This is a genomic window from Acinetobacter sp. S-1 (assembly GCF_059579785.1).
In genome coordinates this window covers 1,670,793-1,728,463 of sequence record NZ_CM184207.1, presented here as the reverse complement: position 1 = coordinate 1,728,463, position 57,671 = coordinate 1,670,793, and the positions used below count along the sequence as shown (strand labels likewise).

General features: G+C 38.5%; 54 protein-coding genes (2 of these 54 cut by a window edge). 17 read left to right on the top strand and 37 right to left on the bottom strand.

Annotation, left to right across the window (positions count from 1 at the left end; all coding sequences use genetic code 11):
• Nucleotides 1-910 carry the 3' portion of a LysR family transcriptional regulator gene (locus tag AC52J8_RS08230; protein WP_086399401.1) on the top strand. It extends 11 nt beyond the left edge of the window, so 910 of the gene's 921 nt are visible here — the last part of the coding sequence; the start codon falls outside the window, past its left edge; its stop codon occupies nucleotides 908-910.
• Between the two features lie 42 nt (nucleotides 911-952).
• On the top strand, nucleotides 953-1,765 hold the full coding sequence (pcaU, locus tag AC52J8_RS08225; protein WP_086265678.1) for an IclR family transcriptional regulator PcaU: 813 nt from the start codon (nucleotides 953-955) through the stop codon (nucleotides 1,763-1,765).
• A gap of 93 nt (nucleotides 1,766-1,858) precedes the next feature.
• Here the strand turns inward: pcaU and AC52J8_RS08220 are convergent, their stop codons facing one another.
• The 20 genes from AC52J8_RS08220 to AC52J8_RS08125 form a co-directional block, all read right to left on the bottom strand.
• Nucleotides 1,859-2,725, bottom strand: a complete 867-nt coding sequence (locus tag AC52J8_RS08220; RefSeq protein ID WP_086611541.1) for an MBL fold metallo-hydrolase — start codon at nucleotides 2,723-2,725, stop codon at nucleotides 1,859-1,861.
• 4 nt (nucleotides 2,726-2,729) lie between these two features.
• Entirely contained in the window at nucleotides 2,730-3,143 is a 414-nt protein-coding gene (locus AC52J8_RS08215) for a DUF6691 family protein (protein WP_060466636.1), read from the bottom strand.
• Nucleotides 3,144-3,147: 4 nt separating this feature from the next.
• A complete protein-coding gene (locus AC52J8_RS08210) occupies nucleotides 3,148-3,561 on the bottom strand; it encodes a YeeE/YedE family protein (protein ID WP_005069081.1) in 414 nt (137 codons plus the stop codon).
• 135 nt (nucleotides 3,562-3,696) lie between these two features.
• Nucleotides 3,697-4,155: a DUF6438 domain-containing protein gene (locus AC52J8_RS08205; protein ID WP_014206923.1), complete on the bottom strand. Its 459-nt coding sequence runs from the start codon at nucleotides 4,153-4,155 to the stop codon at nucleotides 3,697-3,699.
• Nucleotides 4,156-4,801: 646 nt separating this feature from the next.
• Complete coding sequence (locus tag AC52J8_RS08200) at nucleotides 4,802-7,231, bottom strand: glucose/quinate/shikimate family membrane-bound PQQ-dependent dehydrogenase (protein WP_086399448.1); 2,430 nt, start codon at nucleotides 7,229-7,231, stop codon at nucleotides 4,802-4,804.
• Between the two features lie 82 nt (nucleotides 7,232-7,313).
• Complete coding sequence (locus tag AC52J8_RS08195) at nucleotides 7,314-8,633, bottom strand: carbohydrate porin (protein ID WP_086399449.1); 1,320 nt, start codon at nucleotides 8,631-8,633, stop codon at nucleotides 7,314-7,316.
• 69 nt (nucleotides 8,634-8,702) lie between these two features.
• Nucleotides 8,703-10,157 (bottom strand): right-handed parallel beta-helix repeat-containing protein, encoded by a 1,455-nt coding sequence (locus AC52J8_RS08190; protein ID WP_086399450.1) that lies wholly within the window; start codon nucleotides 10,155-10,157, stop codon nucleotides 8,703-8,705.
• 19 nt (nucleotides 10,158-10,176) lie between these two features.
• On the bottom strand, nucleotides 10,177-11,004 hold the full coding sequence (gene aroD, locus AC52J8_RS08185; protein ID WP_086399558.1) for a type I 3-dehydroquinate dehydratase: 828 nt from the start codon (nucleotides 11,002-11,004) through the stop codon (nucleotides 10,177-10,179).
• A gap of 69 nt (nucleotides 11,005-11,073) precedes the next feature.
• The gene (gene pcaG, locus AC52J8_RS08180; protein ID WP_002121089.1) at nucleotides 11,074-11,703 is read right to left on the bottom strand and encodes a protocatechuate 3,4-dioxygenase subunit alpha; all 630 of its coding nucleotides are present in this window, start codon (nucleotides 11,701-11,703) and stop codon (nucleotides 11,074-11,076) included.
• 14 nt (nucleotides 11,704-11,717) lie between these two features.
• On the bottom strand, nucleotides 11,718-12,443 hold the full coding sequence (pcaH, locus tag AC52J8_RS08175) for a protocatechuate 3,4-dioxygenase subunit beta (protein ID WP_000077913.1): 726 nt from the start codon (nucleotides 12,441-12,443) through the stop codon (nucleotides 11,718-11,720).
• Between the two features lie 10 nt (nucleotides 12,444-12,453).
• Entirely contained in the window at nucleotides 12,454-12,867 is a 414-nt protein-coding gene (gene pcaC / locus AC52J8_RS08170) for a 4-carboxymuconolactone decarboxylase (protein WP_000997505.1), read from the bottom strand.
• Nucleotides 12,868-12,882: 15 nt separating this feature from the next.
• Nucleotides 12,883-14,238: a 4-hydroxybenzoate transporter PcaK gene (gene pcaK / locus AC52J8_RS08165; protein WP_032006318.1), complete on the bottom strand. Its 1,356-nt coding sequence runs from the start codon at nucleotides 14,236-14,238 to the stop codon at nucleotides 12,883-12,885.
• A gap of 42 nt (nucleotides 14,239-14,280) precedes the next feature.
• The gene (gene pcaD, locus AC52J8_RS08160) at nucleotides 14,281-15,066 is read right to left on the bottom strand and encodes a 3-oxoadipate enol-lactonase (RefSeq protein ID WP_086399451.1); all 786 of its coding nucleotides are present in this window, start codon (nucleotides 15,064-15,066) and stop codon (nucleotides 14,281-14,283) included.
• A complete protein-coding gene (gene pcaB, locus AC52J8_RS08155; RefSeq protein ID WP_086399452.1) occupies nucleotides 15,063-16,418 on the bottom strand; it encodes a 3-carboxy-cis,cis-muconate cycloisomerase in 1,356 nt (451 codons plus the stop codon). The genes pcaD and pcaB overlap by 4 nt, the downstream gene beginning before the upstream one ends.
• 2 nt (nucleotides 16,419-16,420) lie before the next feature.
• Nucleotides 16,421-17,632 carry a 3-oxoadipyl-CoA thiolase gene (gene pcaF / locus AC52J8_RS08150; RefSeq protein ID WP_086399453.1) on the bottom strand — a complete coding sequence of 404 codons (1,212 nt, stop codon included), beginning with the start codon at nucleotides 17,630-17,632 and terminating at the stop codon, nucleotides 16,421-16,423.
• 12 nt (nucleotides 17,633-17,644) lie between these two features.
• The gene (locus tag AC52J8_RS08145; protein ID WP_086399454.1) at nucleotides 17,645-18,298 is read right to left on the bottom strand and encodes a 3-oxoacid CoA-transferase subunit B; all 654 of its coding nucleotides are present in this window, start codon (nucleotides 18,296-18,298) and stop codon (nucleotides 17,645-17,647) included.
• 18 nt (nucleotides 18,299-18,316) lie between these two features.
• On the bottom strand, nucleotides 18,317-18,988 hold the full coding sequence (locus AC52J8_RS08140) for a 3-oxoacid CoA-transferase subunit A (RefSeq protein ID WP_017386040.1): 672 nt from the start codon (nucleotides 18,986-18,988) through the stop codon (nucleotides 18,317-18,319).
• Between the two features lie 348 nt (nucleotides 18,989-19,336).
• Nucleotides 19,337-20,053: a 2-C-methyl-D-erythritol 4-phosphate cytidylyltransferase gene (gene ispD, locus AC52J8_RS08135; RefSeq protein ID WP_086399455.1), complete on the bottom strand. Its 717-nt coding sequence runs from the start codon at nucleotides 20,051-20,053 to the stop codon at nucleotides 19,337-19,339.
• Nucleotides 20,019-20,408, bottom strand: a complete 390-nt coding sequence (ftsB, locus tag AC52J8_RS08130; protein WP_005069056.1) for a cell division protein FtsB — start codon at nucleotides 20,406-20,408, stop codon at nucleotides 20,019-20,021. The genes ispD and ftsB overlap by 35 nt, the downstream gene beginning before the upstream one ends.
• A gap of 275 nt (nucleotides 20,409-20,683) precedes the next feature.
• Nucleotides 20,684-22,876 (bottom strand): TonB-dependent siderophore receptor, encoded by a 2,193-nt coding sequence (locus AC52J8_RS08125; protein WP_343286801.1) that lies wholly within the window; start codon nucleotides 22,874-22,876, stop codon nucleotides 20,684-20,686.
• Between the two features lie 374 nt (nucleotides 22,877-23,250).
• Between AC52J8_RS08125 and AC52J8_RS08120 the strand changes: the two genes are divergently transcribed.
• Both AC52J8_RS08120 and AC52J8_RS08115 read left to right on the top strand, forming a co-directional pair.
• Nucleotides 23,251-23,931 carry a hypothetical protein gene (locus AC52J8_RS08120; RefSeq protein ID WP_057085052.1) on the top strand — a complete coding sequence of 227 codons (681 nt, stop codon included), beginning with the start codon at nucleotides 23,251-23,253 and terminating at the stop codon, nucleotides 23,929-23,931.
• Nucleotides 23,932-24,302: 371 nt separating this feature from the next.
• Nucleotides 24,303-24,980, top strand: coding sequence for a DUF421 domain-containing protein (locus tag AC52J8_RS08115; RefSeq protein ID WP_002121037.1), 678 nt, complete (start codon nucleotides 24,303-24,305; stop codon nucleotides 24,978-24,980).
• An 83-nt stretch (nucleotides 24,981-25,063) separates the two neighbouring features.
• Here the strand turns inward: AC52J8_RS08115 and eno are convergent, their stop codons facing one another.
• From eno to pyrG, 3 genes are all read right to left on the bottom strand, one after another.
• A complete protein-coding gene (gene eno / locus AC52J8_RS08110) occupies nucleotides 25,064-26,353 on the bottom strand; it encodes a phosphopyruvate hydratase (protein WP_002121066.1) in 1,290 nt (429 codons plus the stop codon).
• A 63-nt stretch (nucleotides 26,354-26,416) separates the two neighbouring features.
• Entirely contained in the window at nucleotides 26,417-27,274 is an 858-nt protein-coding gene (gene kdsA / locus AC52J8_RS08105; protein ID WP_002121042.1) for a 3-deoxy-8-phosphooctulonate synthase, read from the bottom strand.
• Between the two features lie 30 nt (nucleotides 27,275-27,304).
• Nucleotides 27,305-28,942, bottom strand: coding sequence for a CTP synthase (gene pyrG / locus AC52J8_RS08100; protein WP_017480995.1), 1,638 nt, complete (start codon nucleotides 28,940-28,942; stop codon nucleotides 27,305-27,307).
• Between the two features lie 223 nt (nucleotides 28,943-29,165).
• Here pyrG and AC52J8_RS08095 point away from each other — a divergent pair, with 223 nt between their 5' ends.
• Both AC52J8_RS08095 and AC52J8_RS08090 read left to right on the top strand, forming a co-directional pair.
• Complete coding sequence (locus AC52J8_RS08095) at nucleotides 29,166-29,609, top strand: hypothetical protein (RefSeq protein WP_057085293.1); 444 nt, start codon at nucleotides 29,166-29,168, stop codon at nucleotides 29,607-29,609.
• A 241-nt stretch (nucleotides 29,610-29,850) separates the two neighbouring features.
• Nucleotides 29,851-30,696, top strand: coding sequence for a metal-dependent hydrolase (locus AC52J8_RS08090; RefSeq protein ID WP_057085295.1), 846 nt, complete (start codon nucleotides 29,851-29,853; stop codon nucleotides 30,694-30,696).
• Nucleotides 30,697-30,759: 63 nt separating this feature from the next.
• Here the strand turns inward: AC52J8_RS08090 and AC52J8_RS08085 are convergent, their stop codons facing one another.
• From AC52J8_RS08085 to AC52J8_RS08070, 4 genes are all read right to left on the bottom strand, one after another.
• Nucleotides 30,760-31,854 (bottom strand): YheT family hydrolase, encoded by a 1,095-nt coding sequence (locus AC52J8_RS08085; RefSeq protein WP_086611537.1) that lies wholly within the window; start codon nucleotides 31,852-31,854, stop codon nucleotides 30,760-30,762.
• A 19-nt stretch (nucleotides 31,855-31,873) separates the two neighbouring features.
• A complete protein-coding gene (locus AC52J8_RS08080; protein ID WP_086355298.1) occupies nucleotides 31,874-32,590 on the bottom strand; it encodes an SGNH/GDSL hydrolase family protein in 717 nt (238 codons plus the stop codon).
• A gap of 38 nt (nucleotides 32,591-32,628) precedes the next feature.
• On the bottom strand, nucleotides 32,629-33,036 hold the full coding sequence (locus AC52J8_RS08075; RefSeq protein ID WP_005069036.1) for a nuclear transport factor 2 family protein: 408 nt from the start codon (nucleotides 33,034-33,036) through the stop codon (nucleotides 32,629-32,631).
• Nucleotides 33,037-33,105: 69 nt separating this feature from the next.
• Nucleotides 33,106-35,130: an NADPH-dependent 2,4-dienoyl-CoA reductase gene (locus AC52J8_RS08070; RefSeq protein WP_197738993.1), complete on the bottom strand. Its 2,025-nt coding sequence runs from the start codon at nucleotides 35,128-35,130 to the stop codon at nucleotides 33,106-33,108.
• 135 nt (nucleotides 35,131-35,265) lie between these two features.
• Between AC52J8_RS08070 and AC52J8_RS08065 the strand changes: the two genes are divergently transcribed.
• Nucleotides 35,266-35,826 carry a PadR family transcriptional regulator gene (locus tag AC52J8_RS08065; RefSeq protein ID WP_005069032.1) on the top strand — a complete coding sequence of 187 codons (561 nt, stop codon included), beginning with the start codon at nucleotides 35,266-35,268 and terminating at the stop codon, nucleotides 35,824-35,826.
• 2 nt (nucleotides 35,827-35,828) lie between these two features.
• Nucleotides 35,829-36,746 carry an alpha/beta fold hydrolase gene (locus tag AC52J8_RS08060; protein ID WP_086399459.1) on the top strand — a complete coding sequence of 306 codons (918 nt, stop codon included), beginning with the start codon at nucleotides 35,829-35,831 and terminating at the stop codon, nucleotides 36,744-36,746.
• 48 nt (nucleotides 36,747-36,794) lie between these two features.
• Here AC52J8_RS08060 and AC52J8_RS08055 read toward each other — a convergent pair whose 3' ends face one another.
• From AC52J8_RS08055 to argC, 6 genes are all read right to left on the bottom strand, one after another.
• Nucleotides 36,795-37,850: a 3-deoxy-7-phosphoheptulonate synthase gene (locus AC52J8_RS08055; protein WP_086355301.1), complete on the bottom strand. Its 1,056-nt coding sequence runs from the start codon at nucleotides 37,848-37,850 to the stop codon at nucleotides 36,795-36,797.
• 425 nt (nucleotides 37,851-38,275) lie between these two features.
• Entirely contained in the window at nucleotides 38,276-38,638 is a 363-nt protein-coding gene (locus tag AC52J8_RS08050; protein ID WP_086355302.1) for a YnfA family protein, read from the bottom strand.
• A 3-nt stretch (nucleotides 38,639-38,641) separates the two neighbouring features.
• Nucleotides 38,642-40,918, bottom strand: coding sequence for an ATP-dependent Clp protease ATP-binding subunit ClpA (gene clpA / locus AC52J8_RS08045; protein ID WP_005073979.1), 2,277 nt, complete (start codon nucleotides 40,916-40,918; stop codon nucleotides 38,642-38,644).
• A gap of 9 nt (nucleotides 40,919-40,927) precedes the next feature.
• Nucleotides 40,928-41,341: an ATP-dependent Clp protease adapter ClpS gene (clpS, locus tag AC52J8_RS08040; protein WP_002121129.1), complete on the bottom strand. Its 414-nt coding sequence runs from the start codon at nucleotides 41,339-41,341 to the stop codon at nucleotides 40,928-40,930.
• Nucleotides 41,342-41,350: 9 nt separating this feature from the next.
• The gene (locus AC52J8_RS08035; RefSeq protein ID WP_014206946.1) at nucleotides 41,351-42,109 is read right to left on the bottom strand and encodes a DUF6776 family protein; all 759 of its coding nucleotides are present in this window, start codon (nucleotides 42,107-42,109) and stop codon (nucleotides 41,351-41,353) included.
• Between the two features lie 75 nt (nucleotides 42,110-42,184).
• The gene (argC, locus tag AC52J8_RS08030; RefSeq protein WP_086399460.1) at nucleotides 42,185-43,240 is read right to left on the bottom strand and encodes an N-acetyl-gamma-glutamyl-phosphate reductase; all 1,056 of its coding nucleotides are present in this window, start codon (nucleotides 43,238-43,240) and stop codon (nucleotides 42,185-42,187) included.
• Between the two features lie 184 nt (nucleotides 43,241-43,424).
• Between argC and AC52J8_RS08025 the strand changes: the two genes are divergently transcribed.
• Nucleotides 43,425-44,945 (top strand): hypothetical protein, encoded by a 1,521-nt coding sequence (locus AC52J8_RS08025; RefSeq protein ID WP_032003781.1) that lies wholly within the window; start codon nucleotides 43,425-43,427, stop codon nucleotides 44,943-44,945.
• Here AC52J8_RS08025 and AC52J8_RS08020 read toward each other — a convergent pair.
• On the bottom strand, nucleotides 44,942-45,622 hold the full coding sequence (locus tag AC52J8_RS08020; protein ID WP_086399461.1) for a YgjP family zinc-dependent metalloprotease: 681 nt from the start codon (nucleotides 45,620-45,622) through the stop codon (nucleotides 44,942-44,944). The genes AC52J8_RS08025 and AC52J8_RS08020 overlap by 4 nt on opposite strands.
• Nucleotides 45,622-46,293, bottom strand: a complete 672-nt coding sequence (rpiA, locus tag AC52J8_RS08015) for a ribose-5-phosphate isomerase RpiA (protein ID WP_000061060.1) — start codon at nucleotides 46,291-46,293, stop codon at nucleotides 45,622-45,624. The genes AC52J8_RS08020 and rpiA overlap by 1 nt, the downstream gene beginning before the upstream one ends.
• 101 nt (nucleotides 46,294-46,394) lie before the next feature.
• On the opposite strand from rpiA, the gene ilvA reads away from it, so the two are divergent.
• The 3 genes from ilvA (at nucleotide 46,395) to AC52J8_RS08000 (ending at nucleotide 50,101) form a co-directional block, all read left to right on the top strand.
• Nucleotides 46,395-47,942 carry a threonine ammonia-lyase, biosynthetic gene (gene ilvA / locus AC52J8_RS08010; RefSeq protein ID WP_014206951.1) on the top strand — a complete coding sequence of 516 codons (1,548 nt, stop codon included), beginning with the start codon at nucleotides 46,395-46,397 and terminating at the stop codon, nucleotides 47,940-47,942.
• Nucleotides 47,943-48,094: 152 nt separating this feature from the next.
• Nucleotides 48,095-48,745, top strand: coding sequence for a potassium channel family protein (locus AC52J8_RS08005; RefSeq protein WP_086399462.1), 651 nt, complete (start codon nucleotides 48,095-48,097; stop codon nucleotides 48,743-48,745).
• Between the two features lie 18 nt (nucleotides 48,746-48,763).
• Entirely contained in the window at nucleotides 48,764-50,101 is a 1,338-nt protein-coding gene (locus AC52J8_RS08000) for a TrkH family potassium uptake protein (RefSeq protein WP_069140599.1), read from the top strand.
• A gap of 37 nt (nucleotides 50,102-50,138) precedes the next feature.
• Here the strand turns inward: AC52J8_RS08000 and AC52J8_RS07995 are convergent, their stop codons facing one another.
• Nucleotides 50,139-51,290 carry a phospholipase A gene (locus AC52J8_RS07995; protein WP_002120916.1) on the bottom strand — a complete coding sequence of 384 codons (1,152 nt, stop codon included), beginning with the start codon at nucleotides 51,288-51,290 and terminating at the stop codon, nucleotides 50,139-50,141.
• A 21-nt stretch (nucleotides 51,291-51,311) separates the two neighbouring features.
• Complete coding sequence (locus tag AC52J8_RS07990; RefSeq protein ID WP_057062684.1) at nucleotides 51,312-54,251, bottom strand: insulinase family protein; 2,940 nt, start codon at nucleotides 54,249-54,251, stop codon at nucleotides 51,312-51,314.
• 380 nt (nucleotides 54,252-54,631) lie between these two features.
• On the opposite strand from AC52J8_RS07990, the gene AC52J8_RS07985 reads away from it, so the two are divergent.
• From AC52J8_RS07985 to AC52J8_RS07965, 5 genes are all read left to right on the top strand, one after another.
• Nucleotides 54,632-55,636, top strand: coding sequence for an adenosine kinase (locus AC52J8_RS07985; protein WP_086399464.1), 1,005 nt, complete (start codon nucleotides 54,632-54,634; stop codon nucleotides 55,634-55,636).
• Nucleotides 55,637-55,652: 16 nt separating this feature from the next.
• On the top strand, nucleotides 55,653-55,961 hold the full coding sequence (locus AC52J8_RS07980; protein WP_002121079.1) for a Rieske (2Fe-2S) protein: 309 nt from the start codon (nucleotides 55,653-55,655) through the stop codon (nucleotides 55,959-55,961).
• 25 nt (nucleotides 55,962-55,986) lie between these two features.
• Nucleotides 55,987-56,595 carry an OB-fold-containig protein gene (locus tag AC52J8_RS07975; RefSeq protein WP_031948524.1) on the top strand — a complete coding sequence of 203 codons (609 nt, stop codon included), beginning with the start codon at nucleotides 55,987-55,989 and terminating at the stop codon, nucleotides 56,593-56,595.
• Nucleotides 56,596-56,973: 378 nt separating this feature from the next.
• Nucleotides 56,974-57,168: a cytochrome oxidase putative small subunit CydP gene (cydP, locus tag AC52J8_RS07970; protein WP_005073962.1), complete on the top strand. Its 195-nt coding sequence runs from the start codon at nucleotides 56,974-56,976 to the stop codon at nucleotides 57,166-57,168.
• Nucleotides 57,168-57,671: the 5' portion of a cytochrome ubiquinol oxidase subunit I gene (locus AC52J8_RS07965; RefSeq protein ID WP_086399465.1), read on the top strand. 1,083 nt of this gene lie beyond the right edge of the window; 504 of the gene's 1,587 nt are visible here — the first part of the coding sequence; it begins with the start codon at nucleotides 57,168-57,170; its stop codon lies beyond the right edge, outside the window. Before cydP ends, AC52J8_RS07965 begins: the two co-directional genes overlap by 1 nt.

The following is a 57,671-nucleotide window of genomic DNA, read 5'->3' as shown; positions in this document are numbered from 1 at the left end:
TCATAACCTACATGGTTTAGACCTAAGTTTTTTTCACCGAATCGATATCAATTTATATCCGCTATTTATTGCGATTTATGAGCAAAAAAGTATTTCGAATGCTGCAAGTAGTCTCAATATTACGCAGTCAGCAGCAAGTCATGCTTTGCAGCGTTTACGCCAGCAACTTGAAGATGATGTATTTATACGAGTAGGCAATAAAATGTCTGCCACTCCTTTTGCCGAGCAGATTTACCCAACGGTGAAACAAGCACTTTTAACCATTCAAAATATTAGCCAGCAGAAACATGTGTTCGATCCAACAAGCTTAAAAAACTTAAAAATCGCCGTGCATGATGAAATTGAGCCGATTATTCTTCCAAGACTGGCTCAACATTTTCAAAATCTTAATTTAGATTTGCAGTTTGTAAGTATGAAGCTAGATCGAAAACATATTATGGCGGACTTGGCGACACAACAGCTCGATTTCGTGATTGACCTAGAACAATACTTATCTCCAAAAATTACCTTTGATCATTTGGTAACAGATGAGTTTGTCATTTGCAGCCAACTTAAAGAAGTCGATTTATCTCGTTATATTAATGGTCGGCACATTGGTGTTTCGTCACGCCGTACGGGTGCTTTACTTGAAGATATTTATTTAAACCAACATCAAAAAATTTCAAGAAATGTCTTTATGCGCTGTCAAAACTATTCAACAGCATTACAAGTTTTGGGAGCTCAAGCCGACGCAATACTCACTATGCCCCGAATGATTTTGCAGCATTTGTCTTATAGTGCTGCAATTCGCTTACATTCTCTGCCTTTTGAGATAACCAATATTAAAATGGGTATGTTTTGGCACGAAGATTTAAGGGATAATTTAAGACATCAATTTCTGCGACATGAAATTATTAAACTTTTTCAGTAAAGCAAATTGATCTACTAAGCTTCTATCGTACAAGGACCAGTAATGAGTAAAGATGAACGGATAATCCAGAATCAGGACAACAAAAAAACGATTCGTCATGAAGATTACATTGCTGGCATTGGCAAAGGCATGGCGATTTTAGATAGCTTTAGTAGTAATCAACATCGTTTAAACATTTCTATGGCGGCCGAAAAAACCGGACTCACCCGAGCGGCAGCAAGACGTCATTTATTAACTTTAGAATATTTAGGTTATCTTGAGTCAGATGGCCACTATTATTATTTAACTCCGAAAGTTCTTAAATTTTCAGGAGCTTATTTAGGTGCAGCTCAACTTCCAAAAGTGTCTCAGCCTTTATTAAATCTGTTAACTAACCAAACCTCTCTCATTTATTCGGTGATGGTACTTGATGGTTATGAAGCCATTACCATTGCCCGTAGTGCTGCCCACCAACAAACTGACCGCGTAAATCCATATGGTTTGCATTTGGGTAACCGTTTACCTGCTCATGCAACCTCGGCGGGTAAAATTTTACTGGCACATTTAAGCCAAGAAGAACAATTGGACTGGCTTCAAAAATATCCTCTTCAGCGTCTAACCAAATATACACATGTCGAAAATGATAAATTTTTAGAGTTATTAAAAGAAATCCGAGAACAAGATTGGTGTTATTCGCGTGAAGAACACGAATTAGGCGTTCATGCGCTCGCCGTACCAATTTATGGGCAAGACTTTAAAGTGGTTGCAGCTCTTAATATTGTTTCTCCGACCATGAAAACAACTGAAGAATATTTAGTTCAACACATTCTGCCGCTATTGCAAGAAACCGCGCGCGATTTAAGACAAGTTCTTTAAATCTTGCTTAGGCTATTTTATAGGGTTAATTTTATTGTTTGCTTAGGCTATTTGGATAGAATGAATGATCCCCAATAAATGCTTAGGCTATTTCTAGAAGTAGTTGAAAGGAATTTTCAAATAACGAATGCCGTTTGATTCTGGTTCCGGAAAGTTTCCACCGTTCATATTAATTTGAATTGAAGGCAGAATTAATTTTGGCATTGCCAAAGTAGCATCTCTTTCTTGACGCATTTTGATGAATGATTCTTTAGAAACTTGTCGATTTAAATGAATATTGCTTTGCTTTTGAGTTTTTATATCTGTTTGACAGATATATTCATCACGGCCTTCGGGCTTATAGTCATGGCATAAGAACATACGCATGTCGTCGGGAAGTGTATAAAGTTTTTGTACCGAATCATAAAGCTCAGCAGCACTTCCTTTAGGGAAGTCGCATCTCGCTGAGCCATAATCAGGCATAAATAAAGTATCACCTACAAAAACAGCATCGGCAATCACATAGCTTAAGCAAGCTGGCGTATGCCCTGATGTAGGAATGTTATAGGCTTCTATCTCCCCTATTTTAAAATATTCATAATCTTCAAACAAATAATCAAAGGGCTGATTTTCATTAAATTTCTTAAAATCAAAATTATAGATAGCCGAAAATGTTTCTTGTACTATCGAGATTTTTTGACTAATCGCAATTGTACCGCCCAATTTAGATTTTAAATATTGAGCCGCAGTCATATGGTCGGCATGTACATGGGTTTCTAAAATCCATTGTACTTTAAAGTTTTGCGCGAAGACATAATCGACGATCAGATCAGCATTGGTTGTTTTTGTAGTGGCCGATGCGGCATCGTAATCAAGCACGCTATCAATAATAGCGCATTGAAGAGTCGCTAAATCTGCAACAACATAGCTAAAAGTATTGGTGTTTTCATCAAAAAAATCTTTTACTAGAGGTTGTTGCATAGGTTTAATTTCCTTTATTTAAAATTCGGTAAATAAACATTCCTAATAACATTGCGACAATAAAATAAAGCGCTTCAAAATGTCTTAATCCAATCAAAGTTAAAGCGGGCGCTGGACATATACCTGCTATTCCCCAGCCTATACCGAAAATAAAAGCACCCACAATTAACCTTTGGTCAATCTGTGTATTCGTTGGTAATTGAATTTTCTCATTAAAAAGCGTTTTAGGAGTTTTTATAGCCTTTTGAAATGGAATAAATGCCACAGCAATAGCACCTAACATTACAAACATTAAGCTAATATCCCACTGCCCAAAAATATCTAAAAAACCTAATACCTTTTCTGGATTAGACATGCCAGAGATCATTAAACCTAATGAAAATAAGCTACCAAATAAAAAAGCAAAAATGTTTTTCATAGGATTACCCCATCACATGACGAATGATATAAACCGTTAACATGCCAGCAAACATAAAAACTGCTGTCGCTATCATCGAGCGTTTTGATAACCTGCTCATACCACAAATACCATGACCGCTTGTACAACCCGACCCTAACCGTGTTCCAAAGCCTACAAGTACACCTGCTAGAATAAGTGCAAATGTATTAGCTTTAATTTCAATTTCAGGCTGATAAAAATAACCATATATGAAAGGTGTAATCACGAGTCCCGCAATAAACCAGAATGCCGAACTCTTAAAGGTGTCTTTAGTAGGATTGATGACTTGAGCAAGCAAACCACTGATTCCGGCTATACGGCCATTTATATATAAATACCCAACTGTTGCGATGCCTAGTAATAAACCACCAAAAAAGGCATAGACAATATTTGACATATAACCACTCTTAACAATATATGTTTTTATAATCTGTATTATACGCTGATTCTTTTAGAAATACTTAATATAAAACTTTTGAGTTTATAATTCTTCTTAACAAGAAAAAGCCCCAAGATTTTGGGGCTTTTATCATTAAATTAGATCTTTAATGCCTAATTGTTCAGGTAACTTTTCCATAACCTTATTCAATCTATTATTTGCTGGAGAGATACAACCTGTGTAATGGCTTAATTTAGTTTCTGTGCCATTAGGTTGAATCCAAGTAATGTAATAGCTAGACATGTCGGTCGCTGTTTGCTGGCAACCCGCAGTTTTTGATTGTGTACCTGTTTCAGGGCGATAAGTTTTTAGATCATCTGCAAGTTTTTTATAATCTTTAACGCTACCTTGAATTTCTTTAACACCTATAGCTTTAGTGTATTGTTTACCTTCAAAGCGAATTAAACCTGTAGGTGTTACTTCTACAGAATAAATCGGACATGCGCCAAAACATGGGCTAGAAGCATAGCGGATTGTCTCTTGTGTATTCGGTGCTTGCTGAACAGAAGCACAACCCATCAAAGCTAAACCAGATAAAGTTGCAAGAACCAAAAATCTCATTACATCACCTATTATTATCAAGTGGCTTTAATTTATCAAATCATACACTTCTTGTCATTAAAGACTATTTTTTGTGATTTTATTCATTATTTAACTTTTAATTTTGCTTAGGCTATTGAGCAAGATAAAAACATTTTCTTTCACCCATAAAAAAAGGCCCATCTTTCGATGAGCCTTAAGCCATAAAAGCTTAAATTCCTGAAATACAAATTATTACTGGATAGTAATAATCTGCGTCGACCATTCTAGCGCAACCCAATAAATTATATAAATATAATATAAGTATATATTTAAGCTCGTTTTTCCAACAAAAAACACCTTATTTTTAAGGTTTAAAACTTAATAATGTTTATTTTTAATTAAAATTCACAATGTTAAGTTAAACAAAACTTAATAAAAGTTAAGGTTTTATTTATAGGTAAAACATCCTAAGGAACTGGTCAATAGTTAAGCTATATCTAGCGTTCAGGCTGAATTGACCATAAGACTATTTCAAGTTTAGCAACAACATCAAGCACTTTTTTACTATTTGGTAAAGCTATCTAGTTAAAAATATAGAATTTACTTTTACTCTTTTATATAAAAAATATATTAAAGGATAAGGCAAAAGAAAAATACTCTCTTTTGCCTTTCTTAATTATTGTTCTAAGCTATAAGCAATCACATAATCACCATGATCAGGTGATTGACGTGCTCCACCTGCGGTAACAACCACATACTGTTTACCTGTTTTAGGTGAAACATAGCTTATTGGTGTTCCTTGGCTACCTACTGGCATGCGTGATTTCCATAGTTCCTTACCTGTAGATGAATCAAATGCACGTAAGTAGTAATCTTGTGTTGCAGCAAAGAAAACCAAGCCACCTTGAGTTGCCATCGGCCCGCCAATTGTTGGCATACCAATCGGTGCCTTTAAGCCCATCTTAATACCCATCGGCCCAGTATCTTCCACTGTACCTAATGGTACTTGCCATGCAACTTGACGAGTTTTCATGTCAATTGCAGTCATGGTGCCAAATGGTGGTTTTTGACAAGGAATACTTAGAGCCGACATAAAGCGGTTTTTATTCACTTTATATGGTGTACCTTTCATTGGTACAGCTCCCATACCTGTGTTTACTTTCTCTCCACCATTCGCCTGAATCTTAATATCTTCAGGAGTTTGCTCCATCAATTGAATCCATAAGCCAAGGCGCATATCGTTCACGAACATATAACGATGAGTCGGGTCAAAAGCGATGCTACCCCAGTTCATACCACCCAACGAACCTGGAAAGCTTAATGAAACATCAGTACCTGGTGCAGTAAATAGGCCTTCGTAACGCATTGACTTGAAGTTAATACGACACATCAATTGATCGAACGGCGTTGCACCCCACATATCTGACTCAGTTAAAGTCTGATTACCAATTTGAGGCATTTCAACTGAACGAGGTTGAGTTAAGCTGTATTGTTCACCCGGAATATTGGCAGGTTTAACTGGTTGTTCAATCACTTTAGTCAGTGGTTTACCCGTTACTCGGTCAAGAACAAAGAATTGGCCTGATTTGGTTCCAATGACAACAGCTGGTTTAGTCGTACCATCTTTTAATGGGAAGTCGACTAGACTCGGTTGCATTGGTAAGTCAAAGTCCCATAAATCGTTATGAACAGTTTGATATACCCACTTCTCTTTACCTGTTGTCGCATCAAGTGCTAACACAGAAGTATTGTATTTGTGATCTAATGAATTACGGTTACCACCCCAAATGTCGACAGATGAACTGCCCATAGGTAAGAACACCGTATTCATTTGTGGATCATATGACATTGCAGCCCATGAGTTTGCCGAACTACGTTTATAGGTTTCACCCGGTTTAAGAACATAGTTAGGATTTGGATTGCGCGGGTCAAATGCCCAGCGAAGTTTACCCGTAATCACGTCATAACCACGAATAACACCACCTGGCATATCTGCAGCCACGTTGTCGGCAATACGGCTACCCACCACAAGGGTTGTACCCGCAATAGTCGGTGCAGAAGTCACTTCAAAACGTGGCGCTTTTGTTCCAGCTCCAAGACCTTCTAGCAAATCAACCGTTCCATTTACACCAAAATCAGCACAGCGCTGACCGTTATCTGCATTCACTGCAATTAAACGACCATCAGGTGTATTGGTATATACACGGCGTGGACATGCCGTATTGGTTGCAACCGCAGTTACTGCATTTGCACCAGCTAAAGTTGGTTGTACAAGCGGTTTTGTTGAATCAAAGTATGCAACACCGCGGCAACGTTCCCAAGCATCGGCTGTAGAGTTCACCTCAGCTTTCCAGAGTTGTTTGCCCGAGTCGGCATCTATCGCAAAAATGTTGTTATGTGGTGTACATAAAAACACTTTATTTCCAACTTGTAGCGGAGTCATTTGGTCTTCGGCACCATTACCGCTACCCGTTGTAAAGTCGCCCGTTCTAAAGCGCCAAGCTTCTTTTAATTTATGAACGTTATCTCGGTTAATTTGATCGAGAGCAACAAAGCGGCTACCACCTGCATCATTACCATAATTTTCCCAATTTACCTGTTTTTTTGCAGGATCAACTGGTACTAGAGGTAGTTTTTCACCTGAACTTGCTACTGTTGGATGTGGTTGGAACATTTGATAGAGCGCAATCAACATTCCCACAACAACTAATCCACCTACCGCATAGGATGAAGATGCCAAACTCGTTTGAAATTGGTAACGTCGGATTGAAGGCAAAGTAAATAGCAAGGCAGCAAAAAGACCAGCAGGAAACATTAAGCGCGAAAATAACGGCCAAAATTCCCATCCAGCATCAACAAATGACCAAATTACGGTACCAACAAAAACAGCCGCAAAAATCCAGACACCCAGCGCTTTTTTTCGGAAAATACTAATTGCAGAAATGGTAATAAATAATCCTGCTATAAGGAAATACCAAGAACCACCAAGAGATACTAGCTTTCCACCACCTACGATGTAAAAAACACCAGTAGCCAATAAAACTAGACCTAATATAAAACACCATATTTTGAATAAGATATGAAACTTAGAATCTGACTCAGACATAGATCCTACTCCACATATACTGAACCCGAATAGTTCAAGCATTTGGGCCAGTTAAACTATGTCTAACCAGCCATCAATATTGTTAAAAATTGACTTTCACACTAAGACCAGCCACCCAAGCATCATCAACTTCTTTTACACCAGCAGGTTGATGAATATATTGAATGTTTGGACGTAACATGACGGCCGGAGACCATTGATAGGTATAGTTCAACTCGACATTTAACTCGTCGTCTTGAATTGGAATATAGTCAGATGCAATCGGATCATAGCTGTAATATCCACGACTTTCATTTGTTGCGATCTGTTTATCTTTAGCACGGTCATTAACTACATAATTAGCTATACCAAAACCAATCGAATCATTTGGACGGCTATCAAATGGTCCCTTATACCAAAGAGCAAGCTGTTGCGTACTTTGAACAAAAGTTGTTGCCTTATCATTTACAACGCCATTAAAACTTACATATAAACCGCGTTTCGGATCTTGGCCGTTATTCGTCAGTTGTTGTTGTGCATTAATCCAGAAACTTTGTTTTCCGTCATGAACTTTACCCGCGGTTTTAATATCATTCGCTTCTGCGGTTGAATACAGCGCACCTACTTTATATTCACCCGGTAAACCATTAAAAGCAGCAAGTTTTGGTTTCCATGCGAGCTCAACTGGTATGGTTGCACCCTTCACGTTGTTCATATCCAGATTAAAACCATCACTATTTGATTCGGTTTTAATGTTGTCTGGATTTACTTCATAAACACCGACACCCAAAGTCCACTCAGGCGCAAATTGATATTTAACGTTTGCAGCCCAAACACCAACTGGTGAGTTGTACCAAATTGAACCAATTGATTTTCCTAGCTGCCCACCGCAAAGCAATAAGTTCTGAAACTCACATTGAGAACTATTGAAGTCTTCTGACATTCCCATACGGCCAAATTTGACCTGTACAGTATTATCGATAAAGCCCTTCTTCACCCATGCTTGAGATAAACGCCAGATTTTACCGCGACCATAAATCTCTTGAGCATTACCCAATTGGCTAGAACGTGGATCTTTAATACGCTCCAAAGTAAGCGCATTTCCATCACGTTTGGTCACGACTAGGCTCGCTGTTGTATCTTTCCATCCAGCAATTTTTTCTAAATCTAGGTTTGCACCTAAAGAAAGTTGTGCAGCATTTTCAAAAGTATTGCTGTCGTTGTAACCACCATCTAAATTTGTAGCACTTTGGCTCATAATAGAAGCTGTAAATTTATAGCCCTGCTGCTCTAATTGCTGGCGTTTTCCATTCCAGTCACCTAGCAACCATTGACGGTCTTGTGACCAAGGCTCATTCGCGAGCGCAAATTGGCTACCTAATACAGCGAGCGTTAAAACACTCAATTTCATTAAATTTGGCATTTCAAGTCCCTTTTATCATTTCTATATTTCTATGCTGCGCCTCAGTTTGAGGCGCTTTCCTTATTGTTATTATTTAGTTTGCAAGGCCGAACTCAGTTCAGACGTCGCTCCAAAGCGATCAGTTACATTCGCTGTAATTGAGGCAACTTTTACAGACAGCTTCCAATTCGCTTTTGCTTTACCTTGTGCATCTGTAGCAACAGTTATTGCTCCTAAATATTGCTCAGCTTCTTTTGATGCTGCATTTTGGTTGCCAAAAAACTCAACTTGATAGCGTTGATTTGGTAAACCATTGACTTCTACCGCAACTAAACCTTTATTTGCAGTTAATTTAGGAGCTTTAATACCCTGATTAGGTTGAGCATTACAGCCTTGTTCATTTGGCTGAGTACATGTTTTTTGTTGTTTAGATGGGTCAACAACCACACCACCACCACGAGAACCTACAAATCCGGCATGTTCAAGTGCAGGCACAGCAAATACAATTGCACCCAAACGCTGATCTGGTACACATGAACCACCCGCTTCACAGCGTTTAATATCTTTACCATTGTCCCAAATCAGGTTTTTAGTCAATGTAATTTTTGCATTTGCATCTTTTTCAGAGCGGATGGCTACACCAATACGGTTACCGTGTACTTTATTGCTATCAAGAATGTTGCCATCACCCGTCATATTGAAACCAATCGAGTTATTGGTCATTTCGTTATAGGCGATATAGTTACGCTTACCCCAGTTAATCTGTAAGCCATCCGAGTAGTTTTCGAATTTATTACCAACTACCGCATTATCATTACCCCACAAAATTTCAATACCTTGTGATGGTTCTGGGTTTGCTTTGGTTGAAACAAAATGGTTATTCGCAATTAAGTTAAACGCAGCACCACGTGTCAGCTCTAGACCATCACCATTGTCTTGGAAAATATTGTCTAAAACTTTGTTGTTATTGGTGGTGGTTGCGGTTGGGTTACCTTGACCATCATCACCAGTGAGCATGACACCAGCACCGCCGTAGTTATTACTAATACGGTTGTGTTGGATGAGGTTATTGCTTGAACGGTTAATCAATACCCCAATACAGAAGCGATGGATGTCTAAACCTTTTAAAGTGACATTGTTGACGTCACGCAATACCAATCCCGGTAAAGTCATCGTACGTACATTAGTGCCGTACTGCTCAGGGTTTGCCCCAGGACAAGCTTTTGCACCTTCGCCTTTAATATAATTTGAACCATCAATTGCGATGTATTCGCCAGTTTTATCCCACTGTGTACCAATGATTTTGACAGGTGCTTTAATTTCAGGAAGTGCACTATTTAATTTAATCGCATAAGGTGCTTTGCCTACTGCTTGAATCAAAATGTCGCTAGCTTCGCTTGGGTTTGCATTGGCTTGTTCAATGGCCCAGCGTAAAGAGCCTTTATTGCTATCGTCTTGATAACGGTCAACCACATAAGTTTGTGCCGCAGTTATTCCTGAAACCATCAAACCTAATGCAAGAGTAGTTAAACGTAATGTAGTCATTTCATCATATCCTTATGATTTATGGGTTTGTCGGTTGAACGGTTTGTAAAATCTGTTTGAGCTTAGTCACATCAATTTGACCCGGTGCAGAAGCCTGACCAATCATGCCAAAGCTATAACTTCCGCCCATGTTGGCAGTCGCAACACGAGAAATCGTACCTAATTGCCCCATTGACATCGTCAATAAAGGTTTAGTGGTTTGCTGACTTACTTTTAAAGTTGCGTTCATTAAAGTGAAAACATCTTGTTTAGATTTTGGCATTACGGCAATTTTGAGAATATCTGCCCCCATTTGATCTTGTTTTAACAAGCGTTTTTCAATTTCATCTTGGCTTGGTGTTTTTTGGAAGTCATGATTAGACATAACAATCAGCACTTTCTTTTGATGTGCTTTTTGAACAATTTCTGAAACTACTTTTTGATCACGGAACATTTCAACATCTAACCAGTCCATGAACGGATTCTTTAAGTAAGCCTGATAAGTCTTACCATAATCCACATCACTAATTTCAAGCTGGCCACCTTCGTTTTTGGTACGAATTGTGGCGATCATTGGCTTATTGCCTAAAATCTTTTTTAACTCATGCCCCAAAGCAATCACTTGTTTTGTATCACTCGCAAAACTGAGTAAATCGATACGAAACTCTGCCAAATCAGCATCTGCTGTATTTGCAATGACTTGAGCTTGTGCCAATGCTTGTTCTTTAGTTTTTGCGGTAATCGGAACAATCGTTTTAACGGCTGTAGCAGCGGGTTGTGTTTGAGCGGCTAAAATAACAGGTTCAGCATTCACCTGTGCAGTAAAAAATGGGAGTGCAAGCAAACTGAGGCTTAATAATGTTTTCATGTTCATATCGTTCATCCTTAAAAAGGCTACACGCATCCTTGAATAATCAGGTGTAGCCTTAGGTGTTTCTTAAATATCAAAAAATACGGTTTCGTCATCGCCTTGAATGCGAATATCAAAGCGGTAAACAACTTCACCATTTTCTTCAAAACGTTTCGCAATAAGTGTTTGGCGACGTGGTGCCCATTCAATACTATTTAGAATCGGGTCGTTGGCATTTGCCTCTGCTTCATCGTCAAAATAAACTCGTGTATGAAGACCCAAGTTAATACCGCGAGCGAAAATGACTAATGCAATATGAGGTGCTTGAGTTGAACCTTTACGGCCTGCTGTCGCGCCCGGTTTAATCGTATTGAAACTCCAAACACCCGTTTCAAAGTCAGCACCTGTACGGCCCCAACCTTGAAATGCTGGGTCAGCTTTTTGCTCACGCGTATCTGCCTGACTTGGATAAATACCGTTCGCATCAGCTTGCCAAATCTCAATCAGCACATCGCGTAGCGGTAAACCCAACCCGTCAAACACTTGGCCTTCAAGACGAATACGCTCACCTTTGGTCTGATCTTGTACTAGCTGGTTATTAAAGTTGTTTTCAAACACTTCAATATTTGCTTGTTGTGGCAATAGCCCAATGTGAACGTAAGGACCACCTGTTTGAGATGGAGTTTCTTTTAGTTCCTGAAAATTCCAGTTATTCATGCTAGTGCTCCCGATTAAGTCAATTCGTTTTCGAAGTAAGTCGCTCGACGTCCACGTAAAGTGATGTCAAAACGGTAACAACGGCTATCTGCTTCGATAAAGTTGTTTTTATCTTCTAGTGCAATCAAGGCACGACGTTGATCTTCAGAAGGAATCGTTTTTAAGATCGGGCAAGTGTCAATGAGCGTATCGCCTTCAAAATAAAACTGCGAAATCAGACGCTGAGCCCAACCATCAGCAATTAAAGAGAAATGAATATGTGCAGGACGCCATTCATTAATACGGTTACGCCATGGGTACGGACCCGGTTTAATGGTACGGAAAATATAAAAACCGTTTTCATCAGTTAAGGTACGACCACAACCACCAAAGTTAGGATCCATTGCACCAATAAACTTGTCGTTTGGATGACGGTAACGGCCAGAAGCATTGGCTTGCCATACTTCTAGAAGTGCATTTTTCACAGGACGACCAAATTGGTCACGAACATAGCCATGGACAATGACACGCTCACCAATTGGTAAACCATCTTTGGCATAGTTCAAAATCAAATCGTTATCTTTTGGGCCAAACAAATTTGAAGAAAAATGCGGTGCAGTAACTTCAGTTAAAGTCTCATTAATTGAGATCAATGCATTTTTTGGCGAACGTAATACACTTGTTTTATAACCTGGCGTATACGCTGGTGGATGGTCATCTGTATTACGTTGGGCGTAAGCACCCCAGCTATGTTGTGACATCTTTATCTCCTTAATCCTGTTCTTTCGCTGCAATTGGGTTTACCTCTATCCCCAACTCTTTAAAGACTTCTTCAGCCATATGCATTGCAGCATTTGCAGCAGGTAAACCTGCATAGAGTGAACTATGTAAGATCAGCTCTTTTAAATCTTCTTTAGTTACGCCATTGTTAAAGCAAGCACGTAAATGCATGCGTAGTTCATCTTCACGTCCAAGCGCCAATAAAATTGCGATAGTGACTAAACTACGTGTATGACGTGGAAGGCCTGGACGAGACCACACCTCACCCCATGCGTAACGGCTAATAAAATTTTGAAAATCTTGGTTAAAGTCATTTAAGTTCTGCAAAGACCGACCAACATGCTTTTCGCCCAAAACTTCAGTCCGCACCTCAATGCCTTGTTTATAGCGTTGTTCATCATTCATTGTGATAGACCTCTATTAAGTTGCATCGGTATGCGCAACAATTGATTTAACAAATACAGCAACAGCGGCAGCAGTCGCTGGAATTAGTAATAAACTAAGAATGGCGGTAAACGACCAATCATTGCCGAGTAACACAGCCCCAATCCAAGCACCAAATACCGCACCGAAACGTCCAATCCCCGTCATCCAAGACACGCCAGTTGCACGGCACTGCGTTGGATAGAAACGAGCGCTTAACGCAGGCATTGAAGATTGCGCACCGTTAATTGCGATACCCGCACAAAGCACCAATACTGCAAGTAATGTTGAGTTTCCTAAGCTTTGACCAACAGCAATCGCAAATAGACCTGCAGCAAAGTAGAAAATAGCAATCACTCGGTTAGGGTTGAATTTGTCCATCGCCCAACCAATAAATAAGGCACTTACCACACCACCAAACTGGAACAATCCACCGATAAATGCAGCACGCTCCATTGAGGCACCTGTTTCACGCATAAGCGTTGGTAACCAGCTTGTAAGCAAGTAAACAACCACGAGCCCCATGAAATAGGTCAACCAAAGCAAAAGTGTTCCTTTTGCATATGGTTTAGAAAACATAATTCCAAAGACATTTTTCTTTTGAGCTGTCTCGGTTTTCTCTTCAGGTACGTGAAATGCAGTCGCATTTTGGATCTGAGCTGGTGCAATATGATTTAAGATTTTGCGTACTTTTTCAGGATTCTTACCTTTCACAATTAAAAAGCGGTAAGACTCAGGTAAAACTAAAATCACTAAAATCATTAAGATCAAAGGTGACCAGCCGCCAAGTAAAAACAGACTGTGCCAACCATAAGTCGGGATCAGCCAACTACTGATAAAACCACCTGTTGCCATACCTAAGTTGTAACCACAGAACATACAAGTCACGAGTAATGAACGAATGCGTGTTGGGCAGTATTCAGAAAATAATGTAGTGGCATTTGGCATAGCTGCACCCAAACCAATACCTGTCAAAAAGCGTAAAACGACAAGGCTATCTAAGTTGGTTGCATAAGCAGATGCCAAGGTGAATCCACCAAATACAAGCATCGAAAAAGCCAGTACGATTTTGCGACCAAAACGGTCAGCTGTCGGACCAGAAACCAAAGCTCCAATAATCATTCCACCAAGTGCAGCACTCATCACTGGTCCTAACTGAGAGCGATCAACTCCCCAGTCTTGTGCCAAAGCTGGAGCGATAAAACCCATTGCAGCAGTATCAATACCATCAGTAAAAATAATTAAGAAACAGATGATTGCGATCATCCATTGATACTTACTGAGTGGAGCATCATTAATTAATGCTTGAGCATCGATACTTTTATTTGGTGCAGCGTAATCCTGAGACGCCATATTTGCCTCCTTAAGGCCAATTCCTTTTAAATCACTAAGCTATTAGATTTGCTGAATAAACCTAGTCAATTCCTGAGTAAATCTTTGCGGTTGCTCAATATTAGAAAGATGAGATGCTTCCAATTTAGCAATCTGACTATTGTTGATAGCGCGCTGCATAAACTCAGCATCTGCTACTGTTGTCACTGGATCTGCCGTTCCTGCAATGAACAATACCGGAACTTGGATTTGCGTAATTTCATCTCTTAAATCAGCATATGCTAAAGCACGACATGCATTCGCATAACCTTGTGCTGGTGTGTTTGCCAGACTTTGGATCGTCGTTTGTGCAACCACGTTATGTTGATAGTCGAAGTTTTCACTAAACCAGCGGGTATGCGTGGTTTTTACCAACTCAGCTAAACCATTCTGTTCCACAGAATCAGCACGACTCAACCAAGCCTCCGCCTGACCAATTTTGGCTGCCGAGTTCGCAACAGTAATACTTAAAAAGCGCTCTGGATGATGAATACCCAACCAAAGCCCAGTAATTCCACCCATTGAAATGCCACAAAAATGAGCTTTTTCAACACTCAAGGCATCTAAAATATCAACCACATCTTCAGCTAAGTTTTGCAATGTGGTGTCACTAATTACCTCACTTTCACCATGACCACGTGTGTCGTATGTAATGACATTAAAATGACTTTTTAATTCACTTACCTGTGACTGCCACATACCATGGTCTGTGCCTAATGAATTAGAGAACACAAGCACAGGAGCATCTTTTAAACCGTCAATATAAACAGCTAGCTGTTTTCCTTGGCGATTGCTAATAGTCTGTTTCACTTTGGCTCTCCTTGTGCTTCTTGCAAAACTGCATCAATCTGTTGCTGAATATTGCCTAAATAGTTTTCTGCTTTAAATATTTCCAAAATTTCTGTTTGACTAAAATGTTCTTTTACTTCATCTAACTGACTAACAACCTCAGATAAATGCTGCTTTTGAGCCACGGCTGTTTTACAAGCTGCTTCAACTAAATGATGAGCATTTAAACGTCCAATTTTTGGAGCAAGTGCCATCATCACAGCTTCTGCCATAATCAACCCGTTGGTACACTCAAGGTTCTGTTGCATATGTTCAGCATTAACTTCGAAACCTTGTAAAACTTCCCCAGTACGAGTTAATGCTCCAGCACAAAGCTGAAAGATTTCTGGAACTACTAACCATTCTGCATGCCACGCGCCTAAGCTACGCTCATGTTCCTGTACCATGCTTTGATAAATGCTAGACATAAGTGCTGGTACACGATTCGCCGCGGCTAATACGGATGCTGCCGCAACTGGATTACGCTTATGAGGCATGGTCGATGAACCACCACGACCCTTTGCGGTTGGCTCAAACAACTCTGCAATTTCAGTTTGCATCATGAGTGACCAATCCCGTGCCATCTTGCCCGTATTCCCGACAATCATGCCAAGCACACTTGCAATTTCTACAATACGGTCACGCTCACCGTGCCATGTGCTTGCCGGTACAGTCAGATTCAGCTGCTGAGCAAATGCATTAACCACAAGTGAACCTTGATCTTGCAAAGAAGCTAATGAACCCACAGCACCACCTAACTGAGCAGTCAGTACACGTGACTTCATAGCTTGAATACGGTCTAAATCACGTTTAAATGCAGAAGCCCAACGAGCAAGTTTATACCCCAAAGTAATGGGTAAAGCTTGCTGTAACCATGTACGCCCAATCATGACTTGATGGCGATATTGCTTGGCTTGCTGTAATGCAGTCGCATAGCATTGTTGAAGTTGAGCTTCCACAATGTTCAACGCATCACGACATTGCAAAATACAAGCTGTGTCTAAAATATCCTGACTCGTTGCACCCCAATGCACATAACGTGAAGCATCTTCATCAACATCTTTAACAATTGCTGTAAGCTGTTTTACAAATGGAATTGCGATATTTCCAGCTAAGCCAGTTGCGACAGCCAAAGCTGAAAAATCAAACTTATCTAATGCCTGCTCAGCTACTTGGGCAATTGTATTAGCCGCATTTTGAGGAATCACACCAACTTGTGCCTGTGCTTGAGCTAAGGCAACTTCAACCTCAATCATATATGTGATTAAAGATGAGTCACTAAAGATGTCAGTGACGTCTTTTTGGTAAAACAAGCTGGCATATAACTGGCTCATGATTAGACTCTCTCAATAATCAATGCGATGCCTTGCCCCACACCAATACACATTGAACACAAGGCATAACGACCATCCGTTTGTTCAAGCTGGTTTAAGGCTGTAGTCACAAGACGTGCACCTGATGCACCAAGTGGATGACCCAAAGCAATGGCACCACCGTTTGGATTTACCTTGTTGCTATCGTCTGGCAAGCCTAAATCACGCGTCACTGCTAAAGCTTGTGCGGCAAAAGCTTCGTTAAGCTCAATCACATCTATCTGATCTAAAGTCAGGTTGGCTTGTTTAAGTAGTTTCTTAATGGCTGGTGCAGGAGCAAACCCCATAATGCGTGGTTCTAGACCCACTGCTGTTGAAGCAAGGATCTTGGCACGTGGTTTTAAATTGTAAGCTTGAACTGCCTCATCAGAAGCAATCAGCAATGCTGCTGCACCATCGTTAATACCTGAAGCATTTCCCGCAGTCACAGAACCATCTGCTTTGACAACAGGCTTAAGTTTGCTTAAAGCTTCAAGCGTGGTTGATGCACGTGGATGTTCGTCGGTATCAATCACAACAGCATTGCCCTTACGCTGAGGGATTTCAACTGCCACGATTTCTTTAGAAAAAAAGCCTTTGGCTTGCGCGCTTGCGGTGCGTTGTTGGCTCACCAAGGCAAACTGGTCCTGATCTGCACGATTCACGTTGAACTGTTCAGCCACGTTTTCGGCAGTCTGGGGCATGGTGTCTACACCATACAATTCTTTAAGTTTCGGGTTAATGAAGCGCCAGCCCATAGTGGTGTCTTCAATCTTCTGGCTACGACCAAAAGCACTGTCAGACTTACCCATCACATAGGGTGCACGGCTCATACTTTCCACACCACCAGCAATCACCAAATTCGCTTCACCTGCTTTAATGGCACGGGCAGCAATGGCAATGGCATCGAGTGAAGAACCACACAAACGGTTAATGGTCGTTGCCGGTACTTGATACGGCAAACCTGCAAGCAGTGCTGACATACGGCCCACGTTACGGTTATCTTCACCGGCTTGGTTAGCACAACCATAGATCACATCATCGACCTGTTCCCAATCTACACTTGGGTTACGCTGCATGAGGGCTTTAATCGGCACAGCACCAAGGTCATCGGCACGGACAGGTGCAAGGCCACCGGCATAACGGCCAAATGGGGTACGGATGGCATCGATGATATAAGCGTTTTTTAATGTCATTTCCCTACTTCCTTACCCTTGAGTTGCATCAATCAGAGTTGCACCAGTCAAAGCCTGTAACTCTTCAAAGCTAAGACCTTCAACTTTCTCAATCACCTTTAAACCATCTTTAGTCACATCAATCACACACAAGTCGGTGTAAATACGGTCAACACATTTTTTACCTGTTACTGGATAAGTGAGCTCAGCCACAATCTTCGGTTCACCTTGCTTGGTCACATGGTCTGTGGTGATAAACACTTTCTTAGCCCCTACAGCTAAATCCATCGCACCACCCACCGCAGGAATCGCATCGGGTGCTCCCGTGTGCCAGTTGGCCAAGTCGCCATTGGCTGCCACCTGAAATGCACCGAGTACAGCAATATCAAGGTGACCACCACGCATCATGGCAAATGAGTCGCCATGATGGAAAAAGCTACCACCTTCAAGCATGGTCACAAACTCTTTACCCGCATTAATCAGTTCAGGGTCTTCTTCACCTGCAGCTGGCGGTGGGCCAAAAGCCAATAGGCCATTTTCAGAATGAAGAAAAATATCTTTATCGTCAGGTAAGTAGCTTGCAATCTTGGTCGGTAAACCAATACCCAAGTTCACATAGGCGCCATCTGGAATATCTTTTGCCACACGTTTTGCAATCTGGTCACGGCTGAGTTTCTGGTAGCTCATGTTATTTCTCCTTATTGCTTACTGTGCTGGCGCTACTTGTACAACATGCTGTACAAAGATACCTGGGGTGATGATGTGCTCAGGGTCTAAACCACCTAGCTCCACAACCTCAGACACCTGAGCAATGGTGACATCCGCAGCCATCGCCATAATCGGGCCAAAGTTACGTGCAGATTTACGGTAAACCAGATTGCCCCAACGATCGCCCTTGTAGGCTTTAATCAAGGCAAAGTCAGCCTTGATCGGATACTCAAGCACATAATCTTTCCCATCAATCTCACGGGTCTCTTTACCTTCTGCCAAAAGTGTTCCAAAGCCTGTTGGGGTAAACACTGCGCCTAGGCCCATACCTGCTGCCTGAATACGACACGCCAGATTACCTTGCGGTACCACTTCAAGTTCAACCTTTCCGGCACGGTAAAGTTCATCAAACACATAAGAGTCTGACTGACGTGGGAAAGAACAGATCACTTTTTTAACTGAACCAGCCTTAAGCAGTTTAGCCAGACCATAATCGCCATTACCAGCATTGTTGCTGACAATGGTTAAATCTTTAACACCGAGTTCAATAAGACCATCAATGAGTTCAGCGGGTTGTCCTGCGGTACCAAAACCACCAATTAGAATGGTTGCACCATCTTTAATCTGCGATAGAACCTCGCTTAGTGAGGACTTACTTTTGTCAATCATTAGACAACTCCATTGTGCTCATTGAAGAAAAGAGAGATAAGAGAGTTAGGCACACTGAGGCGAGAAGAATAGATAAATATTTCACTCAATCCCGAGTGTTTCCCTTAGATTTCCCTTTTAAACATTTTTGATAATTTTCGTATTTTGATCTAGTAAGCTACATACAGTTTTGTTCGCTATAAATATATTTTGTTCGATGATCGAACATTATCTAAGTAAATTACTCAACTAATCTTATAGACTTGGGATGTAAAAAAACATTAATTCTTATAAATAGATATGTAGAAATGAAATATTTACTTAGGCTATTTTACAATTAAAACTACAACTTATTATTCGATTTTTATCTTAAGACTGTGATTGTAAAATTAAACGTGCAAGTTCTAAATCATCAGGATAAGTAATTTTGATATTATCAGAACGCCCCATCACAACCTGCACAGTTTCACCCATATATTCGAGTGCACTTGCTTCGTCGGTAATAGCAATGTTATTTTCTAATGCGTATTCAATTGCCTTTTTGAGCTTCCCAATTTTAGCAATTTGAGGAGTTTGAGCTTGCCACAATGAATCCCGACTTACCGTCTTATTAATATAATTATCTACCCTAACCTGCTTTAACGTATCACGAACAGGAATCGCTAAAATAGCACTATGATTTGATTTAATTGCTTGTTCAACAAGGGTATTTAAACATTCAATTGTAACACAAGGCCGAGCTGCATCATGCACAAGCACCCAATCATTTTCATCAGCAAAAGTTAAAAGATGATTTAAAGCATTTAATACCGAATGGACTCGTTCAGCCCCACCTATACAAAAATGCGCCTTATCTATATTTTGGAATGCGAGCGTCTGAGCAAAAGTATCTTGAGTACCAATTGCCAAAACATAACCACTTAATGGAAGCTGGCTTATGCGCCGAACAGTATGTTCTAAAACAGTCGTATTCTGAATATATTGATACTGCTTCAATTCAGTTTTAGAAAATCGACTTCCTGACCCTGCAGCTGGAATAACTGCCCATAATTTAGTCTGGGATATCGGGGGATGCAGGTGTCTCATTCGTTTCCAAATCAACTTTAGCGTTCGGGTCAATATAAATAGGCTTGTAATGGGTACTGATGGTACTCATTTGAACAAATGTCTCATGTGGTTTAACCAAACCAAGATCAAGGCGAGCATGTTCTTCTATTGCTTCTGTACCATTTTTCAGGTCAAAAACCTCTGCTGCCAAAATACGGTTTCGTTCTTTAAGCTCTTCATTTACTTCAGCTTGTTGCTGAATTTGTTGCATGAGAGCTTGATGAGGGAGATAACCACCCTCACCTAACCAAAATTGATATTGCAGTATGGCTACTAAAACAATAACTAGTAGCAATATCAGTTTGCTTGAAGTGGATCGAAATACTTCTAACATATCATTAAGATTTTTAATTAAAAACTTTCGTTAAGAGATTGTATTGTATAGTAATTAAGAAGTAGCATGCGAAATTCCTGCAAAAATTTAAGCAAAATTATTAATGGGCATATTACTTTAATTGACCATTGTGACATGTTTCATTTTGTCAAAAATGAATGGAATTTGAAAGGGAAATAATATTTATAAGTACAACTGCTTATAAATCAATCTACGCACAAAAAAGCCCTCTTTTGAGGGCTTTTATAAATCGGTTACTTATGAGTATGTCTATATCAAAAATTATAACGAACACTCAGCGTTGCATTTCGTGGTGTTCCCCAGTTCATTGAGTTTTCACCAATACCTTCATAATATTTCTCATCAAAAATATTATCGATATTAAATTGAAGTTTAATATTTTTATCTACTTGATAGCCAAGCATCGCACTTGCTAAAACATAAGCATCTTGCTCAATACGAGAGCTTCCACTACCCGTATAGTATTTACTCTTATAATTTAAGCCAAGTCCTGCACTCCACTGATTAAGTTTGTACTTAACAAATAAATTTGAAGTTGTTCGAGAGTTTGTCGTATTAACCTTCGTACCCTTTGCATCTTTTGCTTCAAAATTAGCAATACCAAAATTAACAGCCCAGTTATCGTTAATTTCTCCATCAGCTTCAAACTCAAAGCCTTTACTTTCAACACCATCTACAGCACGGTAAGCTTGCTCTGTAGTTTGTGTACCATTACGGACAATAAATACTCCAGGTATCAATTCAGCAAAATTAGATTGTTCTATTCGAAATACCGACAATGCTGTATTTAAACGCCCTCCAAACCATTCACTCTTTAAACCAGCCTCATAACTCTTACCTGTAATCGGGTCAATATATTGATCATTTATATCTTTACGTTCTTGAGGTTTAAAAATTTCTGTATAACTCGCATACACAGAATGATCTTGGGCAAAATCATAAATAGCGCCAACATATGGTGCTAATTCCCTATTGAATTCACGGTTACCTTTATCATTTTCAGATTTATATTTCCAGTTAGATAAACGTGCACCAGCAATAATTTTCAAAGGGTCCAGAATTTGAAATTTACCCGCAATATATGCAGCAGTTTGTGTGGTTTCATTGAGTGCACCTCTGGTATTTAGTACCAGTGGCTGAAGTAATTCTTGCGCTATATCATTATAGTTAAGTGGGCCACCTAAATATTTTTCAATCTCTTTGTTTGCATTAGAACCACCAGAAAGATCTTTGGTTTTTTCATTCTTATTCCAAGATCCACCAATAATGATTTCTTGTGGGCGATTAAAAAGTGTAAATGGGGCATTAATAAAAACATTAATATTGTTTTCTTCACTGGCAGCTTTTGCGCCATATACAGAAACATAATCAGTTTTATTCTCCGAATTATCATTTGGATTTTCTAATGGACTGGTATTGGTTGCCTTGTCTACTCTTCCAGCTGTATATAACAACATAGAGTCCGTATCTTCTTTGCGGAAGGTATAAGCAACATTTAAATTAACATCACCAAACAAATTCTGTTTTAAGTTTGCAAATACTGCCGTTGTATTCACATCCCAATATGTCCAAGGTGCACTTACTGTTAAGCTTCTAGAAAAATTGGTACGGGTCCCATCAGTATAAAAAGCAGGTGTACCACCCCAGCGGATACCGTCACGATGCAATTCTTGATAAGTAGCTCCAAGCGACATACTTGTTTTATCGCTCAGATCATAATCAAGGGCACCATAAAATACATTCCGTTCTTTCTCATAAAAATCCATAAATGAATTTTCATCAGAATGCTTCACAAACATACGTCCACGCAATGAACCATCAACATTAAGCGGTGCAGAAATATCTGCCGAACTACTCCAAGAGTTCCATGAGCCTAATGATGTACTGACATTACCACTAAGTTCTTTTGAGTTTGCATGTTTGCGAATCATGTTCAGCGCCATCGCTGGATTGCCCGCACCTGTGGTTAAGCCATTAGCACCTTTCACCACCTCGACGCGATCATAAATATCTAAATCAAGGTCCCCTGTACCTAAATTAATCGTGCTCGGTATTCCATCTATTAAGTAATAATCTACCTCAAAACCACGTGCATAAACTTTCTGACGCTCATCAGTACGTGAAGTCGAAACACCCGTAATATTGTTCATTAAATCTTGAAAAGAATCGATTTTCCGATCATCTAAATATTCACGGGTTAAAACCTTCACCGACTGTGGTGTTTCACGAAGAGATAAATTTAATTTTGTAGAAGTATTTGTGCTTTTTGCTGTATAGCTGCCCGAACCTTCGGTAACAGCGAAATCTTCTTCTGCTTGTACTTTTATCGTTTCTAAAGTGGCTGTTCCATTTATCTCATCAGCATAAACAATTGAAGGAGCAGTTAAAGCCATAGCAAGTGCTAAGGGATGAGATGTAAACGCTTTTCTAAAGGGCGGAGTGTACATAAGAAAATTCCATAATAACCAATGTGCTGTGCGAGATTCCTTAGTCTTTTGCTACTTTGGTCCTTGTTAAACAGCAGCAAAAGTCGGCACAAAAATTAACATGAATGATAATTGTTATCAACAATATATTAATAATTATTCCTATTTGTTTAAATTAAATTATCAATGGTTCTAATCACTTATATATTTTCACTCTCTTCAAACCTTGTTTGGTCATCACATCTTTTAAATTTATTGCTCTTTCAATTAGCCAATAAAATCTTATGCGATAGTTTTATGATTAACTCAAAAAATAATAAACTAAACAGTATTTTCTTTTATATTTTATTATTCTTCTCAAACCTCTTAAGAGAGAATAAAGGGTACAAGTTGTAGTGCATAAAGTTTTAGCATTTTCTTTAGTAAGCTTAGGTTTGAGCGCTTGTAATAACCATACTGATGATAGTCCTTCAAAAATAATTAATATGAAGGACAACCATAAGCAACATGAAAAAATTAATACTTATATATATGAATATAATGAAATTATTTATAAATTAAACACGGAACAAGACCAAACAACTGCTCACTTAAGATTTAAAAACTTATTGAAAAAGATACCTTCTAGCGAGAACAACCTAAATATTTTAAAAACTAAACGCAAAATACTTGTACATTTAGGTTGTCTTAAGGAAGCATATAGTGTTACCGAAAAAATACTAGCTAAAACAGATATTTCAAAGCTACAAGAGATGCAATGTATTTTTTTAAGCAAAATGAAAAGAGACCCTTATCAAATAAAAGAATGCTATGAAAAAACTGCTAATAGTTATTTAACCGAGATAAATTTGATCCCAAAAGCTGCTTTAAGATATCAATATGCTTTATGGGGACACTATGCAGCGATGTTCAATGCTGGCCATATAGAATACAAAGACAAACTCCAAGAAATTATCGACTATCATAATATTGAAGATCACAAAAAAACATATCAACAAATGTATAAAAATATTATGGATCCTCATGCTTTTCAAAAACGTTTAGATGCTATCCCCTATACCTCTAATTGTCGTTAAACTATCTTATTAAATATGATAAATTTTTGATTATTAATCATATTCATAGTCATATCTTTCTTAAGGAGAACTTATTTAATAATAAGAAATAACTCACAAAGTATATCTTTTATATTTTTTATCTCTCATTTAAATGCAAGCTCATATAAAGTAAAAGTACCTTTTTAATAGATCTACTTTGCAATAAATCAGCTTGGTCACGCTATCAACAGTAAACTTCTTCGTAGGGAATTAGTTGAAATAAATTTATAAAAAGTCACATATATTTCGAGCTTTTAACTAATAACTACCTAAAAAGTATATTTTTTTATTTTTTACTTTGTTAAGAATTTATAAGGATCTCTTCTAACTATTTTAATAAGGAGAAAAAAATGGATTTTTTTAATATTTTCATTGGTGACACGACTTGGAAATTTGTTTTAGAAATTTTGGTTCGATGTACCGTAATGTTCATCATCATTATTAGCTTTTTAAGATTATCCGGTAAACGAGGTATACGTCAGCTCTCCCTTTTTGAACTCGCCATTATTTTATGTTTAGGTTCAGCCGCTGGTGACCCGATGTTTACCGAGGACTTACCTATTGCCCATGCATTCGTCGCGTTTGTTGTTATTCTTTTTCTTTATCGCTTTGCTACATGGAGTATGGTAAAGCATAAAAAAATTGAAGATTTACTAGAAGGAAAAGCGCTTTGTATTGTTAAGGATGGCCTTGTAGTCTACAAAGATTTCCAAAAACAATCATATTCTCATGATGAGTTTTTCTCAGAAATGCGTCAACAAAATGTTGAGCACCTTGGACAAGTAAGAACAGCCTTGTTGGAGTCAGACGGTATTCTCAGTCTGCTTTATTTTGAGGATGAAGATGTAAAATGGGGCTTGCCACTATTCCCTGATGCCTACATTAAAGCCGATGTACTGAAACTTAATACTTTTTATTCATGTATGAAATGTGGTGAAACAAAAATTTTAAATAAGATCGATCAAGAATGTACCCGCTGTAAACATCACAGTTGGGCTGAGTCTTTAAAAACACGCCGATTAGGATAATAAAAAAGGTGCTATTTCCTATTAAAAACAGAAAATAGCACCTTCAAATGTTAAAAAATTAATTTTAACTTTTTATTTAAAGATTAGTTTAAACCTTTAAATTCAGCTTTACCGCGGTAAGCAGCTTTAGTCAATTCTTCAATACGAAGTAATTGGTTGTACTTAGACACACGGTCAGAACGGCAAAGTGAACCAGTCTTGATTTGACCAGCAGCTGTACCTACTGCTAAGTCAGCAATAGTAGAATCTTCTGTTTCACCAGAACGGTGAGAAATAACAGTCGAATAACCATTTGCTTTAGCAAGATAGATTGCATCTAAAGTTTCAGTCAAAGTACCGATCTGGTTGTATTTGATTAAGATTGAGTTACCAACTTTTTCATCAATACCACGTTGTAAAATCTTAGGATTAGTTACGAACAAGTCATCACCAACCAATTGGATTTTATCACCAAGGATTGAAGTCAAGTAGCTCCAGCCTTCCCAATCAGACTCATCAAGACCATCTTCGATTGAGATAATTGGATATTGATTTACAAGACCAGCTAAATAATCTGCAAACTGATGGCTTGTAAATGCACGGTTACCTTCACCTTCTAAAACGTATTGACCGTTTTTGTAGAATTCTGAAGACGCGCAGTCAAGTGCAAGCATCATGTCTGAACCAGCTTTGTAACCAGTCAACTCAATTGCTTGTAAAATGATTTGAATTGCTTCTTCGTTAGAACGTAAGTTAGGAGCAAAACCACCTTCATCACCTACCGCAGTATTCAAACCTTGTTTCTTTAAAACTGATTTTAAAGAATGGAATACTTCAGCACCAGCACGTAAAGCTTCAGCAAATGAAGTGAAACCTACAGGCTCAATCATGAACTCTTGAATATCAACAGTGTTGTCCGCATGCTCACCACCATTTAAGATGTTCATCATCGGTACAGGCATTGTCAAAATTGTTTGACCACGAAGATCTGCGATGTATTGGAAAAGAGGAAGTTTCTTTTCTTCAGCAGCAGCGCGCGCAGCAGCCAATGACACAGCTAAAGTTGCGTTAGCACCTAATTTCTCTTTGTTTTCAGTACCGTCAAGCGCGATCATTGTATTATCAATGTCTTTTTGCTCAAAAACTGATTTACCCAACAAAGCATCACGAATCAACGTATTAACGTTATTAACTGCTGTACGAACGCCTTTACCTAAGTAACGCGATTTATCACCGTCACGTAGTTCTAAAGCTTCACGAGAACCAGTTGAAGCACCAGATGGTGCACATGCACGACCAACAACCCCAGATTCTAAAATTACGTCTGCTTCGATGGTTGGGTTACCACGAGAGTCCAAAATTTCACGTGCACGAATGTCAACGATTTGGCTCATGAACAATTCCTCTTTGAATGAATATGAGCTGCGGTTAAAGCAGCGTAAGGGTTATAAAACAACTCAATGGGTGTCTAACTTCTTGAATCCTTTAACTAAAGTATCCAATTCTTTTATTTGTGCCAAGAACGGTTCAAGTTGCGACATACGTAATGCACAAGGTCCATCGCATTTTGCATGTTCTGGATCTGGGTGTCCTTCCAAGAACAATCCAGCCAAACCAGTTGCCATTCCTGCGCGTGCTAAAGTTGTAATTTGAGCACGACGACCGCCTGCTGAGTCAGAACGACCGCCAGGGGTTTGTAACGCATGTGTCACGTCAAAGAAAACTGGCACATTCATTTCTTTCATTGTGTCAAAGCCAAGCATATCTACAACAAGATTGTTATAACCAAATGCTGAACCACGTTCACAAAGAATAAGTTTGTCGTTTCCTGCTTCTAAACATTTATGCAGGATATGACGCATTTCATGAGGTGCTAAAAACTGGGCTTTCTTAATATTAATAATAGCCTGTGTTTTTGCCATCGCTTCGACAAGATCAGTCTGACGACTTAAGAAAGCGGGTAATTGAATAATATCGGCTACTTCTGCAACTGGTGCAGCCTGATATGGCTCATGCACATCAGTAATGATAGGAACATTAAAATGTTTTTTAATATCACCTAACCATTCGATACCTTTTTCAAGTCCAGGACCACGGAATGAATGCAGACTAGAACGATTTGCTTTATCGAAACTCGCTTTAAATACATAAGGAATATCTAAGCGTTTGCAAATATCAACATACGTTTCTGCAATTTCAAAAGCTAAATCTTTTGATTCAAGTACGTTCATTCCGCCAAATAATACAAATGGCAAATGATTTGCCATTTGTATATCGCCTAAACGTACAACTTCTTGTGGTTTTAATTGTGACATTTAAACTTTCCCAGTTTATTTAAAATCGCATTATTTACTTTTTTGATGCTGTGTTTTTGCAGCGTCAATAAAACTAGCAAATAATGGATGTCCATCACGTGGTGAACTTGTAAATTCCGGGTGGAATTGTACAGCAATAAACCAAGGATGTTCAGGAATTTCTACAGTTTCAACTAAATGTTGTGCTGAAGAGTAACCTGAAATCTTCATACCAGCTTGTTCAATCGACTCAATGAAACGGTTATTCATTTCATAACGGTGACGATGACGCTCAGTGATTTCAGCTTTACCGTAGACTTCACGTGTTTTTGTGCCTTCAACCAATTCAGATTTTTGAGCACCTAAACGCATAGTTCCACCTAGGTCAGACTCAAGGCTGCGTTGTTGTAATTCACCGCGCTCATCTAACCATTCAGTAATTAAACCAATGAGTGGATATTTTGTAGAACGGTTAAATTCTGTAGAAGAAGCTTCTGGCATACCTGCAACATGGCGAGCGTATTCAATAACAGCCAATTGCATGCCTAAACAAATACCCAAGAATGGGATTTTGTTTTCACGTGCGTATTGAATAGCTCTCATTTTGCCTTCAGTACCACGTTCACCAAAACCACCTGGAACTAAAATTGCGTCAGCTGTACTTAAAATAGATACGTCTTGGCTTTCAAGTTCTTCAGCGTTGACATAATCAATTTGTACTTTTACGCGATTTTTAATACCTGCGTGTAATAACGCTTCATTCACAGACTTATAAGCATCTGGTAATTCAACATATTTACCAACCATAGCTACACGTAAAGTGTATTCAGGATTTAGTAATGCTTCGACTACATTATCCCAATCTTCTAGGTTTGCTTCTGGAAGATCATTAAATCCAAAACGCTCACAGATCAAGTCATCAACGTTTTGTTCATAGAATGTACGTGGAATTTGATAAATCGTTTTCGCATCCTTACATACCACTACAGCACGCGCTTCTACGTTAGTGAACAATGCAATTTTGCGTTTAGTGTCAACATCCACATCATATTCAGTACGGCAGATAAGAATATCTGGCTGAATACCAATCGAAAGCAACTCTTTTACAGAGTGTTGAGTTGGTTTTGTCTTAAGCTCTGCTGCAGATTTGATATATGGCAACAAAGTTAAATGCATAAGCATGGTTCTTTTATGACCAAGCTCAACCATTAACTGACGAACTGACTCCATAAATGGAAGTGATTCGATATCACCTACCGTACCGCCAATTTCTACGATAGCAACATCGTAGCCTTCACCTGCGCGAAGTACGCGTTCTTTAATGTTGTCAGTAATATGAGGAATAACTTGAACTGTACCACCAAGATAGTCACCACGACGTTCTTTATTTAAAACGTCCTGATATACACGACCACTGGTAAAGTTATTAAGTTTGGTCATTTTCGCACGACGTAAGAAACGTTCGTAATAACCCAAGTCTAGATCAGTTTCGGCACCATCCTCTGTGACAAAAACTTCACCATGTTGGAAAGGGCTCATTGTCCCTGGATCGACATTAATGTAGGGATCCATTTTAACCATTGTGACTTTTAAGCCACGGGCTTCCAAAAGTGCAGCAACTGAAGCAGCAGAAATACCTTTACCTAGCGATGAAACTACACCACCAGTGACAAAAATAAAATGGGTCATTAAGTTTCTCGTACAATCAAGCCGAAATCGGCCTACAATGTTTGGCAATTTTACTGTACTCTGCCCCTATAAAGCAAAGTCAAACCGCATCAATTCAAAGATCATTAAACAACTGGCTATTCTATCAGCATTTTTAATAAAAATTTAGGTCAATCTCACATGATTTTTTCATTCTCTTTTGCTGTTATAATGCCAGCTCCTCAATTAAATGTTGTTTAGGACAATGGCAAATAAAAAACTTTTAATCTGTGCTGCAATTGCTGCTGGACTATTGTTAACCGCATGTGTCAAAAAAGAAACACCTAAAGAAGAAGAGCAAGAAAAGGTTGAAACTGCTGTTTCAGAACCTACACCTGCTGAACCTGCAAAATTTGAGTCTTTAGAAAGTGTTCAAACTGAAGAAGCTCAAACTCAGGAACCAACGCAAGTTGAGGTGCATCACGAAGAAACAGCAAATACGACAACTGAAATTCGCCGTGAAACTCGCCCTGCACAAGCTGAGCAAAATTCACAAACAAATGTTTCTGAGCAACCTAAAGCAGAACCAAAGCCAAAGCCTGAACCAAAAGCAGAGCCAAAACCATCTAAACCAGCTGAACCAGCTCAAAGTGAAGATGATGCTGTTGCTGCTGCAATTGCGGCTGCTACTCCAGCGCTTAAGAACTAAGTTCGTATGCGAATATGCCCAAATTGAACCATCAGTTTGGGCTTTTTAAATATTATTTAAGTTATCAACACAATAATAAGTTTTACTTTTCTTTCTATTTATCTTTAAAGTTTGTCTAGTTATCAATTAGGGACAATCTACTTTTTTCACTTCAAAAAACATTGACGATAGATATATGGCGATGTAGTTTTTTAACAAGTTCCTTTTTGGAACTTTAATTAAAAGAAGATTGGAGCCTAGAATGAATACAGTATCAAATCGTTTCCCCGCCTCATTTCCAGTCCGTCGTATGGATTATAATTTTGAAAACGTACCTCGCTACTGGTGTAATAATGAACCCACTTTTACCCATTATTTTACGGGTTTATCTACATTATTCCCTGAAGGTGAATCATATTTCGTTCGCTCTGTTCGAGCTTTACGCGCCAAAGCAAAGTCGAATGAAATTTTAGATCGGGAAATCAGTGCTTTTATTGGCCAAGAAGCAATGCACTCTAAAGAACATCATGCTTTTCATGTAAGTGCACAGCAATATGGTTTAGATCCTCAATCTTTAGAAAAAGTAACTGGCATCGTTTTAAAAACTATTGAAAAAGTTTTTAGTAAAAAATGGAATTTGCTTGTAACAGTAGGTCTAGAACATTACACAGCAGTACTTGTGGTTAGTATGATGCAATCCGTTAATGAATTGATGACGGACTCAACTATTCGCAATTTATGGCTATGGCATAGTATTGAAGAAACTGAACATAAAGCTGTGGCCTTTGATCTCTATCAACATTTATATGGAAGCGGCTTAAGTGCATACCTTCCTCGCATTACAGTCTTTACTTTAAGTCTATTTTTGATTACCGGTTTTTCAACAATTTATCAATTTGTTCTTATGAAACGGGATCATCAACTTTTAAATTTCAAATCTTGGCGTAAGTTCTTTAGTTTTGCGAATAAACAATATAGAACATTGATCCCCCAATTTTTTGATTATTATCGCTTTGATTTTCATCCCAACCAAACAGATGAAAAAGACCTCGTGGCTAGCACAAAAATCAAAATTGGACTAAAAGATCCCAAATTGCTTTTATTTTGATCTAATAAAATTATAAAGCCCATCTATTGAATGGGCTTTATTTAACTTATTGCAAAGTTACCGTTATTGCTTATGTTCGACCAAAAAATAATTTGATATTAATTTGGCAGCCCATGAGGTACTTTTCCAGCCTTCGTAAAAGCCACAATGACTTCCTTTTTTTGTGGTGATTACCGCAATATTACTCATTTGCTGAATCGTTTCTTTGTATGGTTCCAAATTTTTAATAGAACAGACTGGATCATCCTCAGCATTAAGAATCATTAATGGTGTTTTTACATTCTCAAATACATAAATTGGATTAATGGCTTGGCAATAACTTTGATAGTCCTCAAAGCCAGCCATTTCAAAATATTCTTTTTCAAATTCTTCCAGACTTGACGTCGCTAGAACTTTTTCAATAGAAGAAAGTTGGTTCCATGTATTTTGATAAGGATGAATAAAATACTTGAATAACTTTTTGGTCATCATTTTGCTATAAAACGGATGAACATTTTTAAAGCCAATCTCTGTGTTGTAGCCTGGACACATTGCAAAAGCAGCTTTAAATGGCGTGTCAGTACCTTGCTCTCCTAAGTAGCGAACCAGTAGTCCTGTTCCAGCAGAGGAACCTACGGCGTATAAATCCGATTTAGGGAATAATTTTTGAATATGCTCAAGTTGCTCTTTAAGATCGCTTGTTGACCCAAAAAGAGAAATCTGTGGTACAGGCATAGGTAAGCCAGCATGCCCACGGCGTAAGCATAGAGCTATTCTCCATCCTGTATAGTGATGTATATCTTTTACAAGTTCACGCATACTTTCAGGTGTCCCTGTAATGGTATGCATAATGACAACTGTTGGAATGTCTGAAGGAAGATCATAGCCATACCACGCGATCGCAGTTACGCCACCATCTTTCATGGTGAGCTGATCAATACGATCGTATTCAAGCTTAATGGTTTTTTTTCTAATAATATCAAAATATAAAAGATGCACGTGATTGTTGCTTAACCACGGTGTGGGCCGATATTTTTGCTTGAGCTGGGGCAATTTCTCCAGAATATCTTTTATTTTCCCATTTGGGTCATAATAGATTTTTGGCTGTTCGGCACCTAATACCGAATCGAACAATTCTGAACCGAAAGCTTTAATTTTATTTAAAGTAGATATGCCCATTTCCAATCACTACCTCTGATTATGAGTTAAATGATTGCCGCACTAATGCTGCAACCTGTTGTCCCCAAATTGCATAAATTTCCTTACTCGGATGAAAGCCATCACTTGCCATAGGCAGATTCATCGCTTGAAAATGCCCAATATCATATTGAACGAATCTAAATTGGTTTTGTGATTCTAACCATTTATCTAGTACCTGGTTCATTTGTTCCGCATATTTTCCAAACAACCAAGCCAATGGATTTGGTAACGCTGGGAAATGCTGCATTGGCGGAACACCAGAAACAATAATGAGCTTAGGCTGAAAACGTGCCTGTATATATTGAAATAATTGTTTTTGTTGTTTTATCCATGAACTTGCTGAGGTTAATTTTGTTACATCATTAACACCAATCGACGTAACCACCACATCGTACTTTTGTTGCTCTAAATGCTGTACTGCTTGAAAAACCTGCTTAGTTGTATCACCTGTTTTTGCATGCAGTTTCCAGCGTATCGAATATTGATCTTGCAACTCAGAAATAATTGCACCAGATAAAGCATCTTTTTGGTTTTCTACCCCAACACCTGCTGCGGCAGAGTCTCCTAAAATAAGCAATGATAGAGGTCTTCCCTTGCCAACGATGCCTTGTCTCTCACCACTGGCTTCTAGCAAGCGTGGTGTATTCTTACGAACCTTTGTTCCCTGTACAAACAGTACAGGAAGCAATGCTAGAGTTGAAAGCTTTAACCACATTTTATTGATCTCTATCTTACTTAGGCTATTTACTAAAATTATTGAGGTTGAAACTTAGCAATTCTTATACCCATTTGTTCAGCCAATGCAGCTAAGCCACTCATTGGACGAATCATTACTTCAAAATCAATAATTTTGCCTTGTTCATTAAAACGAATCATATCAATACCTTTTAATGATTTACCACTGACATTGGCACTGAACTCAAGCACTACATTTTCACCGTCTTCTGTGTAGAACTCACGATGATAAGTAAAGTCTTCGAACACCTGAATCACATTGGTAAGAATGAAGAAAACGACCTGCTTTCCTTCATAAGGTTTGTAAGCAACTGGTGAGCGAAAAACCACTTCATCTGCCAACAAATCATTTAGATCGGATAAGTTACCAGCCTGAACCATTTCATGCCATTTTTCTAAAGACTGTTTTGTTGTTTCGAGTGTCATTGTTTTTATATCCTATAATTTAACCAAAAAAAGTAACGGGCATTTCTTAAAAGAAATACCCATAAAAATTTATAGTGTCGCTGCTAATTCAGCACCCTGGCGTATTGCACGTTTTGCATCTAGTTCTCCCGCCTCTTTAGCACCACCAATTAAATGAACATTTTTTCCATCTGTTTTTAATTGATCATACATTGCAGTAAATGACTCTTGGCCTGCGCAAATCACCACATGGTCAACCTCAAGTACACTTGGTTTCCCATCCACAGTAATATGTAAACCTTGATCGTCTACCTTGTCGTATTGCACACCTGCAAACATTTTGACCTGACGATTTTTTAGTCCTGTACGATGAATCCAGCCTGTTGTTTTCCCTAAACCAGCGCCTACAGCAGCAGTTTTACGTTGCAGTAAATAAATTTCTCGTTCAGATGCCTCAACTTTTGGTTGTTTTAAACCACCAACATGCTCATATTGAGTATCGATTCCCCATTCTTCATAGAACTTTTCTGGATTTAAACTGCCACTTTCACCTTCATGAGTAAGATATTCAGCTGTATCGAAACCAATACCACCTGCTCCAATAATGGCAACACGTTGTCCTACTGGTACACGCTCTTTAAGTACTTGTAAGTAGCTCAGCACTTTAGGATGATCAATTCCCTCAAACTGTAATTGACGAGGTGTTACACCTGTTGCAACCACAATTTCATCAAAATTTGCTTGGCTTAATTCTTCGTAAGTTGCTTGATGGTTTAACACAAGTTCAATGTTTGGTCGCAATTCAATTTGACGACTAAAGTAGCGTAAAGTTTCGTAGAACTCTTCTTTTCCAGGAACTGTTTTTGCAATATTAAACTGACCACCAATTTGATGACTTGCTTCAAAAATTTTAACTTGATGTCCGCGATCAGCTGCATATACTGCAAAACTCAAACCTGCCGGACCTGCGCCAATAACAGCGATACTCTTTTTCACCTGAGCTTCTTTAAAGATCAGTTCAGTTTCATAACATGCACGCGGGTTTACTAAACAAGTTGCAATTTTCATTGAGAAAATATGATCTAAACAAGCTTGGTTGCACCCAATACATGTATTAATTTCATCACTGCGGCCTTCACTTGCTTTCAAGACAAATTCAGCATCCGCTAACATTGGTCGTGCCATAGACACCATATCAGCATGACCAGATGCCAATACATGTTCAGCCATTTCAGGCGTATTGATTCGGTTAGAAGTAATTAAAGGGATAGAGACTTCACCTTTAAGTTTTTCAGTTACCCAAGTAAATGCAGCACGAGGAACTTTGGTTGCAATTGTAGGAATACGTGCCTCATGCCAGCCAATACCTGTATTGATAATTGTTGCGCCTGCTTTTTCAATTTCTTTTGCAAGTTGAATCACTTCATCAAAACTTGAACCGCCTTCAACTAAATCAAGCATAGATAAACGATAAATAATGATAAAGTTTTCACCCACTAATTCACGTGTACGCTTTACAATTTCAATTGGAAAGCGGATACGGTTTTCGTAACTACCGCCCCATTCATCATCACGATGATTGGTTCGAGCTGCAATAAACTCATTAATTAAATAGCCTTCAGAGCCCATGATCTCTACGCCATCATAGCCCGCATACTGAGCAAGTTTGGCGCAGTTAGCAAAGTCATCAATGGTTTGTTGTACTTCGGCAGAGCTTAAAGCTTTTGGCTTAATTGGGTTAATTGGTGCTTGAATTGCTGAAGGCGCAACGTTATTTGCCTGATAAGAATAACGACCCGTATGTAAAATCTGCATAGCAATTTTACCCCCGGCTTCATGGACAGCTTGGGTAATCACTTTATGTTTTTCAGCTTCTTCAACTGTATCTAGTTTGGTCCCGTGGCTAAATACAACACCATCATCATTTGGAGAAACACCGCCAGTTACAATTAAACCCACATCACCTTTCGCACGCTCAGCATAAAACGCAGCCATGCGCTCATATCCTTGCGGTGCTTCTTCTAATCCAATGTGCATCGACCCCATAAGCACACGATTTTTTAAAGTAGTAAAGCCTAAATCAAGTGGCTTTAATAAATGTGGATAAGCTGACATATTTTCTCCTATGGCTAGCAATAAGCTTGCTAATGCAACTTGTTGCATAAATTTATAATCAAATTTTGACTTTTATGCAACATGTTGCATAATCTCATGAGTCACACTTTACTTTTGCTTACAAACTGGATTGCCATGTCACTTCCTCATGTTTTATTGACCAGCTTGCTTGAACGTCCAAGTACGGGGTTTGAACTTGCCCGTCGCTTTGACCGCTCAATGGGCTTTTTCTGGAATGCCACTCACCAGCAAATTTATCGTGAACTCAATAACATGCTTAAAAAAGGCTGGGTTTCCACTTTAGAAAATGAAATGGATAATGGCCGTAAAAAAACCTATCAGGTCGAACAACTGGGTCGTATAGAACTAGCCTCATGGATGACTCAACAAAGTGAACCTGCGCAGCTTCGTGATGATTTAATGGTTAGATTGCGTGCAGAAGCACAATTGAGCAATAATCAGATATTACCTGAACTGTTAAGGCATCTTGGTTTACATCAAGAGAAGCTCAAACTTTATCAAAGTATTTATGATAAAGATTTTAAAGACAGTGATGATCTAAATGACCGTGTGTTATACATCCACAAAATGATCTTAGAACTTGGAATTACGATGGAAAGTGAATGGATCAAATGGTTGGAACAAGTCATCCCTCAATTAAAACGCTTTGCCCAAGATAACCCATCTGGAGAATAGCCATGCCGTATTACACCATGCCCGATCAGGAAAATTTATTTGTACGCCGTGTTGGTCGTGGTGAGCCTGTTTTGGTTTTATCTGGCCTTGGCATGCAAAGTTGGCAGTGGCTACCGTTTATTTATGCAAACCGTAAAGAATATGAGTTTATTATTCCAGACTGGCGTGGTTTCGGTGGGTCAAAAAATTGTGCAATTCCCGAGCAAGATGCCATTTCTAGCCATTGGCAAGATGTTGCTCATTTAATAGATCAATTAAAACTCGATAACTTTATCTTGATGGGTTATTCAATGGGCGCGACAACTGCCATGCATGGCATGAAACACGCTCAACTGGCACAGCAGTTAAAAGCCTATTTACATATTGATCAGACACCCAAAATATCAGTAGATTCAACTTGGGAATATGGTTTATTCGGCCCTCTTCACACTCAGTTCAAACAATTATTAAATGATATTTATCAATTATTGCTAAAGCATAAAAATGCCAAATACCTTTATGAGCTATCACTTCCAGATCGACAAGAACTAGTCCGTCTATGGGTAGATTTTATTGAGTTACAAAGTAGCAATCCATTTAGTCCACTAGTTTTTAAAACAGCTTTAAAACAGCCTTTTCTACAAAAATATTTATTACCTATTCAACGTTTAGATTACTTGTTTTGGTATGTTGAAAACTATCTTTATCATAATGAAGATTATCGAGAAGCAATTCAGCAGTTAGCATGTCCTACCACTTTCTTTATTGGTCGTAATTCGACACTTTATCCAGAAACTGGGCAAACGCTCATTGCACATAGTGTTGAGCATGCAAAAGCTATATATTTTGAACGTTCAGGCCATACACCTTTATTAACCGAGCCTAAAAAGTTTGGACATGAAATCAATACATTTCTATCCGAACTCAAACATGCTTCTTAAAAAACAAAGGGATCTATTTACAGATCCCTTTTTAAAGCCCATAAATAATTAAGCGGAATAAGCTAATTCTTTTGTCTTTAATTGCTTCGAGACATTTAATAAAAGCTGCTCTGTTTTTTCCCACCCTAAACAACCATCAGTTACTGACTGGCCATAAGTCATATCACAAGAAATCTTTTGGTTACCATCAACCAAATGACTTTCAATCATGACACCTCGAACTTGTGTTTTTAAACGTTCAGCAACGATTTGCTGTAAAACTTCTGGCTGACGCAACGGATCTTTCCCACTGTTACCATGACTACAATCAATCACCAGTGCAGGTAGATTTTGTTTGTACTTTTCACGTATAGCCTGAATTGAAGCCAAATCGTAATTTGGCCCATGATTCGCACCACGCAAGATCAAATGCGGTAACGGATTTCCAGCACTCTGAATCACTGAAGGCAAGCCTTGTTGATTCATACCTAAAAATTGATGTTCATTTTGCGCGGACTGAATCGCATCTAATGCAATCTGAATAGAACCATCAGTACCATTCTTGAAACCAATACTGTATGGCATATGACTTGAGATTTCACGGTGAATCTGAGATTCGCTTGTGCGAGCTCCAATTGCACCCCAAGCCAATAAATCATCAAAATAGCCAGTTGCCATTGGACTTAAAATTTCACTCGCAATTGGCAAACCCTTTTCAATAATCTGTAGGTAGAGTTCACGAGACTTTTCTAAACCAAGTTGTAAATTTGATGAACCATCTAAATTTGGATCATACATGAACCCCTTCCAACCAACTGTGGTACGTGGTTTTTCAATGTATGTACGCATCACGATAAAAATTTGATCTTTTACTTTTTCTTGTAATTTTTGCAGTTTTTCAGCGTATTCAAGTACTGCAACTGGATCATGAATTGAACAAGGCCCTGTAATTACCATTAGACGATGATCGTTGCCGTTAAGAATATTTTGAATAATTTGGCGGTGTTCGGCAATTTGACGTGCGAAAGAGTGTGCAAGCGGGTATTTCGCTTTTAACTGGATAGGTAAACTAACTGGTGTTTCTTTTGTATTGGTTTGAGTCAGTAAAGTATTTAGGGCATTCATTGGTTTTTTCCTTGGGACTGCAATCTACTCAGTCCGATCATTTATTTGAGCGTTTTGGATCTATTCGTTGGTAAAGGTAAGCAAAAGTAAAACCAATAAAAGTTGCTAAAGTACGAATAAGTCATGTTGTTCATTTTAAGTTCCTCGATTCTAAAAAGATAAAGCATAAAAAAACCTGATCGGGGTTGCCGATCAGGTATTAACTGTGATGGGCAACTTTCTCATGCCCGAATACGCTCAGGCAACTATCTAAATTGCCAAAAGTAATAATAAGCGTTAGTGTTCACAGATTGATTTAACATCTTTATCTCAAATATTAAAAAATGTTCCTTAAATCTAAAATACGCATTGTTGATGAGTTTGACAAGTCTTTTTTTTGAAAAAAACTTCTTATTTTCTCGCTTAAGATTTGATTCAATGATGTATTAACGAATCAAGCCTTGAGGTTGCAAAATAATTAAACCAGCTCCACAAAGCACAATTAGACCACCTAACATATCCCATCTTGTTAATCCCACCTGATCAACAAAGCGTAGCCACATAAGCGCAGTAAAAATATAGATACCGCCATAGGCCGCATAAATGCGCCCAGAAGCTGCCGGATGTAAAGTCAACAACCATACAAAGATAGCCAGACTTAAGACCGTAGGTAGCCACAGCCAAGCCGACTTACCCTCTTTTAAAATCAGATAAGGAAAATAACAACCAAGAATTTCAGCAATTGCTGTGATAATAAATAACCCGAATACACTGAGTATTCGGGTTATAGCAAGACTATCAATTAACATAAGTTATGCTGGTTCTGCCGTATGATGATCTTCAAACACTTCAAGTTTCAAGCCGACAGCTTTGCCATCTTCTTTTTTCACAGATACAGCCACGTTACCACCATGATCTGCAAGTTCACCAAACAGAATCATTTCAGCGAGTGGTTTCTTCAAGTGTTCTTGAATGAGACGTTGCATTGGACGAGCACCCATCAAACGATCATAACCATTTGTAGCTAACCAATCTCGTGCACTTTGATCAACATCAAGCACAACTTGTTTTTCATCCAATTGCGCTTGTAATTCTGTCAAGAATTTGTCGACTACAGACTCAATCACAGTTGTTGGCAATGCTTTGAATTGAATAACACCATCTAGACGGTTACGGAACTCTGGAGAGAAAGCACGTTTCATCGCTTCTTGGTTATCAGAACTATGATCTTGTTCCGTGAAACCAATGCTCGCGCGAGAAATACTTTCCGCTCCAATATTAGTAGTCAGAACAATAATCACATTTCTAAAGTCTGACTTACGTCCATTGTTATCCGTTAAAGCGCCATGATCCATGATTTGTAGCAATAGATTAAACACATCTGGATGTGCTTTCTCAATTTCATCAAGCAACAAGACACAATGCGGATTTTTATGAATCGCATCAGTAAGCAAACCACCTTGGTCATAACCCACATACCCTGGAGGTGCACCAATTAAGCGTGAAACTGCATGACGTTCCATATATTCAGACATATCGAAACGTACAAGCTCTACACCCAATAATTTAGCGAGTTGCTTAGTAACCTCAGTTTTACCTACACCAGTTGGGCCAGCAAAAACAAAACTACCCACTGGTTTATCTGGTGATTTTAATCCAGCACGAGATAACTTGATCGCTGAGCCTAATGCAGTAATTGCTTCGTCTTGACCAAACACCACACGTTTCAAATCACGCTCAAGATTTTCAAGCACTGACTTATCATCTTTAGACACAGTTTTTGGTGGAATACGAGCAATCTTAGAAACGATATCTTCGATATTCTCTACAGTAATCAAACTATCATCACTTTCAGCTTTCAAACGGCGTTGAGCACCTGCTTCATCGATGACATCAATTGCCTTATCTGGCAAGAAACGATCATTAATGAACTTAGCAGAAAGCTCTACAGCTGATACCAAAGCCTTATCGTCATATTGTACATGGTGAAAATCTTCAAACTTAGTTTTCAATCCACGTAAAATATCAATCGTTTCCGAAATACTTGGCTCATTAACATCAATTTTTTGGAAACGACGTGATAACGCATGGTCTTTTTCAAAAACCTGACGATATTCTTGGAAAGTCGTTGAACCAATACAACGTAAAGTACCATTAGCTAAAGCTGGCTTAATAAGATTTGAAGCATCCATTGTGCTGCCCATACTTGAGCCTGCACCAATGATCATATGAATCTCATCAATGAATAAAATCGCATTTGGATTTTTCTTCAATGCATTAAGCAACTGTTTTAAACGTTTTTCAAAGTCACCACGATATTTAGTTCCAGCAACTAATGCACCAATGTCCAGACTATAAATTTCAGCCTGACTTAAAGGTTTAGGTGCTTTACCATTCACAATTAACCATGCCAAACCCTCGGCAATCGAGGTTTTACCTACACCTGGATCACCTACAAGCAATGGATTGTTTTTGCGACGGCGGCACAGAATTTGTGCTGTACGCTCAATTTCTTTTTCACGACCAATCAGTGGGTCCGTTTTGCCTTTTTGCGCTTCAACATTTAGATTCAGCGTATAAAGCTCAAGTGGCCCTGCATTGCTTGCGCTAGTTTCACCTTCAATATCTTCAACTTCTTCTTCAACTTGTACTTCGTCTTTACGTGTCCCATGAGACAAGTATTGAGTCAATGTCAAACGATTGATTTGATGACGTTTAAGTAAATACACAGCAAAAGAATCACGCTCTGAATACATTGCGACCAAAACATCTGCACCTTCAACAGTACGATCGCCGCCACTTGATTGCACGTGAAAAATAGCACGTTGCAAAATGCGGTCGAAACTTTCTGTTGGATGAGGCGCTTGCTCGCTATTTTCGCCAAGCTTAGGAGTATGTTGTTCTACATATTCTTCTAATTCTTTACGCAAAGAAACTATATCAGCCCCGCATGCTTTTAATGCATTCACGGCTGAATCGTTGTCGAGTAGTGCTAATAATAAATGTTCAACTGTAAGAAACTCATGTCTCTTTTGACGAGCCATGCTAACAGCCAAACGTAATGATACTTCTAATTGACGACTGAGCATGTAACCCCCTTATGCTTTAGGCTCAATCTGGCAAAGTAATGGATGACCTTGCGATCGAGCGTAATTATTAACAAGGTTTGCCTTAGTTTCCGCGATGTCTCTTGGATAGACTCCGGCAATACCTTTACCTTCATAGTGTACTGTTAGCATTACTTGAGTTGCTTGGTCAAGATTCATTGCAAAGTATTGTTGTAAAATTTCAATTACAAAGTCCATTGGAGTGTAATCGTCATTCATTAATACGACTGCATATAATGGGGGACGCTTGAGTTCAGGAGGAGCTGTTTGTACAACAACCTCTCCATCATGATCTTCGTTTTGCGAATCACTTAAGCGTGGGTGGAAGTGCCAATCGACATAGCCAGACTGCTGAAAAGAAGCCTTGATATCTTTTAAATTTGTTTGACGCTTATTTGTTCGCATAGGATGTTACTATTGTGAATTTGCTTCAGCTTGAGGAATTTCTGCCACGAAAGCAGAAGATGTTTCGACAGGTTTACCACGCTGCCAACTAAAACGTTTAATAATCGGTGTATCAGAACCACCAGTTAAACGCACCTCAATAAATTGAGGCGTGAAACCTTTAGGCATTGTCCAACGACCGGTTAAGCGCTCAAAGTCAGTAAAGTTAAAGTTCTTCGCTTCAAGCGGTACGACTAAAACTTCAGTATCTTTAATCAATCTGATTTCAACCGAACCCAAAGCACGGCGCTTACTTGGACTTACTTGGACTAAATCTAGCTGATATTCATAAGCGTTTTCAGGTAAAGGTTTAATTGCCAGATTTTGGATTGTTAAGCTCAAACCACCGCGCTGTCTCAAAATCTCACGATAGATATTACTCATACCTTCTTGCTGCGTCTTATCGGCGTTCGCTTGATTAAGCGCTTCAAACAGATCATTTGCATTTGTTACAGCCACATCACGCTCTTGCACCGCTGCATTAAGGCTTTTGTTAACTGCATCTAAAGCTGTTTTTTGCTTTTGCACCACTTCAACCAATTGCTCCGCATCTGCATCGTAACCAACAACAGTTAAACCTTGACGGTGCCCAATTGTATAGCCGAGCGCAAAACAACCACTCATTAAAATAGCAGCACCAATAAACAAAGGCTTATTGGTGTTTAAAAATTTTTTCTTTTGCAACGAACTTTCTGCTGAAGTCGTCTGTCCAGAGTTTTGCATCGTCATCTCAGTGTTCAAGATCAGAGTCAAGACACACATTTAAATCGAAATTTAAATGTGTGTGAAGCAAAAAAGAGTTTTTTATGGTAATAAACCAATCCCTTGTAAGCCTTCATCTTCATTAAAGCCAAACATAAGGTTCATATTTTGTACAGCCTGACCAGATGCACCTTTTACAAGGTTATCTTGAGCCGCCAAAATAATCAGTTTATTTGGTTGTGGTTTATATAATGCAATACGAAGTTCATTTGCACCGCGTACACTACGTGTTTCAGGTGAACTATTTGCAGGCATAACATCTACGAATTTTTCATTAGCATAGAAGTTTTCATACAAAGCTTGTAAGTCTGTCTGCTTACCAGCTTCTGTCAAATCTACATAAATTGTACTCAGCATACCGCGAATCATAGGTACTAGATGAGGAATAAATAAGAGTCCATCAAACCCGCCCTTTTGTCCTGCAATATTCTCTAAGGCTTCTACAATTTCTGGATGGTGACGATGACCTGCAACACCATATGCTTTAAAGTTATCAGCGTTTTCACTATAAATCATGCCCAAACTTGCTTTACGACCAGCACCAGAAACACCGGATTTGGCATCAATAATAATATTTTTTGTTTCAATCAGGGCTTGTGCTGATTTTAATAGTGGCGCTAAACCTAATTGAACAGTCGTCGGATAGCAACCAGGGTTACCGATAACTTGAGCTTGTTTAATTTTTTCGCGGTTTAACTCAGTTAGACCATATACAGAATCTTTTAGTACATCTGGACAAGCATGTTCCATGCCATACCATTTTTCAAATTGTTCAAGATCTTGTAAGCGAAAGTCTGCTGCTAAATCAATAACTTTAGTTCCAGCTGCAATTAAATCTTTGGCATGTTGCATGGCAACACCATGTGGCGTTGCAAAAAATACAACATCACACTCTTTTAATGCATCAATGTTTAAATCTGAAAATTGAAGATCGGTATGTCCACGTAAATTAGGGAACATATCTGCAACTGGTTTGCCCGCTTCTGTACGTGAAGTAAGAACTCGAACCTGCGCTTTAGGATGTCGTAATAGAATACGTAAAAGTTCAACGCCTGTATAACCCGTTCCACCAACAATTCCGACAGAAATCACGTGCATTACCTCAATTTTTGAATCTATACTTGGGCAGTAGTATGACAGGATGTCCAAGCTTACAAAACCATTTCATGCTTGGTAATTTTAATTTTTTTAATTTTAGCGACAATCAGATAGCACTTACTGGACTGTCATAACCACATAAATATCAGCAAATAAATACCAGATTAATTTTTGGAGAGCTAGGATGCTTCATCAATCAAAAGAAACAAAATTACGCACGTACCTTGGCTTGAGCACATTCATTTTAAGTGTAGCCCTTACTGGTTGCGGAGGTGGAGGTAGTAGTGGAGGCAGTTCACCCACTACACCAACGCCAGTTGACCCTACACCTGAAGCAACAACTGATGTTACTTTAAAAACCCCTGTAGAAATGCGTAATATCCAGCTTAAAGTATATGACAATACCAACAACGCTGTTCTAGTGGATACTTCAATTGCGAGTTTAAATAGCTTTAATGTCAAAATTCCTACTGCAAAATTGAATCGTTTATATCGCGTAGAAATTACAACTCAAAGCTCATCTCAAGTGTTTGACCCCATTACTCCACAATACCAAAATTTGTCAGGTATTTATCATGCATTTATTACACCAAACAATGTAAGTGGCAGAATCCAATTCATTAGCCCAAGCAGTGAAGCAGTTTATCAACGAGCTGTCATACGTTCAGGACAACTCCCTCAAGAAACGTTTGACCCAACCCGTATTGAGCAATTACATGTAGATTTAGCTTCTCAAGATGTCTACAAATCGTTAATGAATGCGTTTAAAGATGCTGACATTCCAAGTTTAAGTCCAGCTAATTCCCTTCTGAATTTAACTTTGTTGCGATACTCAACTACTAAACCTAGTACATATGTAGATAGTTATCTTAGCTTTGGTTACTTACAATATTGGTCAACGATTCATGGCGGAGCAAACACCTACCAAGAACTTGTTAAAAGTTTAGCAACTGATTTAAAAGATGGCTTTTTGGATGGGAAAAAACTTCATGGGGATCAAACATCCTTCACTCCTATTTTCACACCTGCTCCAGATAATATTGATCCACTAAAAAATACGCTGTTAGATATTGCAGCTAATCAAAAAGTAACGCGCGATTACTTTGGAACCAACCTAAAAGCATCTACTTTGCAATTGGCTCAGGCTAATTCACAACAGTCTTTAGATCAGACGGGTTATGAACTTCTACAAAAAAAACAATATACAGGAATTGTTCCTACTGTAAATTCAACAACATTCATTCGCATTGACGGTGCTGGAGATTACCGTAGAGCTGTTGGGTTTACCACCACAGCGACGTGTAATGGATCAACCTACCCATGCAAACAAGGCTTAACCAGCATCAATCTATCAGATCCAAACCTACCAGCTACAGACTATTTAGTGGGTCACTATGAAGACACCTCAACTGGATGTCAGCTTAATTTTCGTGCGAACGGTCAAATCGACTTGAGTAAAGGCTCACAAATTTATCGTGCTGCTTTAAGTGCTGATAGTACCGATAATTTATTGCAAACAGATGCTGCCAGCTCAAGTTATTTACTCAATTCAAGTTCAGCCGAACCAAATAACTCGACGCAACAATACAACTTTATCCAATTATCTATTAAAGCAAATAAGATTATTAGTGCTAAAGCAGGTTTAGATAGCCGGAAAGCACCCGATAGCTTACAAACACCACAACTAGAATGTAGTTTTAGTTAGTTTGAGACATACCACCATGCAGGCAATGGATTTGATTTAAGTTGTCTGCGGTGTTTTTGAAAATATGGATCGTATTTTTCAACTTCTGCCCAAAATGCAGGACTATGGTCAAAATGTTTAGTATGCGCCAACTCATGAATAGCCACATAGCGAGCAATTTCATGTGACATAAGCACCAGACCTGCATGTAGCATAATATTATGCTGACTACTACAACTTCCCCACCGAGTTTTCGGGCGGCGAATTGTGCATTCCCTATAAGTCAATTGAGTGTGCTCACTTAATTCTTTCAAAAGCTCTGGTAATTCTTGTTTCGCATAAGCAATAACTGCGTTTTGCAATGCAAAATATGGCTGTGTGTCTTTAATAAATAAAGAATTGTTTTCCCAGTCGAATTGAAAAACACGATGCTGCTTTTGAACAACGACTTGAAATGGCTGTTCTTTATTAAAGAAATAAATTTCTGAAGGAATATCAATAGATGCCGATTGGACGTTTTGTTGCTTATTCCATGTCTCGGTTAACCATTGTTCAGATTGTGCTAAAAAATGCTGAATTTGTTTTTTACTACAAAATAAAGGAACCGTAAGACGGATTGAAGCAGGCTCAACACGTAAGCGCAATTTTCGTGCTCTTACGTGTCGAACGATTTTAATCTCTGGCATTTTTGCAGACATTACTGTGCTGTACGCTCTTCAATACCATTATTTGTCGCAACAATTGCGATCGTTGCTGGATTTAACGCAAAAATACCGTTAGTCACAACACCTGGGATATTATTGATAGTCTTTTCCAAATCAATTGCGTTTAAGATGTTCAAATTAAATACATCTAAAATAACATTACCGTTATCTGTAACTACACCCTCACGATAAACCGGATCACCACCTAAACTTACCAATTTACGAGCTACAGCCGAACGCGCCATTGGAATAACTTCTACTGGAAGTGGAAAATCACGTCCAAGTTGATCAACCCATTTTGAATCATCAACAATACACACAAATTTCTTAGCGATTGATGCAACAATTTTTTCACGAGTTAATGCTGCGCCGCCACCTTTAATCATATGCATATGGCGATCAATCTCATCTGCACCATCAACATAGGCATCTAAGCTACCTACATGGTTCATATCAACCACTTCAATACCAAGTTTTTTAAGACGATCAGCAGTTGCTTGAGAACTTGCCACAGCTGCTTCTAATTGTAATTCAGGTAATAAATCAATTAGAAAATTTACGGTACTTCCAGTCCCAACACCCAAAATGCCACCTTTGGGTAAGTGTTTTAAAGCAGCTTTCGCAGCAGCTTGTTTCTTTTCATCTTGGGTTGCATATAGGCTCATTACATCACTCAACTATTTTTTGACATTTATGCGCCAATAAACGGCGCAAATGCACAAGGGTTTGCTACAATAATTTCCTATTTTAAACTGTTATAGGGAAGATGAACATGCTGTCTCGTGTGGTACGACAAATTTTACAAGCAACGGTTTATGATGTTGCAATTGAAACACCTCTCGAAGCAGCTCCACGAATTAGTCAAAAATTAAACAATACAATTCGTTTTAAGCGTGAAGATTTACAACCCGTTTTTTCTTTTAAATTACGCGGTGCCTATAACCGTATTAGTCAATTACCTAAAGAACAACTTGAACGCGGAGTAATTTGCGCCTCTGCTGGTAACCATGCTCAAGGCGTAGCTTTGTCAGGACAAAGATTAGGAATTCCCGCTATTATTGTTATGCCGAGCACAACACCTGACATTAAAGTTCAGGCTGTTAAACGCTTAGGTGGTCAAGTCGTATTACATGGCGATAGCTTTGATATCGCAAATAAATATGCTCAACAACGTGCAGAAGTTGAAGGTCTTGTATTTATTCCACCTTATGACGATGAACTTGTCATTGCAGGTCAAGGCACAATTGCCAATGAAATTTTACGTCAATGGCGTGATGTAGAGTACGTGTTTGTTGCCGTAGGTGGTGGTGGTCTTATTTCAGGCGTAGCAGCTTACCTTGGAGAAGTTGCACCGCATGTAAAAGTTATTGGCGTTGAATATGAAGAGTCTGCTTGTTTAAAGGCAGCTTTAGAAGCAAATGAACGTGTAATTTTGCCACATGTAGGCCTATTTGCAGATGGTACAGCTGTTGCCCAAATTGGTGCTTTACCATTTGATATTATTCGTTTGCGCAAATCTGATAACTCAGGACCGATTGTTGATCCTGATATTGTGACTGTGAATACAGATGAAATCTGTGCAGCAATTAAAGACACATTTGATGAAAACCGCAGCATTGTTGAACCTTCTGGAGCAATGGCATTAGCGGGTATCAAAAAATATATTCACGAACATAAAATCAGTAATAAAAATATGGTATCGATTGTGTGCGGCGCCAATATGAATTTTGACCGCCTCCGTTATATTGCTGAGCGTACCGAGTTAGGTGAGCAACGCGAAGCGATTTATGCAGTTACCTTATCTGAAGAAAAAGGCGCATTCTTAGGCTTCTGCCGTGCTTTACAAGGCCGCAATATTACTGAGTTTAACTACCGAGCAAACAATACAGAGGAAGCACAAGTATTCGTCGGTATTAGTTTAAAAGGTGGAGATGCAGAGCGCCATGAAATTTTGGAACAATTAAAACAGCAAGATTATATTGTAGATGACCTTTCTGACGATGAAGTTGCCAAATTACATATTCGTTATTTAATTGGTGGTCACGCAAATCTAGATGATGAAAGATTGTTCCGTGTTGAGTTCCCTGAACGTCCAGGCGCCCTCTTAACATTCTTAACTCGTTTAGGTCCAACTCACAACATTACCCTCTTCCATTACCGTAACCATGGTGCAGCAGAAGGTCGTGTTTTAGTTGGCTTACAAGCAACCGATGCTAAACAAAACCCTGATGGATTGATTGAGACACTCGAGCAGATTAATTATCCGTATGCAGAAATTACTGATAATGTTGGCTATAAACGTTTCTTGAAATAATCTTTAGTTTTGATGAGGAAGCCGACATAGACATAGTTGTCGGCTTTTTTTATACAATTCTTTTTATATTTCTAGCATCTTTACATTGCTTCTCTTTATCTTAAAGAAAATATCCTTAAAAATAATGATCTAACTCAGAAAAAAGGAACAACATGGCACAGTTTGCAGTCATTGGCTTAGGTAGTTTTGGAGCAACAGTTGCTCAAGAACTCACAAAATTGAATCATGATGTTATTGGCATCGATACGGTAAAAAAGAATGTCGAAAATCTTGCCGACGTTTTAACTCATGCCGTCATTGCTGATGCTACTGACGAACATGTGCTTGACGAATTGAATATCCAAAATTGTGATGCTGTTGTAGTCGCAATTGGTGAAGATATTGAAGCCAGTATTTTGTGTGTGTTGAACTTAAAAAATTTAGGAATTGATAAAATTTGGGTAAAAGCAAAAACCAAAGCTCATCACACCATTTTGTCACACCTTAATATCAATAAGATTATTCATCCTGAAGAAGATATGGGCGTAAGAGTTGCTCAAGCTCTGAACTACCCTATGGTAAGCCGCTATATGTCTTTAGAAGATGATCATTACATTATCAAAATTGAAATCCCAGATAGGCTTAATGGCATCAATTTATATGGCATTATGCAGCAAGCGCCTCAAGTCAAAACATTGCTCGTGAAAAGACAGCAGCAAATTTTGTTTGACACTGAAGAAAATTTCACTTTGCAAACACATGATATTCTTATTTTAGAAGGTCATTTATCACAGTTAAAGAAACTTTCTAATTGCTTCTTATAAGAAAACGAACTCTAGAATATGTCCATATATCCCAAGCCTCATAAAACGTTAAATTTAAGCCCTCCTTCACTTTTAGCGCTAGGGTTTTTAGGCTTTATTACTTTTGGCACTTTATTACTTAAATTGCCATTTGCGAATACAGGCAATGTCAGTTGGATGGATGCGCTTTTTACAGCCACCTCAGCAGTTACAATTACCGGTCTATCTGTTTTAAATATTCATGAATCTTTTACCCTCTTCGGGCAAACTATTATTTTATTACTGATCCAGTCTGGCGGTTTGGGTTTTATGACTTTTGCGATATTGGCCGCATTAAGTTTGTCACCAAAAGTTGGTCTTAAACAGCAAATGATGGCTCAAGATAGTCTCGGGCAAACAAGCCTATCAAAAGTTACTTTTGTTGCTAAAGGAGTTGTCACTTACACCCTTATTTTTGAGTTGATTGGTACAGTTATTCTTACCGCCGCTTTTGCACCAACATATGGGTTTGCACGCGGTTTATATTATGCAGCTTTTTACAGTATTTCCTCATTTAATAATGCTGGTTTTTCATTATTTTCAAATAGCTTAATGAATTTTCAAAGTAACTATATTATTTGTATAACCATTAGCATCCTTTATACCTTAGGTGGTCTTGGTTTTTTAGTACTCATGGATATTAAGCAAAACAAAAGATGGAAAAAACTAACGCCAAATAGCAAACTTATTCTTACCACTATTGCAATTATTAACCTAGTTGCGTTTATTTTAATATGGGTCTTAGAAGCTCAAAATCCCGCGACTTTAGGGATGTTAAACTCAGGTGAACAAGCATTAAACGCTTGGTTTCAGGCAACAGTTCCACGATCTTCAGGCTTTAATACCATTGATACAGGTGCAATGACCAACAGTAGCTCATTACTAATGATGTTACTGATGTTTATTGGTGGTGGTTCACTGAGTACAGCGGGTGGAATCAAAGTTGGAACCTTTGTCATTTTAGTACTTAGTGTAATTTCATTTTTACGCCGTACAGATGAAATTAGAATATTTAATCACTCTGTATCTCACGAAACGACCTATAAAGCATTAGCGGTAACTGCTATTACGAGCATCCTCATCTTCATGGGCTTCTTTATTCTTTTGCTTTTAGAGCCTAAAGCAGATTTTATGAATTTGCTTTTTGAGGTTGTTTCTGCCGCATGTACAGTGGGCCTCTCTCGTGGAATCACACCAGATTTACATAATGGTAGTTTATTCATTTTAAGCCTACTCATGTTTGCTGGACGACTTGGACCATTAACACTCGCCTACTTAATTGCCACTCCAAAAAAGAGTCGACTTAAACACCCTCAAGCCAACATTCAAATTGGATAATAAAAAAGCCGCTTTAAAAGCGGCTTTTTATAGTGTTTTAGTACCAATTCAAGAGCGATACACCCAAACCAGCATAAGTTGCTCGATGGTTATAATCAATCAAGCTTTCACCATAACCGTTAAACAACTGGAAATGTCCGCGTAACTTGCCACTGATTGGAAAAGCCCAATCAAATTGCACAGCACCATGAGAGTCATCACCACCTTTCAATGAATGACGCAGCATTAAAGAGAAATCATTCTGCTTCCACTTATAAAACGCTGTTAAATCACCACGGCCGATGTAATCTTCCATATCCGGGTTATTATCATCTTTACTATCTTCTTCAAGACGAATCCATGGACGAAGCATTAAAGCAAAATTACCACGCTCCAATCCAACATTAAAAATTACACGGTTCCAGCTACGAGACAATGGATCTGAACGACCATTTGACTGATGGTTTAAGGTAACTCCAAGCAAACGCCCATCTAAACCAAGCAATTCATAGTTCGTTCTAAACATTAAACTTGCTTCTGGCTCATAGTTCGTTTCACGGAATGGGCGAGATTCTTCAGCATTGAATGTCTGCCAACGTGAAGATTGTGTATACCCTACCCACAAATCACCATTATTTCCAAAAATATTTTCCCAAGCTTTGGTTTTCAAAGAAATCTGAAACTTACTTTCTGTTGATTTCAGATTCTGAGCATCCGTTACAGTGTTATTTGGATTTGGACTACTCGGGAATTCATTCTTATCACTAGTCCAAAATACAGGTAGTAAATAGACTGGCTGATAAGCACGAATATTCCAAACACCGAGTTTACTTTTTTCAGATAACTCCCAACGTTGATCTAGCAAAGAAGTAGTAGGCTCAAGTGTAGGCGCTTTACCAATCACTTTAATATTACTGACTGTATCTACAACCTTCTCTTTAAATGTTTCTGGTTGAACAGCAGGCTGATCGATTTTTTTAACAGGCTCAGGTACTACCGCAGCTTGCACAACAGGTAGAGCTGCTGGCTTAAATACAGAGTCGTAACAAGCCAGACGATCGGCATTCGAAGCAAGAGCAACACATGCATCAACTGTGGCAGGGTTTGCTGGAGCTAAGGTATCAGCATATGTTACAGACGCACATAAACAGCTAAGCACAATTCCCATGCTTAGCTGTAAAGATGTGCGTTCAAATTGTTTGAACGCCATGTTCAATCTCCAATTTTTATTTTAATTAACTTGTTGAATAGTAAAACCTAATTGCTGCAATTCATCACGCTTAGCAAATGGCGCAACTACAGCTTTTACAGGAGTTTGCTCTACTAAATATTGATGAGCAACACGTTTTAAATCATCCAATGTTACATGCAACAATCTTTCACGCAAAGTACGGCGGAAAGCTGGTGTTCTCGCATGCAACAATGCATAACATGCTGTAATCGCTTCACCTGCTGGAGAGCCTGGTTTATCCATACTTGCCACTAAACCAAGAATTGCTTCTTCAAGCTGATGAGGTTGTTGCTCTGTATTTAATAACCATTGCACGCTTGCTTCAAAGTCTTTAAACGTCTCTGCTAAACGTGGGTCACGGTAGCTAAAGAAACGGAATGAACAAGCGTTTCCATCATAACTAGCGCCGCCACCATAAGCACCACCTTTTTCACGGATAGCACTGTGCAAGAATCCGTTACGTAAATAAGCTGCCAATACCATTAATGGAGCCGCATCTGGATGTGATACTTCTACGGCTTGATATGCAGACGCACAGAATTGAACGTTTGCCTGAATTAACCATGCTTCATGATTATTATCATTAGCTTGTTCTACTTGAGTTAACTCAGTTGTAGCTGTATCAACATTCAACTTATCCCAAACATTCTGGATTTCTTCAACCAAACGTTCAGATTGATGTTCTTCACACACTAGTAAGAACTGTTTAGGTGCTTGCAACAACTTACTATGAATACGTTTTAATTCTGCAATCAGCTCATCGTAAGCGGCATCATCTTGGGTAATTTTAGTAACAAGCTCACCCAACCAATTCAATGCACCTAAACCCGTGTTTTGATAGTCACGTTGAGCCAGGGCACTCATGTTACGAGAAGCAATCTGCATCGCATAGCTGTGACCTGAACCAGATAAACGAGATTGCCAACGTGTTTTACGTTGTTGCAGTAACTCGATAATTCGTTCTTTCTCATCAAATCGGAGCTGTTCAAATGCTAATTTTAATAAATGAATTGCATCAAATTTCTGAGTCAACGATTTAGTCGTTAAAGTCAGCCAAGCACTAATTTTATCTTTATCATCAACTTTACTACGTAAAGAAGCGCCCATTCCTAAACCACCACTTACAGCGGTTTGCAAGTTTTGTAGTTCAAGATAGCCATATTCGCCTGCACCCACTTCACCCATCAAAATAGAAAGCAAATTGAAGTAAGGTGACTTCACAATATCTTCAGGGATCTGGATAAGTACTTGTTGATAGTAAATGCCGTTAGTACCCGCATGGTACAAGTTCAACGGCGTATCCATACGATTACAAATAATTTCGCGTAACTGACCTTGCACAATATGCAAGTCAGCAGGTACATCTTCCAAACCTACTTTTGGCAATAACTCAAGATTATCAGGAGTGTCCTGACGTTCCTCTAAAGCCTTAGTCTTAGCAATGATTTCAGCCTTATCAGCATCTGTTAGCTTTTCACCAATAGCCGCTAAACGAGCTTTTTCCGCTTCCTGCTCTTTTACAGACTTGGTCGGGTCTGGAACTAAAGTCATTTGTACGCGATGAGGGTTGTCGAGCAAATGTGTTTGAATCAGATTTGATAACCACATTGGGTCTTTCAACTCTTCTTTAACTTGTGCAATTGCGCTGTCAACATCCCAAATTTGGATTGGATCATTATGGTGAATCGCACCACTTAAGCCATTTAAAATTAGACTTAAACCATACGGTGTACCATCACCATTAATTTCACGTTGATGTAACTCGATTTGATGCAAAATTGCATCGACTAAATTACTATCAATTGGTTTTGCAGCAACATCACGCAGAATATTTAAAACACCATCCCTAAAGCTTTGCGCATGTTCAGGATTTGAACCTTGAACACCACAGTAGAAAGTCATTTCAAAATTACTATCGTCTACGCCCATTAATGGACCTGTAGATTGAGCATAACCACAAGTTTCTAAGTAATGACGAAGTGGCGAAGCCGAATTTTCTAATAAAATTCCTTCGACTAAACGCATTCCTAAACGCAATTTAATGTCATTTGCTTCTGGTAATAACCAAGATAGAACATGATAAGTTTTATCTTTTAAATCATCACTATCAACACCGTAGTTCTCTGTTACTTCAATTGGTGCAGCTAAACGTTTTTCAGGCTTAGAATATAAAGTTGTTCCCGCAGAAAACTTGTGTAGAGCTAGTTTTTCAAACTGCTCTTGTAGTTCATATGCTGTCTGATTACCAAAGGTCATGAATACAGCATTGCTTGGGTGGTAATGTACTTTATAAAAATCGACTAACTGCTCATACGTTAAATCAGGAATATCTTTCGGATCACCACCTGAGTTGTAATGATAGGTCGTTTCAGGAAATAAATGATGAGCCAACTGATGATAAAGCTGATCAGACGGCGCACTCATTGCACCTTTCATTTCATTAAAAACAACACCTTTATATACAGGTTGACCATTTTCAAGTTCAATACGAATACCTTCTTGAGCAAAATCAAGTGGATTCAAATTGGCAGCAAATGCCGCATCAAGATAAACAGAAAGTAAGTTTTGAAAATCTTTTTTATTTTGAGTAGCGAATGGATAAGCTGTCCAATCTGCTGCTGTAAATGCGTTCATAAAAGTATTTAAAGAACGACGAATCATTAAAAAGAATGGATCACGTACCGGAAACTTTTCAGATCCACACAAAGCCGTATGTTCTAAAATATGTGCCGTGCCTTTAGAGTCCATAGGCTGGGTTCTAAAAGCAACAAGAAATACATTTTCATCATAATCAGTTGCCAAGTGATAATGCACCGCACCTGTGACTTTATGCTTATATTCAGACACTAAAATATCTAATGCTTCTACATGGTGCTGACGTAGCAACTGAAACGCAGGGTGAACAGTTTGAGAAATGGTTTCAGTGACATCTACAGTCATGTGATCTCCTAACATATCGGATAAGTGAATAAGTCTCATTATAGCCTGAGTCAGCTTGAGATTGGCGAACAAAAGCCAAGTAAAATACTATGTTTTTGTTGAGTATTAGTTTTCATAGGCATAGCTTTGATATCAAGCACATAGCCATGAATATTTTATCCTACCAGAACAAAAGCTTTTAATTCTATGTATATGATAGATATTGAATAAAAAAGCTTATCAATTTTATCTCAATGATCTATCTTCGTATCTAAAGATATTCACACAATAATATTTTTCCACTAATTTTTGATTTAACTGAATTTTATTCAACAAACTACAGCAAATCCAAGCAATGGTGTAAACTTAGCAACCTGATTTTTTATTTTGTGACAACACATATGGCAACTGTAGATCTTTTTGCAATTGGTAATGCATTAATCGACCAAGAATTTAAAGTGTCTGATGATTTTCTTAGTCAGCAAGGCTTGCAAAAAGGCACAATGCAGTTGTCCGATGGCGACACTCAATCTGCTCTTTATGCAGAGTTAAAACAGCATCAAGATTACAAAGGTCAAGCAAGTGGTGGTTCTGCTGCGAATACTACTGTAGCCTTTAGTGCATTAGGTGGAACTGCTTTTTATGGTTGCCGCGTTGGTAACGATGATTTGGGTTCAATTTATCTGCAAGGTTTAAATGAAGCTGGCATCCAAACCACTCCAAAATCAATCAGTGAAGGCGTGACAGGTACCTGCATGGTCCTCATTAGTCCTGACTCTGAACGTACAATGCATACTTATTTGGGCATCACTGCTGAACTTTCTCAAGATCAAATCGACTTTGAACCATTAAAAACAGCAAAATGGCTTTATATTGAAGGTTATCTTTCTACAAGTGAAACAGCGCGCAAAGCTGTAAAACAAGCCAGAGAAATTGCAAAAGAAAATGGCGTTAAGATTGCTTTATCTCTTTCGGATCCTGCCATGGTGCAATACGCTCGCGAAGGCTTAGAAGAGCTCATGGATGATGGCGTAGATTTACTATTTTGTAATGAACAAGAAGCCTTAATGTATACAAATACAACAACTGTTGAAGATGCTCTTGCTCAATTACGTTTTAAAAATCATACAGTAGTCATTACACAAAGTGCTAAAGGTGCTTTAGTTTCTAACTCTACTCAACATTTCCATGTGGCAGGCCGTCATGTAGAAGCCGTTGATACCAATGGTGCGGGTGATGCATTTGCAGGCGCATTCCTATACGCCCTAAACCATCATCAAGATTTGAATGCTGCTGCACAGTTAGCTGTCTTAATTTCTAGTGAAGTTGTTTCTCAATTTGGCCCACGTTTAGCGATTAATGATTATGCTAAACTTCTTGAAAATTTTCAGAAGGAATGTGCTTGAAATGGAAAGGATCTGTATGACGGAAGAAGTTCCTGAGCGTGAAGCTAGAGCTTTTGACACTTTACAAGGAACTACTATTTTCATTACACAACGTGATGGCGCATTCTATGCTTATCAAAACTTATGCCCTCACTTGCAAACAGAGCTTGAATATTTAGAAAATCAATTTCTTGATCAAGACCAAGAATATATTCAATGTTCTACCCATGGTGCTTTATTCACTGTGGAAACAGGCGAATGTATCTCAGGACCATGTTTAGGTGATTTTTTAAATAAAGTTGAGATTAAAGTACATTCAGATGGCGGTATCTATATCGTAGACTGAAGCGATCAACATTAGAGTTTCTGCCATGGCTGATTTCTTTTTCAATTATTATCTTATGCCATTTCACTTAAGTGTAGTGGCTTTGATATTACTCAGCGTGGTAGAAACCATTGGTATGTATATTGGACTTCGTCCAAGTCAATTACTCAAAAAAATTGCGCCTGTTTGGCTTTCTAACTCGCCACTACTTAACGTTAAATTTTCTAAAGCTTTAATTTTCGTTTTTTTACTTATCAATTTTAGTTTTGCAGGCTATTTTTTACAGCTCTCTTTCTTTGCAATCCAGCATTATTTTATTTCACCATTTTATTTAATCGTCCCAGCTCTTGTCATCGCAATCTTTTTTACTGTGTTCATGATTCACTGCCTTGACCAAGTAATTAAACCAAAGCTTACTCATACAAACTATAATCTTTTAGGACGATTAGCAACCATTTCTAGTGGTAATGCCAGACCTGGGTTTTCTGCCCAAGCGCGTGTGCGTGATGAATTCGGCCAGCTACATTACGTTCAAGTCGAACCAGAATACGGCGAACTCGAATTATATTCTCAAGTTATCCTTGTCAGAGTGCATAAAAGCCATTATGTAGCCAAGAAAATTTCTGTATCAAACGATCTTTTCGCTCCCGATTAAATTCTTACTATTATTCTATTCACTTACTGCTTTTAGCAGGCTTTATTACGCCTATATTTTATTATTTTCTTTTTAATTAATTATTTATTATTCCAACTATTTTAGTTTGAAATATAATTTATAAATATAATATACAACCATTTTGGTCGACATTAAATTAAAACAAACCATTTTAATCAACTTAATATTTTTATTTACAAGTGTTTTAGTAGGATTTAATAATTAATTCAAACTATTTTAGTATGGTATTTATTTTAAAATATTAAGTATTTGTTTTATATAAATTAATTATTTAAATATTCATTTAAAGCATATTTAATGTTTATTTTTATTATATTTTGATTAATAATAAAAATAATATCAAATTAGGTTTAATTTATGAGCCTTAATTTTAAAAATCTTAATGGTCGTTTAGTTAAAGAAATCACTATTATTCTAATAATAAAAATAGTGCTCCTCTTAACGATCAAACATATTTGGTTTGATGCTCCCACCATCCCCAAAAATTTTGACAATCAGGTCGCCGAGCATATTGCTGGCGATAACATTTCCCACATTAAGGAGACACGTTGATGATTTCTGAAAGCGTGGTTGATCTTTCGCGGTTTCAATTTGCGATGACCGCAATGTATCACTTTCTTTTCGTCCCTTTAACTCTAGGTTTGGCATTTATCCTTGCCATCATGGAAACCACTTATGTCATTTCTGGTAAAGAAATTTACAAAGATATGACTAAATTTTGGGGAAAATTATTTGGTATTAACTTTGCTTTAGGGGTAACAACTGGCTTAACAATGGAGTTCCAATTTGGAACAAACTGGGCTTATTACTCACACTATGTAGGTGATATTTTTGGTGCTCCATTAGCAATTGAAGGCCTTATGGCATTCTTTCTTGAGTCTACATTTATTGGTTTATTCTTCTTCGGATGGGACCGTTTAAGTAAGGTTCAGCATCTAGGCGTAACATGGTTAGTCGCTCTCGGGTCCAACATGTCAGCACTTTGGATTTTAGTGGCGAATGGTTGGATGCAAAACCCTGTAGGTGCTGCATTTAACTTCGAAACGATGCGTATG

What these genes read in the sequence shown, in the direction of transcription:
- pcaU (WP_086265678.1), top strand. Translation starts at nt 953, where the DNA reads ATGAGTAAAGATGAACGGATAATCCAGAATCAGGACAACAAAAAAACG.
- AC52J8_RS08220 (WP_086611541.1), bottom strand. Translation starts at nt 2,725, where the DNA reads ATGCAACAACCTCTAGTAAAAGATTTTTTTGATGAAAACACCAATACT.
- AC52J8_RS08215 (WP_060466636.1), bottom strand. Translation starts at nt 3,143, where the DNA reads ATGAAAAACATTTTTGCTTTTTTATTTGGTAGCTTATTTTCATTAGGT.
- AC52J8_RS08210 (WP_005069081.1), bottom strand. Translation starts at nt 3,561, where the DNA reads ATGTCAAATATTGTCTATGCCTTTTTTGGTGGTTTATTACTAGGCATC.
- AC52J8_RS08200 (WP_086399448.1), bottom strand. Translation starts at nt 7,231, where the DNA reads ATGTCTGAGTCAGATTCTAAGTTTCATATCTTATTCAAAATATGGTGT.
- AC52J8_RS08195 (WP_086399449.1), bottom strand. Translation starts at nt 8,633, where the DNA reads ATGCCAAATTTAATGAAATTGAGTGTTTTAACGCTCGCTGTATTAGGT.
- AC52J8_RS08190 (WP_086399450.1), bottom strand. Translation starts at nt 10,157, where the DNA reads ATGACTACATTACGTTTAACTACTCTTGCATTAGGTTTGATGGTTTCA.
- aroD (WP_086399558.1), bottom strand. Translation starts at nt 11,004, where the DNA reads ATGAAAACATTATTAAGCCTCAGTTTGCTTGCACTCCCATTTTTTACT.
- pcaG (WP_002121089.1), bottom strand. Translation starts at nt 11,703, where the DNA reads ATGAATAACTGGAATTTTCAGGAACTAAAAGAAACTCCATCTCAAACA.
- pcaH (WP_000077913.1), bottom strand. Translation starts at nt 12,443, where the DNA reads ATGTCACAACATAGCTGGGGTGCTTACGCCCAACGTAATACAGATGAC.
- pcaC (WP_000997505.1), bottom strand. Translation starts at nt 12,867, where the DNA reads ATGAATGATGAACAACGCTATAAACAAGGCATTGAGGTGCGGACTGAA.
- pcaK (WP_032006318.1), bottom strand. Translation starts at nt 14,238, where the DNA reads ATGGCGTCTCAGGATTACGCTGCACCAAATAAAAGTATCGATGCTCAA.
- pcaB (WP_086399452.1), bottom strand. Translation starts at nt 16,418, where the DNA reads ATGAGCCAGTTATATGCCAGCTTGTTTTACCAAAAAGACGTCACTGAC.
- pcaF (WP_086399453.1), bottom strand. Translation starts at nt 17,632, where the DNA reads ATGACATTAAAAAACGCTTATATCATCGATGCCATCCGTACCCCATTT.
- AC52J8_RS08145 (WP_086399454.1), bottom strand. Translation starts at nt 18,298, where the DNA reads ATGAGCTACCAGAAACTCAGCCGTGACCAGATTGCAAAACGTGTGGCA.
- AC52J8_RS08140 (WP_017386040.1), bottom strand. Translation starts at nt 18,988, where the DNA reads ATGATTGACAAAAGTAAGTCCTCACTAAGCGAGGTTCTATCGCAGATT.
- ispD (WP_086399455.1), bottom strand. Translation starts at nt 20,053, where the DNA reads ATGAGACACCTGCATCCCCCGATATCCCAGACTAAATTATGGGCAGTT.
- ftsB (WP_005069056.1), bottom strand. Translation starts at nt 20,408, where the DNA reads ATGTTAGAAGTATTTCGATCCACTTCAAGCAAACTGATATTGCTACTA.
- AC52J8_RS08125 (WP_343286801.1), bottom strand. Translation starts at nt 22,876, where the DNA reads ATGTACACTCCGCCCTTTAGAAAAGCGTTTACATCTCATCCCTTAGCA.
- AC52J8_RS08115 (WP_002121037.1), top strand. Translation starts at nt 24,303, where the DNA reads ATGGATTTTTTTAATATTTTCATTGGTGACACGACTTGGAAATTTGTT.
- eno (WP_002121066.1), bottom strand. Translation starts at nt 26,353, where the DNA reads ATGAGCCAAATCGTTGACATTCGTGCACGTGAAATTTTGGACTCTCGT.
- kdsA (WP_002121042.1), bottom strand. Translation starts at nt 27,274, where the DNA reads ATGTCACAATTAAAACCACAAGAAGTTGTACGTTTAGGCGATATACAA.
- pyrG (WP_017480995.1), bottom strand. Translation starts at nt 28,942, where the DNA reads ATGACCCATTTTATTTTTGTCACTGGTGGTGTAGTTTCATCGCTAGGT.
- AC52J8_RS08095 (WP_057085293.1), top strand. Translation starts at nt 29,166, where the DNA reads ATGGCAAATAAAAAACTTTTAATCTGTGCTGCAATTGCTGCTGGACTA.
- AC52J8_RS08090 (WP_057085295.1), top strand. Translation starts at nt 29,851, where the DNA reads ATGAATACAGTATCAAATCGTTTCCCCGCCTCATTTCCAGTCCGTCGT.
- AC52J8_RS08085 (WP_086611537.1), bottom strand. Translation starts at nt 31,854, where the DNA reads ATGGGCATATCTACTTTAAATAAAATTAAAGCTTTCGGTTCAGAATTG.
- AC52J8_RS08080 (WP_086355298.1), bottom strand. Translation starts at nt 32,590, where the DNA reads ATGTGGTTAAAGCTTTCAACTCTAGCATTGCTTCCTGTACTGTTTGTA.
- AC52J8_RS08075 (WP_005069036.1), bottom strand. Translation starts at nt 33,036, where the DNA reads ATGACACTCGAAACAACAAAACAGTCTTTAGAAAAATGGCATGAAATG.
- AC52J8_RS08070 (WP_197738993.1), bottom strand. Translation starts at nt 35,130, where the DNA reads ATGTCAGCTTATCCACATTTATTAAAGCCACTTGATTTAGGCTTTACT.
- AC52J8_RS08065 (WP_005069032.1), top strand. Translation starts at nt 35,266, where the DNA reads ATGTCACTTCCTCATGTTTTATTGACCAGCTTGCTTGAACGTCCAAGT.
- AC52J8_RS08060 (WP_086399459.1), top strand. Translation starts at nt 35,829, where the DNA reads ATGCCGTATTACACCATGCCCGATCAGGAAAATTTATTTGTACGCCGT.
- AC52J8_RS08055 (WP_086355301.1), bottom strand. Translation starts at nt 37,850, where the DNA reads ATGAATGCCCTAAATACTTTACTGACTCAAACCAATACAAAAGAAACA.
- AC52J8_RS08050 (WP_086355302.1), bottom strand. Translation starts at nt 38,638, where the DNA reads ATGTTAATTGATAGTCTTGCTATAACCCGAATACTCAGTGTATTCGGG.
- clpA (WP_005073979.1), bottom strand. Translation starts at nt 40,918, where the DNA reads ATGCTCAGTCGTCAATTAGAAGTATCATTACGTTTGGCTGTTAGCATG.
- clpS (WP_002121129.1), bottom strand. Translation starts at nt 41,341, where the DNA reads ATGCGAACAAATAAGCGTCAAACAAATTTAAAAGATATCAAGGCTTCT.
- AC52J8_RS08035 (WP_014206946.1), bottom strand. Translation starts at nt 42,109, where the DNA reads ATGACGATGCAAAACTCTGGACAGACGACTTCAGCAGAAAGTTCGTTG.
- argC (WP_086399460.1), bottom strand. Translation starts at nt 43,240, where the DNA reads ATGCACGTGATTTCTGTCGGAATTGTTGGTGGAACGGGTTATACAGGC.
- AC52J8_RS08025 (WP_032003781.1), top strand. Translation starts at nt 43,425, where the DNA reads ATGCTTCATCAATCAAAAGAAACAAAATTACGCACGTACCTTGGCTTG.
- AC52J8_RS08020 (WP_086399461.1), bottom strand. Translation starts at nt 45,622, where the DNA reads ATGTCTGCAAAAATGCCAGAGATTAAAATCGTTCGACACGTAAGAGCA.
- rpiA (WP_000061060.1), bottom strand. Translation starts at nt 46,293, where the DNA reads ATGAGCCTATATGCAACCCAAGATGAAAAGAAACAAGCTGCTGCGAAA.
- ilvA (WP_014206951.1), top strand. Translation starts at nt 46,395, where the DNA reads ATGAACATGCTGTCTCGTGTGGTACGACAAATTTTACAAGCAACGGTT.
- AC52J8_RS08005 (WP_086399462.1), top strand. Translation starts at nt 48,095, where the DNA reads ATGGCACAGTTTGCAGTCATTGGCTTAGGTAGTTTTGGAGCAACAGTT.
- AC52J8_RS08000 (WP_069140599.1), top strand. Translation starts at nt 48,764, where the DNA reads ATGTCCATATATCCCAAGCCTCATAAAACGTTAAATTTAAGCCCTCCT.
- AC52J8_RS07995 (WP_002120916.1), bottom strand. Translation starts at nt 51,290, where the DNA reads ATGGCGTTCAAACAATTTGAACGCACATCTTTACAGCTAAGCATGGGA.
- AC52J8_RS07990 (WP_057062684.1), bottom strand. Translation starts at nt 54,251, where the DNA reads ATGACTGTAGATGTCACTGAAACCATTTCTCAAACTGTTCACCCTGCG.
- AC52J8_RS07985 (WP_086399464.1), top strand. Translation starts at nt 54,632, where the DNA reads ATGGCAACTGTAGATCTTTTTGCAATTGGTAATGCATTAATCGACCAA.
- AC52J8_RS07980 (WP_002121079.1), top strand. Translation starts at nt 55,653, where the DNA reads ATGACGGAAGAAGTTCCTGAGCGTGAAGCTAGAGCTTTTGACACTTTA.
- AC52J8_RS07975 (WP_031948524.1), top strand. Translation starts at nt 55,987, where the DNA reads ATGGCTGATTTCTTTTTCAATTATTATCTTATGCCATTTCACTTAAGT.
- cydP (WP_005073962.1), top strand. Translation starts at nt 56,974, where the DNA reads ATGAGCCTTAATTTTAAAAATCTTAATGGTCGTTTAGTTAAAGAAATC.